General features: G+C 37.1%; 41 protein-coding genes and 1 pseudogene. 27 read left to right on the forward strand and 15 right to left on the reverse strand.

All coding sequences use genetic code 11. The annotated features are described in order from the left end of the window. Together LQV47_RS04385 and LQV47_RS04390 are read left to right on the forward strand one after the other, a co-directional pair. Positions 1-578 (forward strand): annotated as a pseudogene (locus LQV47_RS04385) (prolyl-tRNA synthetase); the annotation flags it as partial. 56 nt (positions 579-634) lie between these two features. Beyond that, on the forward strand, positions 635-2,035 hold the full coding sequence (locus tag LQV47_RS04390) for an outer membrane protein transport protein (protein ID WP_230034245.1): 1,401 nt from the start codon (positions 635-637) through the stop codon (positions 2,033-2,035). Positions 2,036-2,098: 63 nt separating this feature from the next. Here LQV47_RS04390 and LQV47_RS04395 read toward each other — a convergent pair whose 3' ends face one another. Both LQV47_RS04395 and LQV47_RS04400 read right to left on the reverse strand, forming a co-directional pair. Then, positions 2,099-2,815, reverse strand: a complete 717-nt coding sequence (locus tag LQV47_RS04395) for a ZIP family metal transporter (protein ID WP_230034247.1) — start codon at positions 2,813-2,815, stop codon at positions 2,099-2,101. Next, positions 2,815-3,540, reverse strand: coding sequence for a class I SAM-dependent methyltransferase (locus tag LQV47_RS04400; protein WP_230034249.1), 726 nt, complete (start codon positions 3,538-3,540; stop codon positions 2,815-2,817). The genes LQV47_RS04395 and LQV47_RS04400 overlap by 1 nt, the downstream gene beginning before the upstream one ends. A gap of 136 nt (positions 3,541-3,676) precedes the next feature. On the opposite strand from LQV47_RS04400, the gene LQV47_RS04405 reads away from it, so the two are divergent. From LQV47_RS04405 to LQV47_RS04415, 3 genes are all read left to right on the forward strand, one after another. Then, on the forward strand, positions 3,677-4,840 hold the full coding sequence (locus LQV47_RS04405; protein WP_230034251.1) for a class I SAM-dependent RNA methyltransferase: 1,164 nt from the start codon (positions 3,677-3,679) through the stop codon (positions 4,838-4,840). 517 nt (positions 4,841-5,357) lie between these two features. Further along, positions 5,358-6,788: an endo-beta-N-acetylglucosaminidase H gene (locus tag LQV47_RS04410; protein ID WP_230034253.1), complete on the forward strand. Its 1,431-nt coding sequence runs from the start codon at positions 5,358-5,360 to the stop codon at positions 6,786-6,788. A 245-nt stretch (positions 6,789-7,033) separates the two neighbouring features. Beyond that, positions 7,034-8,038, forward strand: coding sequence for a glycosyltransferase (locus LQV47_RS04415; RefSeq protein ID WP_230034255.1), 1,005 nt, complete (start codon positions 7,034-7,036; stop codon positions 8,036-8,038). Between the two features lie 39 nt (positions 8,039-8,077). On the opposite strand, the gene LQV47_RS04420 is transcribed toward LQV47_RS04415, so the two are convergent. Beyond that, positions 8,078-9,304, reverse strand: a complete 1,227-nt coding sequence (locus LQV47_RS04420; RefSeq protein WP_230034257.1) for an aminotransferase class I/II-fold pyridoxal phosphate-dependent enzyme — start codon at positions 9,302-9,304, stop codon at positions 8,078-8,080. A gap of 157 nt (positions 9,305-9,461) precedes the next feature. On the opposite strand from LQV47_RS04420, the gene LQV47_RS04425 reads away from it, so the two are divergent. Next, positions 9,462-9,920, forward strand: a complete 459-nt coding sequence (locus LQV47_RS04425; RefSeq protein WP_230034259.1) for an Lrp/AsnC family transcriptional regulator — start codon at positions 9,462-9,464, stop codon at positions 9,918-9,920. A 58-nt stretch (positions 9,921-9,978) separates the two neighbouring features. Here LQV47_RS04425 and LQV47_RS04430 read toward each other — a convergent pair whose 3' ends face one another. Both LQV47_RS04430 and LQV47_RS04435 read right to left on the reverse strand, forming a co-directional pair. Beyond that, entirely contained in the window at positions 9,979-11,007 is a 1,029-nt protein-coding gene (locus tag LQV47_RS04430) for a bestrophin family ion channel (RefSeq protein WP_230034261.1), read from the reverse strand. Between the two features lie 204 nt (positions 11,008-11,211). Then, on the reverse strand, positions 11,212-13,284 hold the full coding sequence (locus LQV47_RS04435; RefSeq protein WP_230034263.1) for an alpha-ketoacid dehydrogenase subunit alpha/beta: 2,073 nt from the start codon (positions 13,282-13,284) through the stop codon (positions 11,212-11,214). A gap of 345 nt (positions 13,285-13,629) precedes the next feature. On the opposite strand from LQV47_RS04435, the gene dnaE reads away from it, so the two are divergent. From dnaE to LQV47_RS04450, 3 genes are all read left to right on the forward strand, one after another. Beyond that, positions 13,630-18,297: a DNA polymerase III subunit alpha gene (gene dnaE / locus LQV47_RS04440; protein ID WP_230034265.1), complete on the forward strand. Its 4,668-nt coding sequence runs from the start codon at positions 13,630-13,632 to the stop codon at positions 18,295-18,297. Between the two features lie 333 nt (positions 18,298-18,630). Continuing rightward, on the forward strand, positions 18,631-22,317 hold the full coding sequence (locus LQV47_RS04445; RefSeq protein ID WP_230034267.1) for a fibronectin type III domain-containing protein: 3,687 nt from the start codon (positions 18,631-18,633) through the stop codon (positions 22,315-22,317). Positions 22,318-22,454: 137 nt separating this feature from the next. Beyond that, the gene (locus tag LQV47_RS04450; protein ID WP_230034269.1) at positions 22,455-24,416 is read left to right on the forward strand and encodes a T9SS type A sorting domain-containing protein; all 1,962 of its coding nucleotides are present in this window, start codon (positions 22,455-22,457) and stop codon (positions 24,414-24,416) included. Positions 24,417-24,508: 92 nt separating this feature from the next. Here LQV47_RS04450 and LQV47_RS04455 read toward each other — a convergent pair whose 3' ends face one another. Beyond that, positions 24,509-24,667, reverse strand: coding sequence for a hypothetical protein (locus LQV47_RS04455; RefSeq protein ID WP_230034271.1), 159 nt, complete (start codon positions 24,665-24,667; stop codon positions 24,509-24,511). A 43-nt stretch (positions 24,668-24,710) separates the two neighbouring features. Then, positions 24,711-25,538: an ion transporter gene (locus LQV47_RS04460; RefSeq protein WP_230034273.1), complete on the reverse strand. Its 828-nt coding sequence runs from the start codon at positions 25,536-25,538 to the stop codon at positions 24,711-24,713. A gap of 192 nt (positions 25,539-25,730) precedes the next feature. On the opposite strand from LQV47_RS04460, the gene LQV47_RS04465 reads away from it, so the two are divergent. After that, entirely contained in the window at positions 25,731-26,828 is a 1,098-nt protein-coding gene (locus LQV47_RS04465; RefSeq protein ID WP_230034282.1) for a Nif3-like dinuclear metal center hexameric protein, read from the forward strand. A gap of 3 nt (positions 26,829-26,831) precedes the next feature. Further along, positions 26,832-27,608, forward strand: coding sequence for a hypothetical protein (locus LQV47_RS04470; protein WP_230034284.1), 777 nt, complete (start codon positions 26,832-26,834; stop codon positions 27,606-27,608). Between the two features lie 362 nt (positions 27,609-27,970). Here LQV47_RS04470 and LQV47_RS04475 read toward each other — a convergent pair whose 3' ends face one another. Then, positions 27,971-29,749, reverse strand: a complete 1,779-nt coding sequence (locus LQV47_RS04475) for a long-chain fatty acid--CoA ligase (protein ID WP_230034286.1) — start codon at positions 29,747-29,749, stop codon at positions 27,971-27,973. A 231-nt stretch (positions 29,750-29,980) separates the two neighbouring features. Here LQV47_RS04475 and LQV47_RS04480 point away from each other — a divergent pair, with 231 nt between their 5' ends. Both LQV47_RS04480 and LQV47_RS04485 read left to right on the forward strand, forming a co-directional pair. Further along, positions 29,981-31,120 (forward strand): acyl-CoA dehydrogenase, encoded by a 1,140-nt coding sequence (locus LQV47_RS04480; RefSeq protein ID WP_230034288.1) that lies wholly within the window; start codon positions 29,981-29,983, stop codon positions 31,118-31,120. Between the two features lie 22 nt (positions 31,121-31,142). Beyond that, positions 31,143-31,508: a hypothetical protein gene (locus tag LQV47_RS04485; RefSeq protein WP_047485689.1), complete on the forward strand. Its 366-nt coding sequence runs from the start codon at positions 31,143-31,145 to the stop codon at positions 31,506-31,508. Between the two features lie 229 nt (positions 31,509-31,737). Here LQV47_RS04485 and LQV47_RS04490 read toward each other — a convergent pair whose 3' ends face one another. The 4 genes from LQV47_RS04490 to LQV47_RS04505 form a co-directional block, all read right to left on the reverse strand. Then, a complete protein-coding gene (locus LQV47_RS04490; RefSeq protein WP_230034290.1) occupies positions 31,738-32,682 on the reverse strand; it encodes a DUF4349 domain-containing protein in 945 nt (314 codons plus the stop codon). A gap of 402 nt (positions 32,683-33,084) precedes the next feature. Next, complete coding sequence (locus LQV47_RS04495; RefSeq protein WP_230034292.1) at positions 33,085-34,680, reverse strand: peptide chain release factor 3; 1,596 nt, start codon at positions 34,678-34,680, stop codon at positions 33,085-33,087. A 242-nt stretch (positions 34,681-34,922) separates the two neighbouring features. After that, a complete protein-coding gene (locus LQV47_RS04500; protein ID WP_230034294.1) occupies positions 34,923-35,375 on the reverse strand; it encodes a hypothetical protein in 453 nt (150 codons plus the stop codon). A 118-nt stretch (positions 35,376-35,493) separates the two neighbouring features. Then, a complete protein-coding gene (locus LQV47_RS04505) occupies positions 35,494-36,198 on the reverse strand; it encodes a hypothetical protein (RefSeq protein WP_230034296.1) in 705 nt (234 codons plus the stop codon). A 108-nt stretch (positions 36,199-36,306) separates the two neighbouring features. Between LQV47_RS04505 and LQV47_RS04510 the strand changes: the two genes are divergently transcribed. From LQV47_RS04510 to LQV47_RS04545, 8 genes are all read left to right on the forward strand, one after another. Beyond that, entirely contained in the window at positions 36,307-37,137 is an 831-nt protein-coding gene (locus LQV47_RS04510; RefSeq protein WP_230034298.1) for a CPBP family intramembrane glutamic endopeptidase, read from the forward strand. A 36-nt stretch (positions 37,138-37,173) separates the two neighbouring features. Continuing rightward, positions 37,174-37,755: an RdgB/HAM1 family non-canonical purine NTP pyrophosphatase gene (gene rdgB / locus LQV47_RS04515; RefSeq protein ID WP_230034920.1), complete on the forward strand. Its 582-nt coding sequence runs from the start codon at positions 37,174-37,176 to the stop codon at positions 37,753-37,755. A 156-nt stretch (positions 37,756-37,911) separates the two neighbouring features. Further along, positions 37,912-38,826: a ribonuclease Z gene (locus LQV47_RS04520; protein ID WP_230034300.1), complete on the forward strand. Its 915-nt coding sequence runs from the start codon at positions 37,912-37,914 to the stop codon at positions 38,824-38,826. A 10-nt stretch (positions 38,827-38,836) separates the two neighbouring features. After that, complete coding sequence (locus LQV47_RS04525; protein ID WP_230034921.1) at positions 38,837-39,604, forward strand: TIGR02757 family protein; 768 nt, start codon at positions 38,837-38,839, stop codon at positions 39,602-39,604. 9 nt (positions 39,605-39,613) lie between these two features. Beyond that, on the forward strand, positions 39,614-40,144 hold the full coding sequence (locus LQV47_RS04530) for a hypothetical protein (RefSeq protein WP_230034302.1): 531 nt from the start codon (positions 39,614-39,616) through the stop codon (positions 40,142-40,144). Between the two features lie 260 nt (positions 40,145-40,404). Continuing rightward, on the forward strand, positions 40,405-42,762 hold the full coding sequence (locus LQV47_RS04535; RefSeq protein ID WP_230034304.1) for a choice-of-anchor L domain-containing protein: 2,358 nt from the start codon (positions 40,405-40,407) through the stop codon (positions 42,760-42,762). A 168-nt stretch (positions 42,763-42,930) separates the two neighbouring features. Beyond that, the gene (locus LQV47_RS04540) at positions 42,931-46,509 is read left to right on the forward strand and encodes a choice-of-anchor L domain-containing protein (protein ID WP_230034306.1); all 3,579 of its coding nucleotides are present in this window, start codon (positions 42,931-42,933) and stop codon (positions 46,507-46,509) included. Between the two features lie 350 nt (positions 46,510-46,859). Continuing rightward, positions 46,860-49,235: a choice-of-anchor L domain-containing protein gene (locus LQV47_RS04545; RefSeq protein ID WP_230034308.1), complete on the forward strand. Its 2,376-nt coding sequence runs from the start codon at positions 46,860-46,862 to the stop codon at positions 49,233-49,235. A 125-nt stretch (positions 49,236-49,360) separates the two neighbouring features. Here the strand turns inward: LQV47_RS04545 and rsmA are convergent, their stop codons facing one another. Next, complete coding sequence (gene rsmA / locus LQV47_RS04550) at positions 49,361-50,131, reverse strand: 16S rRNA (adenine(1518)-N(6)/adenine(1519)-N(6))-dimethyltransferase RsmA (protein ID WP_230034310.1); 771 nt, start codon at positions 50,129-50,131, stop codon at positions 49,361-49,363. A gap of 91 nt (positions 50,132-50,222) precedes the next feature. Here rsmA and LQV47_RS04555 point away from each other — a divergent pair, with 91 nt between their 5' ends. The 6 genes from LQV47_RS04555 (at position 50,223) to LQV47_RS04580 (ending at position 55,340) form a co-directional block, all read left to right on the forward strand. Beyond that, positions 50,223-51,122, forward strand: coding sequence for a permease-like cell division protein FtsX (locus tag LQV47_RS04555; RefSeq protein WP_230034312.1), 900 nt, complete (start codon positions 50,223-50,225; stop codon positions 51,120-51,122). A gap of 2 nt (positions 51,123-51,124) precedes the next feature. Further along, positions 51,125-51,421: a DUF3098 domain-containing protein gene (locus tag LQV47_RS04560; protein WP_230034314.1), complete on the forward strand. Its 297-nt coding sequence runs from the start codon at positions 51,125-51,127 to the stop codon at positions 51,419-51,421. Positions 51,422-51,516: 95 nt separating this feature from the next. Beyond that, positions 51,517-52,335: an undecaprenyl-diphosphate phosphatase gene (locus LQV47_RS04565; RefSeq protein WP_230034316.1), complete on the forward strand. Its 819-nt coding sequence runs from the start codon at positions 51,517-51,519 to the stop codon at positions 52,333-52,335. Positions 52,336-52,377: 42 nt separating this feature from the next. Further along, positions 52,378-53,076 (forward strand): tRNA pseudouridine(55) synthase TruB, encoded by a 699-nt coding sequence (gene truB, locus LQV47_RS04570; RefSeq protein WP_230034318.1) that lies wholly within the window; start codon positions 52,378-52,380, stop codon positions 53,074-53,076. A gap of 62 nt (positions 53,077-53,138) precedes the next feature. Further along, the gene (gene rluF, locus LQV47_RS04575) at positions 53,139-53,861 is read left to right on the forward strand and encodes a 23S rRNA pseudouridine(2604) synthase RluF (RefSeq protein WP_230034320.1); all 723 of its coding nucleotides are present in this window, start codon (positions 53,139-53,141) and stop codon (positions 53,859-53,861) included. A 255-nt stretch (positions 53,862-54,116) separates the two neighbouring features. Beyond that, positions 54,117-55,340: a hypothetical protein gene (locus tag LQV47_RS04580; RefSeq protein WP_230034323.1), complete on the forward strand. Its 1,224-nt coding sequence runs from the start codon at positions 54,117-54,119 to the stop codon at positions 55,338-55,340. A gap of 134 nt (positions 55,341-55,474) precedes the next feature. Here the strand turns inward: LQV47_RS04580 and LQV47_RS04585 are convergent, their stop codons facing one another. Both LQV47_RS04585 and LQV47_RS04590 read right to left on the reverse strand, forming a co-directional pair. Beyond that, positions 55,475-56,743 carry a helix-hairpin-helix domain-containing protein gene (locus LQV47_RS04585; protein WP_230034325.1) on the reverse strand — a complete coding sequence of 423 codons (1,269 nt, stop codon included), beginning with the start codon at positions 56,741-56,743 and terminating at the stop codon, positions 55,475-55,477. Positions 56,744-56,911: 168 nt separating this feature from the next. Then, the gene (locus LQV47_RS04590; RefSeq protein ID WP_002980674.1) at positions 56,912-57,256 is read right to left on the reverse strand and encodes a MerR family transcriptional regulator; all 345 of its coding nucleotides are present in this window, start codon (positions 57,254-57,256) and stop codon (positions 56,912-56,914) included. Positions 57,257-57,671: the final 415 nt, after the last annotated feature.

Below are 57,671 nucleotides of genomic sequence, written 5' to 3' on the forward strand. Positions count from 1 at the left end.
GCTCTATAGGCTGGGGAAGTCCTTACTGGGGCGGATATTATGATCCATTCTGGGGCGGATACTATGGTAACCCATATTGGGGCTATGGAGGAGGCTACTGGGGTGGTGGTTACTACAACAGACCATACAGAAGAAGTGGTGCTGACGGCAGAGGATTTGTTGGTAATCCGGGTATAACAAATAATGTGTACAGACCAAGTACAGGAGGATTCAGAAACGGAAGTAGCAATGGATTCAGAGATTCCAATACAAACGGTGGTTTCAGACAGGGAAATACCGGAGGTTTCAGAGGCTCTAATACCAATGGAGGCTTCCGACAAGGAAATACCGGAGGCTTCCGAGGTTCTAATACGAATGGGGGATTCCGACAAGGAAATTCCGGAGGATTCCGTAATTCTTCGCCACAACCAAGACCTGAATACAATCAGCCTAGATATAATAACAGCGGAGGTTTCAGATCTAATGACTCCGGAGGCTTCAGATCAAGTGGAGGCTTCAATTCCGGAGGCGGTGGCTTCAGAGGTGGATCTGGCGGCGGAGGCGGCATGAGATCCGGAGGCAGCGGAGGCTTCAGATAATTTTCAAATTAAAAATAAACTATTAATAAATAATGTTAAAAAAATCTTTAGTATTAATGAGTGTTTCTGCAGCTTTCTTTGCGCAGGCACAGGATGTTTCCGTGATAAGGAATACTGTAGATGTTTATTCCAGCTCTCCTATGGTGGGATCGGCTAAGTTTAATGCGATGGCAGGTGCCAATGGAGCATTAGGAGGAGACGCGAACTCGTTGCTTACCAACCCGGCAGGTCTGGGAGTCGCTATTTCCGGAGAAATTTCAGGAACTTTGTCTGTGGCCGGTAATAAAAACAGCAGCACTTGGGCAGGTTCTACCTTAGATTATAACAAAACAAAGACGGACCTCGGAAACGTGGGAGGTGTTATTGCATTTCCGTTGATGACTGAAACAGGATGGAAGTTTATCAATATAGGGATCAATTATTCTAATCAGTCTCTTGATAATACAATTGCTTCTCCGGGTAATGATAATGTTGTCTATCTAACAGATGTAAATGATCCTGATACTGCCAGAGCACTTGCAGGACATGTCTATAACAGATATGGAAATTTATCTAAAATGAGTTTTGGGGTAGGAGCTAACTATAATCATAGTTTTTATGTCGGAGCTGGATTGAATTTTTTTAGTGCTGATATTGATCAGTTTGATAGATTGCTGTATCAAAAGCTTCAAAATAATACCCTAGAGGAATACCAAAAGCAAAATACACCCTACTCTGAAAAGTCTTCAGGATTTTCAGCTTCATTAGGGGTTATTGGAAAATTAAGTCCTAATTTCAGAGTAGGTTTATCTCTTGAAACACCTACTTTCTGGACTATTGACAGAGACTATAATTATTATAATGATATCAATACAGGAGATGGAGCAGGGTATGAAAACAGAAAGCTTACAACGCCGTTTAAGGCAACAGTAAGTGCTGCGTTTGTAGCTAGTAAGAATTTTTCACTAAACGTAGACTATACACTGGGACTTACAAAACCTGATTATAAAGTATATGGAGCTGCAGAAAGGGAACTGAATGATTTCTTCAAAGAAAACTATAAGAATGTTTCAGAAGTAAAAGTAGGGGCTGAATACAGAATACAGCAGTTTAGACTAAGAGGTGGATATTCTTATATGTCTAATCCTATGGATGCACTTACAATTAGTAGATTTAATGATGCTGGAGATGTGGGAGATCAATCATATAACAATCTTATGTTGAATGATAGAAATCTGGCTTCTTTTGGTATAGGATATGATTTCAAATCATTCTATATTGATGCTTCTTACCAGAATATAACATCAAAGTACAGTAATCCTTTTATGAGAGGAATTCTTACCAATAATGTGGATTCAGCTTATTATTCAGCTTATCCTGATATTAATCCTAATATTATGACGAGCGATGCTTATGCTGTTTCCAGTGTGAAAAATACCAGAAATAATTTCTTCCTTACTTTGGGATGGAAATTCTAAGTTTCTGATCATATACATAAAAGCTCCGAAAATATTCGGAGCTTTTTATTTTTAAAGGTATATTTAATGGGGATGCTGGTGGAAAAGATGCATGAAAAGCGCCAGTGAAACACCCAGGACTACCAGTCCTATTTTTACCCAGTCTATATTGTGGTTTTTATTGCTCTCGAAAATGATCACTGAGGAAATATGAAGGAAAATCCCTCCTACGATAGCCAGAAAATAAGGCTGCAGATTTGGGTTGAAATAATTCCCTAACAGCATTCCCATTGGTGAAGCCAGTGCAAAAAGTGCTACAATCAGTAAAGAAGGATAAGATGATTTACTTTTAGACTCTTCATGCCTGTTGAACAAAAATGCTCCCAGAATAAAAGATATCGGTAGATTGTGAAATACAATCCCCAGAAGATAAGGTGACAATTCATGCTCTTCATTAGCGAGAGGAATTCCCTCTATAAAAGCATGAATAAATAATCCTACCATTAAAGCAACAGGAAGGATATTGTGTTCGCTGTGGTGGTGAAAGTGTCCGTGCTCAAAACCTTTGGTTAATGCTTCCAGAACCATCTGCAGAAGAACTCCTGCAATCACAAATATTCCCAGGTTATTGCTTTCTGTGGAAGTATAAACCTGTGGAAAGACTTCATTCAGGCATATTGTAATCAAAAAACCGGCACTTAAGATCAAAAGATTTTTAGCCAGTTTTTCTTTTTTACCAAAGTGTTTTCCCAGAAATACGCCTGCAATTACACTTAAAATCAGTAAAAGTACTGTGGTCATTATTTTTTCTTAAATAAATTGATACAACGTGGGGAACTCTCTCTGTTAAATTCATTCAGCTGATAATCTCCCCAGATTTTTATTCTTTCAAAACCGCATTCAGAAGCATAGGCATTAATGGCTTCTAAGGTGTGGAGCTTTACTTTTTCAAAGAAATGAAAAGGTTTGCCGTCTGCTTCAAAACAGATATCTTTAATTACATGTCTTCCTTCAATTTTTTTCAGAATCTTAAAATCAATGTCCCCACGTGTAATTAACGTTTCAGGAACTATATTTTTTCTTACATATTCTTCATTAAGATAATCCAGCACAAAATAACCTCCCGGTTTTAAAGCATTATATACAGACTGAAAAACTTTTTTGTCGTCATTTTCATTATCAAAATATCCGAAACTTGTAAATAAATTGAAAACAGCGTCCATAGGATCTGCATCAATAGGATTTCTCATGTCGTGAACATCAAAAACCAGTGTCTGGTTTTCAAATGGCTTATCAGATTCAATACTCTGTCTGGACAGGTCGAGTCCTAAAACATCATATCCCAGTTTGTTTAGGAAAACGGAGTGTCTTCCCTTGCCGCAAGCAAGATCTATAATTTTTGAATTAGGCGGCAGCTGAAGGTCCGCAGTAAGCTTTGTGATGAAGTTTTCAGCTTCAGTATAGTCTCTGTTGCTATAAAGCAAATGATAATAAGGGGTATCAAACCAAGATTCAAACCATTCCATAATGCAAAAATAACTAAATTTGTGCGGTTAAAAGCAAAGTATTTTACAACATTAAAAGATTGAAAAATTCAATTGATCAATACGTTGGATAGCTAATCTTTTAATTATTAAACCTTTATACTTTTAATTTTTACTTATGGACACAGAAAATATAAAAATTCAGATAAAAACATTCTTCGGACTGGAGCAGATTCTGGCGGAAGAAATCAAGAAATTAGGCGGAAGAAATGTCGAAATTAAAAACAGAGCGGTAAATTGTGAAGGAGATCTTGGTTTTCTTTATAAAGTTAATTACTCAGCAAGAACAGCATTAAAAATCTTAGTGCCGATTCATGAGTTTAAAGCTTTTAACCAGCACCAGTTTTATGACAGACTTTTTAAATTTCCGTGGGAAGACTTTTTGAGTGTCGACCAGTCTTTTGCTATTGATTCAACCGTAAATTCTGAAACATTTAAGCATTCCCAGTTTGTGACGTTAAAAATGAAGGATGCTATTGTGGACTATTTTCAGGATAAATTCAAGAGACGTCCTAATGTGGAAACAAGAAATCCGGATATTAAATTCCATCTTCATATCGACAGGGAATTGGTGATGATTTCACTGGATTCTTCCGGAGATCCTTTGTTTAAGAGAGGGTATAGAAGAGAGCAGGGAGAAGCACCTATTAATGAAGTACTTGCCAGCGGAATGCTTCAGCTTGCCGGCTGGGATGGAAGAGGAAACTTCCTTGATCCTATGTGTGGTTCAGGAACATTATTGATTGAGGCTGCTATGATTGCCTTGGACCTTCCGGCACAGACTTTCAGAAGAGGATTTGCTTTCCAAAACTGGAAAAATTATGATGCTGAACTGTTTTCAAAAATTAAAGAGTTCAGAATTAATAGAGTGAAACAGTTTGATGGAAAAATTGTGGGATATGACATTGATGGCAAAATGCTGAATGCCGCCAAAATAAATATAGATGCGGCGGAAATGGAAGATGTGATTGAAATCAAAAAACAGAATTTCTTTGATTCCAAGAAAGAGCTCTTCCCATTACTGATGGTATTTAACCCTCCTTATGATGAGAGAATCTCAATCAATGACGATGATTTCTACAAAAAAATAGGGGATACCTTTAAAACAAACTATCCTAATACCTTGGCATGGTTAATTTCATCCGATTTGGAAGCTGTTAAAAAAATAGGATTACGTCCTTCCAGAAAGATTAAACTTTTCAACGGAAAACTGGAAACCAGATTTTTGCAGTATGAAATGTATGAAGGAACAAAAAAAGTACACAAACTCGAAAATCAATAAAGATTTATAAACCCTTCCTGCTGTGGAAGGGTTTTTGCTTTCTAATATTCAAAATTTTGTTTAACCTTTAAGTTAATCTATGTCCTGGAATATTTTTGATATAATAGGTGTTGTTTTTGATGCGCTGGAGTTGTTGGGAGGTTCGTCGACTTCCAATGAGGAGAGCCATCAAAAGCCCAAAAAGTGAAGATCCAAATATAGGCTAGAGTAGATAAGTATTGGCTTTTCACTCTATATTTTTGGATTGTTTTATTCCAGAAGCTTATTTTCTATGATTTTTTCTGCTGCTGTTTCTTCTTTCAACAGCTTTAGTTATCTGCTTATACTTTAAATCCGGTTTGTTTTTTTAGAATGCCTTGTTTTTTTGAAAAAATCAAGAATTTGCTATGTGTTTCGTATTTTTATTTACTATTGTTTGTCTTATTTATTTCTTTTGATAAAATAGTGTATGATTTTGATAATTTATCATTAATTGTTTATTGAGTGTTATTCTACATTTGAAATAAACAATTTTATTATGAAAAAAATTAGCTTACTATCATTATTTATTTTATTAATTAGCATGCTCAGTGTTGTTTCATGTAATTCTGACAGTTTAGATGACTCTACCACTCCAAAAGAACAATCCTTATCAGCCAGTGGGAATTTGAATTCCAAAGTGGCTGCTTTTGGAAAAAATCCTCTTTCTGTTATGTATGTTGAGGTGAATAACAATGATATCCGGGAAGTAGGTAAATATAAACTGGCAGATGGAAGGCAGCTTTTTGATGTGGCTATTATTTTTGCAGCCAACATCAATTATAATACCTCCACTCAGAAGGCGTATTTACATTTTAATGACCAGGTTACCAATGTACTTACTAATAAAAATACTTACATAAAACCTTTACAGGACAAAGGGATTAAAGTGATGCTGTCAATCCTTGGGAATCATCAGGGAGCCGGATTTGCTAATTTTCCAACTCAGGCTGCTGCTCAGGCTTTTGCTCAGGAATTAGCTGATGCTGTAAATACGTATGGTTTGGATGGTATCGATTTTGACGACGAATATGCGAATTATGGCGCTAACGGAACAGCTCAGCCTAATCAGTCTTCATTTGTTTATCTTGTGACTGCCCTTAGGGACTTACTTCCAACCAAGATTATTTCTTTTTATAATATTGGCCCTTCCGCAAGCAATCTTTCTTATAATGGGGTAACTGTAGGATCGAAAGTAGATTATGCCTGGAATCCATATTACAGTACGTATTCAGCTCCCAACATACCAGGTCTGGATAATGCTCATAAAGGTGCAGCAGCAGTAAATGTAAATTCGGGGACTTCTTCTTTTACAAGCAGTTCTACAGCGATAAACTTTGCACAGAGAACTAAAACTGACGGATATGGTGTTTTTCTGTATTATGATTTGGGAGCTACCAATATAGCGTCCTATTTTTCTGGTGCCACCAATGTGCTGTACGGGCAAAATACAGTGTATGAAGATGGAACAACAACGCCCACAACAGGAATTATATCCGGAGCTACCTATCAATTGGTTTCTGCCACTAATGGTACTAGTGTATTGGATGTTTTGAATGCAGGGACAACAGACGGAACAAAAGTTCAGCTTTGGGCTGCCAATGGTAATACCGCCCAAAAATGGAAAATTACTGATGTGGGTGGAGGATACTATAAGCTACAGCCTCTTAATGCTCCCACTAAATCTTTAGATGTATCCAATTCAGGTACAGCCAATGGAACTCAGGTACAAATATATACAGACAATGGAACAAATGCCCAGAAATGGAAATTAACATCGCTGGGGAATGATTATTATAGTCTGTCTCCCGCTCATGCGCTAAGTTCTAATCTTGATGTCAATAGCGGTTCTGCAGCCAATGGAACAAAAATCCAGATTTGGGCAGCCAATACCGGCAATGCCCAAAAATGGAAATTAGTAAAATTATAGTTTCTATTTTAAGAACAAATTTCAAACTGAAATTTGTTCTTTTTTTTGCAGGAATCTTTTATATTTCCATGAGTGTCATATGTTCCATCTATTTAAAATATCAATTTATTTACAAAGGGAATTACTACCTCGGGAGCTTATGATTAAAATGCCGTCTAAAAGTATCATGGTGTTAATTTCGGAGAATACCTGTTAAACTGTTTGTGAATTCCTTTATGAATGGTTATTTTTGACAAATTTTCAATTTGAAACCTAGTATTTCCATTATTGTTGCTATTTACAACCGAAAAGATGAACTTTTTGAGTTGCTGACCTCCCTTACCCAACAGACGGATAAAGAGTTTGAAATTATTATTGTGGATGATGGCTCTGTAATAGACCTGAAACCTACAATACATCATTTTGACGAAGTCCTGGATATTAAATATTTCAGGAAAGATAATTCCGGACCGGGGCTGACCAGGAATTATGGATCAGCAAGAGCGGCTAATGAATGGCTGGTTTTTGTGGACAGTGACGTCATTGTTGAGAAAGATTATATCGGGCATATTAAAAAAGATATTGTTACCATTCCGTGTGATGCATTTGGTGGGGCAGATAAAGCACATAAAGGTTTTAATCTGATGCAGAAGGCTATTTCATACTCTATGACTTCTGTTTTTACAACGGGAGGAATCAGAGGCAGTAAAAAAGCAGTTTCAAAATTTCAGCCCAGAAGTTTTAATATGGGTGTGAAAAAGGCGGTTTTTGAAAAAGTAGGTGGATTTTCAGAAATGAGGATAGGAGAAGATCCTGATTTATCAATGACGCTTTGGGAAAATGGTTTTACCACGGCCTTTTTTGATGATATTGCAGTATATCACAAAAGAAGGGTAGATTTTGGGAAATTCTCCAAGCAGGTCTACCAGTTTGGTTGTGCAAGGCCTATTCTCAACCAAAGACATCCTGATTACGTAAAGATTTCTTTTGCTTTTCCTACCTTATTTATGCTGGGATATATAATGGGTTTTTTAGAATACTTTGTGCTGGGAAGAGGCATTATCCTTGCTTTTTATGGACTGTATACCTTTTTGGTACTTTTCCATGCCTTACTTCTTACTAAAAATATAAGTATTGCCGGTATGGCAGTTATTTCCACTTATATCCAGATGTTTTCTTACGGTTACGGCTTCCTGAAGTCCTGGGTTTTACTGAATGTTTTTAAAATGAAACCGGAGGATGCTTTTCCTCATCATTACCATAAAAAATAAAAGCTGTCGATTTTGACAGCTTCTATTATAACAATAAATTTAGAGTATAGGAATGTTTTCATGGGTAAGAACGCCTACTTTAAGCATGCATTCTTTCATTTTTTGATACGTTCGTTTTATATCGTGGTCTAAACCGATAGAGAATCTGATCAGGCCATCAGAAATCCCTATGGAAGCACGTTCTTCTTCCGGAATTTCAGAAGAGGTAGATTTTCCGGAGCATGAGAATAAGGTTTTATAAAACCCTAAGCTTACGGCCAGATAACCCAGATTTTCTGTCTGCATCATTTCCATCAGCTCATTAGCTTTTTCCGTAGTTCCGGCATCCAGCGTCAATAGTCCTCCATATCCATATTCTTCATGAATCATACTTTTCATTAATTCATGGTTTTTATGAGACTCCAGACCCGGATAGGAGATTTTCAATCCGTCTTTTTCAAATCTTTCGGCAAGGTACATTGCATTGTAGCTGTGCTGTTTCATTCTGATGTGCAGGGTTCTCAGATTTTTTAAGATACTGGCAGATCTGAAACTGTCCATAGTAGGACCAAGAAGCATACAGGCTCCCGAGTTTACATTTTTGGTATCGTTAATGAATTCCTGGGTTCCACAATAAACACCACCTACAGTATCACTGCTTCCATTAATGAATTTCGTTAAACTATGGATAACGATATCTGCTCCCAGTGACGTTGGCGAAATGGAAAGAGGTGAAAAAGTATTGTCGACAATCAGTTTTAAATGATGTCTTTTACATATCTCTGAAAGTTTTCTAAGGTCTGCCACTTCAAGAAGCGGGTTGCTTACACTTTCACAGTATATTACTTTAGTATTAGGCCGTATGGCGTTTTCTATAGATTCAAAATTTTCGATATCTACAAAAGAGGTTTCAATATGGTAAGGAGGCAGAAAGTTTTTTAGAAACGCATAGGTTCCGCCATAAATTGTTCTGCTGGAAATAATGTGATCTCCGCCTTTGCATACCTGCATCAGAACAGAAGTAATAGCACCCATTCCGGAAGCTGTTACATTGGCTGATTCTGTATTTTCCAATTTGGCAAGTGCTTGAGCCAGATAAAGATTCATTGGAGAGGAGTGTCTTGAGTACAGATAACATCCTTCTGCATTTCCTTCAAAAGTATCAAACATTGTTTTTGCAGAAAGGAAAGTATAGGTAGAGCTGTCTGAAATGGAAGGATTTACTCCCCCGAATTCACCAAAATACTGAAGATCCTGTATTTCATTGGCTGCATTGAAATTTTCCATAAGCGTTGTTTTTATTTTATGGAACCAAATTGCATCATTTTCATAATTATTACAACATAAATTTGAATTTATAGAATATAAAACTGCTAATGTTTGTTTATTTAGAAAATATATTTAGTATCTTCGGAGATATTAAATTTTGACCAAAAATTTATCTATGGAACTTGACGAAACTGACAAAAAACTGCTCCTGTTTTTACAGGAAGACTGCAAACAAACAACCAAAGAGCTGTCCGGTAAGCTTGGGTTATCTGTAACAGCTGTCTATGAACGAGTGAAAAAGCTGGAAAATGCAGGTGTTATTTCTAAATATGTAGCCTTGTTGGACAGGAATAAGATCCACCGGAATTTCATTGTTTTGTGTCATGTAAAATTAACACAGCACAAAAAAGAATTTGTATTGCAGTTCGAGAAAGAAGTGATGAATCTTGAAGAAGTTACGGAATGTTTTCATGTAAGTGGAGATTATGACTATATCCTCAAGATAGGGGTCAGAGATATAGAAGATTACCGTAGCTTTATGCTGACGAAACTTACGACCCTTCAGCACATCGCCAGTACGCACAGCTCATTTATGATCTCTGAAGTAAAAAATACAACAGCGATTATTTTGTAAAAGGCAGTATATTATATTAACTGCCTGTATATCTATTTGATTATCAATTTATTTGTAATTACACCAGGACTCCGTTTTTAGAAGCAATCGGATCAGGCAGATCAGTTTCACCGGTCATTTGAAGCAGGTCTATTTCTATCGTTCTGCAGATGGAAAGCATAGGAACATCAAACATAAGCCCTGCAAAAGGGTTTTCAGAATAATCTCCAACCAGCTCCATAATAATATAGATCCAGCCAATGGTGATACAGAAAGGAATGGAGGTCCAGATGCCCCAGTCTCCAAGTTTGGCAAATTCATTCACTAATCCAAGAGGCAGCAGCATGATAAACAGAATGTTAAATACAAATGCGGTACTGGCAAACTGTCTTGGGGATGGGAACTTCTTGATTCTTTCTGCCTGCCCCTGGAAACCATAGAACTCATTCAGTGAATTTTGAAGTTGTACCTGGTTGAAATCGGTGATGGCATTTATGTTTTTCAGCTCGTTAATATCTTTTGCCTGTTGAGAGATCAGATACGTAGCAAAGTTTTTATATTCACTTTTAAGTTCGTATTCTTCTTCGGAAAGATATTTATGCAGGAAAATAGGAGCTCTTCCATAATCCGGAAATCCTGCCTTAATCAGTCTGTTTCTTCTTAGGTTGATTCTCCCTAACTTGTTTTCAGTATTAATGTGTTCCCATTCTGCAGGGATGAGAAGCTGCTCACGGAAGGTATATAACCACGCAATATGACGGTAAATAATTCTTTTTTTCCGGTCTTCCAGATCAAACACACCTATTTCTTCATTCTTGGTATCAAAGGCCTGTACCATGGAAGCAAATGACCGGCTGGAATTCACAATTCCGCCCCATATTTTTCGGGCTTCCCAAAGTCTGTCGTAGGCCTGGTTGTTTTTAAATCCTACTAAAAAAGCTTCTGCCGTACCAATCAGTGCAACAGGAACCCAGGGAATAGTCATCCACTGCCAGTTGAAGAAATAAAACAGAACGGCAATCAGTGTACACCAGATAGAAATTAAGATGAGGTGCGTTCCCGATAGATTAAGAACCTGTTTATAATTGACGTATTTTGTAGTGATCATAAAGAAGAATGTGTTTTTGGTGTGCCGACAAAATGAATACCAAACTGTAATGTACTTTTATCATAAATGGTCTGTCAGTAATGATTTTTAGTTTTCTCTGGTTACAATGGTCTGGGATTTAGATGGATAATCTTTAATAAAAGTAATGAAAAAAAAGCATAAAAAAACCTCTAAAAAAAATTAGAGGCTGTTATTTATATAAGCTTAATATTGAAGCATTTCTTCGATCTTTTTGGAAAGCTTCTCCGCGTTAGGTAGCATTTCTTTTTCCAGTATCAGATTGATGGGGACAGCCGGAACATCTAAAGATCCCATTGTTTCTACCGGAGCATCCAGATATTTGAAACAGTTTTTCGAAATACGGTGGGCAAAAGCTTCTGCGAAGGAATTGTTAAGCTGTTCTTCTGTCAGAACAATACATTTTCCGTGAGCTTTTACCCTTTCAAAAACAAGTTCTTCATCTAATGGGATTAAAGTTCTTAAATCAATCACTTCCACTCTGCCGTTGAAATTTTTAACCGCTTCTTTAGCCCAGTAAATACCCATCCCATAAGTAACAATCAATAAAGTTCTGCCTTTTTCGGTTTCATTCTGGTCAGCTTCAATGATTACTTTTCCTTTTCCAAACGGAAGAATATAATCTTCAGCAGGCTCTATTGTTTTGGCATCTTCAGTTCCCGGAACCTTGCTCCAGTATAATCCTTTATGTTCCAGCATTATTACCGGATTGGGATCGTAATAGGCTGCTTTTAACAGCCCTTTGAAATCTGCAGCATTACTTGGGTAAGCTATTTTAATTCCTTTAATATTGGCCAGGATGCTTTCAACGCTGCCGCTGTGGTAAGGTCCGCCACCACCATAGGCTCCAATTGGAACACGGATAATATTGCTGACAGGGAACTTTCCGCCACTTAGATAACTGGATTTTGAAATTTCGGTGATCAGTTGATTGATTCCCGGATATATGTAATCAGCAAACTGAACTTCTACGATAGGTTTTAATCCTACAGCACTCATTCCTGCTGTGGACCCAATGATATAAGCTTCCTGAATAGCAGTGTTGAAAACTCTTTTACTGCCGAATTTTTTTCCTAAGGTCACTGTTTCACGGAAAACCCCACCAATTCTTTCTCCTACATCCTGCCCGTAAAGCAGCGCTTCAGGATGTTTCCACATAAGCTCCTGTATAGCATGGATGGCAGCATCTACCATTACGATCTTTTCTCCGTTGGCTGGTTCGCGGGTTCCTGCTTCTTCAGTAACAGGAGTAGGCGCGAAGATGTGCTGCATTACGGTTTCCGGTTTTGGATCTTCCGCATTTTTAGCTCTTTCAAAAGCGTCTTCAGCTTCAAGACGTGCCTTTTTTGTGATTTGTTTTAAATGATCCTCATCTATACCTGCTTCCAGTAATTGTTTTCTAAGGATTTCTCCCGGATCTTTAGCCCTATGTTTTGTTAAATCTTCTTCGTTTCTGTAAAACTCTCTTCTTACGCCGGAAGTATGGTGGCCAATCAGTACTGTTTTTGCACAGACAACTAAAGGCTTTCTTTCCGTTCTTACGAAATTTACAGCTTTTTTCATGGCTTCGAAACTCTCTATGAAATCAGTTCCGTCCACTCTCATTCTGCTTAATCCTGTAAATCCTGCTACAAAGTCATACGCATCACAGGTTCTTGCTTCTTCTTTGGTTACAGAAATTCCCCATTCATTATCCTGAACCAGAAATATGATTGGGAGCTGATGTAATGCGGCAAATTGTAACGCTTCACTTACTTCACCTTCCGTTACCGAATTGTCTCCAAGGCTGCAAACTACCACAGGATTATTTTCAAAATGCTGAAGATTAAAGTCCTGGATGTATTTTATTCCCTGAGCAACACCGGTTGTAGGAATAGTCTGCATGCCGGTAGCAGAGCTTTGATGGATGATCTTTGGTTTATCTTCATCCCTGCTTGACGGATGAGAATAATAAGATCTACCTCCTGAAAAAGGATCCTCAGCTTTAGCCAATAATTGAAGCATAAGCTGGTATGGCTCAAAACCAATTCCTAAAAGAATACTTTCATCTCTATAATAAGGGGAAATCCAGTCTTCTTTTTTTAACTGATAAGCAGTTGCTAGCTGAATGGCTTCATGACCTCTTGAGGTGCTGTGTACATATTTACAGACATTTCTGTTTTCTTCGTAAATATCGGCCATTGCCTTAGCCAGCATCATATGATTATACGCTTTAAGTAATATATCCTGAGAAACTTTTTCGTGAAGTGTATTTTCCATAGGAAGCAAATATACATAAAAAAACAAAATACTAACAAGCGTTAGTATTTTGTAAAAAAATTATGATTTTAGTGACTATTCTCTAATTCTTTTTTTCAAAATACTGCCATATGATTCCTTATTTCCATAGAAAAATTACAGCCCAGATTGAATTTTAATTGCTGCGAATTAAAATTGCTGATTTTGATTTATTTATGAAAATCTATTTTAAAATTAAAACACAAACCTTTTATTTTCCTGTTTCAATTTAACAATTATTGGTTGTTTATATGATTACTTTAAAGTAGTATTAGAAAAAAATGAAGTAACTTTACATTCTCTTTTTTAAAAAAGTTAGAAAATTATATGTACTTAATTTTTGACACAGAAACAACCGGTTTACCAAAGAATTTTAATGCTCCGCTTTCAGACTCAGATAACTGGCCAAGAATGGTTCAGATTGCTTGGCAGGTTCATGATGATGATGGGAAATTAATTGAAAATCAGGATTATATTATAAAACCTGAAGGCTATGATATACCCTTTAATGCTGCAAGGATTCACGGGATTACTACAAAAATTGCCAATGAAGAAGGTCGTGACCTCCAGGAAATTCTCGAAGAGTTTTCAAAAGTTCTTGAAAGAGTAAGAGTAGTTTCCGGACATAATGTTGAATTTGACTACAATATCGTAGGAGCAGAGTTTTATAGAAAAAATATAGAAGATAATTTACAGGCAAAACCCAGGGCAGATACCATGATCCTGGGAACAGACTTCTGTAAGCTTGGCGGAGGCCGTGGAGGCAGATACAAATCTCCGAAACTTGAAGAATTATACGAAAAACTTTACGGAAATAAATTTGATGAGGCGCATAATGCTGCGGCTGACGTAAATGCCACGGCCCAGGTTTTCTTCGAAATGATGAGAATTGGTGTGGTTCCGGCTGAGATATTGAAGATATCAGAAGATCAGCTGGCCTATTTCAAAAGCCTTTATCCTGATCCTATCCAACCTTTTGGAATTGTTATACGAAGACAGGTTGCTGACTTTAATAATAAGAAAAAGCAGCAGGATTTTGGAAGTATAGACGAAATTGATCTTGGTAAATATTTCAATTTTGATAACCACAGTGTGTTTTCTACATTGACTGCCACTTCAAGTATCAATGACCTGATTAAAAAAGCTTCTGATGAAAATTTCCCTGCCGTTGGAATGGTCGATTTGGGAAATATGATGGGTGCCTTTAAATTTGTTTCTGCGGTGGAAAGCACTAACGCAGACAGAGCCAAAAAACATAAAGAATATCTGGCAAAAAAACAGGAAGCAGAAGAGAAGGGCGAGGAATTTAATGAGGAAGAACCTGTTTCGGAACCACTGATTCCTGTGGTTGGATGCGAATTTTATATTTCAGAACGCTACGAACAGAAGCAGTTTACTAAAGATGATCCCGACAGAAGAACCCAGGTTGTTCTTCTGGCAAAAGACTTTAACGGATATAAAAACCTGGCCAAGCTTTCCAGTATTGGATTCCTGAAAGGATTCTATTTTGGGGTTCCCAGAATAAGCCGTGAGCTGATTGCTCAGTATAAAGAAGGTATTATTGCATTGACGTCGGGAATTCTTGGAGATATACCTGATGCCATTCTAAACACAGGGGAACAAAAAGGGGAAGAGCTCTTTAAATGGTGGAAAGATACTTTCGAAGATGATTTTTATGTTCAGCTTCAAAATCATCAGCTTCCTGAGGAAGAGCATCTTAATGAAGTTCTATTATACCTGGCAGATAAATATAATGTTAAGATTTTAGCCCAAAACCAAACTTTTTATACCAATAAAGATGATTCCAATATTCAGGATATCGTAAGCTGTATTAAAGATGGTGAAAAGCTTACAACCCCTGTGGGTAAAGGATTTGGTAAAAGAAGAGGATTGGCTACAGGAGAGTATTACATCAAAAATTCTGATGAAATAAAAGAAGCCTTTCTTGCCTATCCTGATGCCTTTGAAGCCTATGAGGAATTCTTTGCAAAATTTAAACCTTACACCCTAAAAAGGGATGTCCTTCTTCCGAAATTTGATATTCCTGAAGAATTTATCCATGCAGAAGATGATGTAGATGGAGGGAAAAGAGGAGAGATGGCTTACCTTACCTATCTTACCTATGAAGGAGCTAAAAGGAGGTATGTGGATACAGGGATCACAGACGAGATAAAAGAACGGCTTGATTTTGAGCTGGAAGTAATTGCCAATACCGGTTATCCGGGATATTTCCTTATTGTTCAGGATTTCTGTAATGAAGCCCGTAAAATGGGAGTCTGGGTAGGTCCCGGAAGGGGATCAGCAGCTGGGTCAGCCGTTGCTTACTGTATTGGAATTACCAATGTAGACCCGGTAAAGTATGATCTCCTTTTTGAGAGATTCCTGAATCCTGAAAGGGTTTCCATGCCCGATATTGATATCGACTTTGATGATGAAGGCCGGGACAGGATTATCAAATGGGTAATTGAAAAATATGGACAAAATCAGGTGGCTCAGATCATTACCTATTCCGTTCTTGGTGGAAAATCTGCCATTAAAGATGCCGGAAGGGTTTTGGATGTTCCGATTCCTGATACCAATAATATTGCTAAGCTTATTCCTTCCACACCGGGGATGAATATTGCAAAAGCATTGGCAAAATATGAAAAATTAAAACCGGAAGAACAGATGCTTGTTGATGAGATGAGGTATGTTCTTAACAGTCCTGATGATGCCCGGCATGGAGTACTGGCAAGTGCCAAGAAAATGGAAGGATGTATCAGGAATACCGGTATTCACGCCTGTGGGGTAATTATTACACCGGAGGATGTAAGTAATCTGGTTCCTGTAACTATTGCGGCGAAAGATGCTGATATTTTGGTGTCACAGTTTGATAATTCGGTGGCAGAAAGTGCAGGTCTTTTGAAAATGGACTTCCTGGGGCTTAGAACGCTGACCATCATTAAAGATGCTTTAAAACTGGTAAAGGAAAGACATGGGATTGATATTGATCCTGATGAGATTCCCCTGGATGATACCAAAACCTATCAGCTGTTTAAAGAAGGAAGAACGGTCGGGATTTTCCAGTATGAAAGTCCTGGGATGCAAAAATATATGAGGGAGCTTAAGCCAACGGTTTTTGCCGATCTTATTGCCATGAATGCTTTGTACCGTCCGGGTCCTATTAAATATATTCCAAACTTTATTAACAGGAAGCATGGAATTGAGGAGATCGTTTATGATTTACCGGAAACGGAAGAGTATCTGAAAGAAACTTACGGAATTACGGTTTATCAGGAGCAGGTAATGCTTCTGTCTCAAAAATTAGCCAACTTTACCAAAGGTGAAGCCGATACGCTGAGAAAGGCAATGGGTAAAAAGCAGATTGATGTTCTTAACAAAATGTATCCCAAATTCATAGAAGGAGGTAGAAAGAATAATCTGAATGAGGAGAGGTTGGAAAAGATATGGAATGACTGGAAGGCCTTTGCGGAATATGCCTTCAACAAATCTCACTCTACCTGTTATGCATTTATTGCGTATCAGACAGCCTTTTTGAAAGCAAATTATCCAGCCGAATACATGGCGAGTGTAATGAGTAATAACATTAACAATACGGATTCAATCACTATGTTTATGGAGGATTGTAAAAGTATGGGTGTGGATGTTTTAGGTCCGGATGTTAATGAATCACAATATAAATTCTCAGTAAACGAAAAAGGACAGATCCGTTTTGGACTTGGAGCCATTAAAGGTATTGGTGAAGGCCCGAGTGAAGGGATTACCAGGGAAAGGGAAAACGGCAGATTTAAAAATATTTATGATTTCTTTGAAAGGATATTACCTTCCCAGATGAATAAAAGAGTGGCAGAAAGTTTAGTGCTGGCTGGCGCTTTTGATGAGCTGGATTCTTTCCACAGAGGTCAGTATTTTGATATCGATATGGCGGGAAGAACGAATCTGGAAAGATTAATCAGATACGGGCAAAGCTTTCAGGAGAGTAAAAATGAGATGGAACATTCCCTGTTTGCTGATTTTGCAGAAGAGGTTCAGATTGAACAGCCAAAATTACTTCCTTGTCCGGAATGGCCCAATATGCATACCTTAAATAAGGAGAAAGAAATCATTGGATTCTACCTTTCTGCACATCCACTGGATGAATTCAAGTACCAGTTCCAGTTTATCCAAGGGCAGCTTTCTAAGAAATCGGTGCTGGAAAAAGAGGGAGAAGATAAAACGGGGACTGATGAAGTGCCTGTTTTAGAACAGGATTCACTGGATGAAACGGTTGATCTTACAGAGATTGTATCTGATGACGTCGTTGCAGGTGAAGAGGAAGTGATAGAAGAAGTGACCAAAAAAGCAGAACCAAAAGGGACTTTTTCATTTTTAAATCTTGATGAGGTAGATGCTTATAAAGAGCAGGCTTTCGCAAATAAACAGGAGGAACTGTTTGAAGAAAAAAAGAAGGACTGGAAAACACTGCAGAAAGAAAGAGAAAACGGAGGTGGCGGAAAAGAATACACCGTAGCAGGTTTAATTACGGAATATAGAGTTCAGGATGGCTTCAGGAGTGGGGAAAAAGTCGCTTTTGTGACCCTTGAGGATTATTCCGGATCATATTCTTTCAGGCTTGGAGACAGAGATTATATGAGGCTGAAAGAAAAGCTCGAGGTTCAGAGGTTTGTAATTTTTAAGATCAAATTTGCCCAGGTAAAAGATGGTCGGGTTTTCGTGAATGTAAATGATGTGATTGAGCTTCAGGAAGCATTTGAAAGATTTGCGAAAAGCATATCTCTGGTTATGGATGTAATGGATGTAAGACCTGAAGATCTCGATTTCTTCAGAACGGTTCTCGAAAGGAATAAGGGAAATCAGAAGTTGAAATTCTTTATTAAAAATATTGATGATGACTCTCACATAGAAGTTCAGTCTATGAAACATTCAGTAGACCTCAATGGAGATCTTATAAAAGAAATTCAGCTGCTTAATAAGTATGAATTTTATCTTAATTAAAAGAAAATAGCAAATAAATATTTGTAAAAGTGGCTTTTTAGCCACTTTTTTTATTGAGTTTTATTTAATTTGGTGATTTTTTTTCAAAAATTATTTTATGTTAAATAGCAATCTGTTTATTCTGTTGCTTTGTTAGTGTTGTTTTTAAAGGTTTGATAATCAATATTTTATAATTTTTCATCAATTGATGAAAAAATGTTAAAACTAAATAATTGTTTAATTTTTGTTATAAATAATGGGTATTTATTAATTTTTAATTATTGATTTAAATTAATTTATGATTTTTAATTTAATATTTATTTAAATTTACCCTCTAATTTTTATTTACTATATATGAAAAAATTTCTACTCACGTGCATGGCTGCTTTTTTTTATAGCGTATCTGCACAGGTAGGTCCTCCACAAACTGCAAATCCTAATACCAATAATGGATATGGATTTGTTCAGAGTCTGGGTACCTACACTCCGTTATCTGCAGGTAAAACGGTCTGGCAGTCAGGAACTGTTTTGAATACAGATGCTGCTTCTGCAGCTATTAGCCTGCCCGCTCCATTTAAGTACAATGGTAAAACGTACACCAGTATTTACATCAGCAACAATGGGTATATTACCTTTGGTATTGCTCCTTCAGCCGGTAATACCAGTGTTCTGACTACCAATACCGCTTTTGAAGGTGCTGTAGCCGGATTTACAGCTAATTTAAGAGCTGCTAATACCACTACTTCAGAGATTGCTTACGAAACAATCGGTTCCAAGTTTGTCGTTCAGTATACAGATCTTCAAAGTAACAGTGGCTCTTCTGCCCAAAAGTTAAATTTTCAGATTGTATTGGATACAACAGACAATACCGTAGAGATTTTGTATGGTGATTGTACTTCCGGAACTTCTACGTTAAGTGGACAGGTAGGGTTAAAAGGAGGAGAGAGCTCTGATTTAAATAACAGGGTAGGAACCGACTGGACGAATACTGCTGCTGGGGCAGGATCTACCACTACATCCTGTACCTTAGGAACTACTAACGGAAATACGGTTCCGGCTTCCGGTCTTAGCTTTAAATACACTCCGGGAACATGGGTGGGTACTCCATCATATGCTTCTATGCCTTATACTGAAACTTTTTCGGCCTGGGGTAATGGAAATTCTGTGGGTGATCTGCCCAATGCTTCAAACTGGAGGTCATGGCCTTCCAGAGGAGATAATTCATGGAGATCTACCGAGTTGACAGTGGCTAATGCCGGCTTTACAAGCGTCTCAGGATGGAACGATGTCTCAGAAACTACTGCCACGCCTATTTCTTCTCCGGCAACAGCTCCTGCGGCAAGATTCCATTCTTACCACGTTTCTGCAGGTCTTTATGGATATATGGATCTGTATATTGATTTATCTTCCGGAACAGGGGAGAGGGTGCTTTCTTTTGATTATGTGAATGCTTCCGGTACAGATAATTTAAAAATACAGCTTTCAACCGATGGTGGTGCTACCTTTACAACGGTAGGAACTGCTTTCGGAACTTCTGCTACCTGGTCTAGTAAAAACGTTGTACTAGGCTCCAATAGCTCTACTGCAGTGATAAGATTTCTTGCGACAGGAGATTTTGGAAGTGATGATATATTCATAGACAATGTTAAAGTGGGCGCTATGAACTGCCTGATGCCGGCAACGGTTACTACCGGAACCACAACAGCTACCACTGTTCCTGTCAACTGGACGGTTACTACTGCAGCTCCTACTTATGATATATATTACAGTACCTCAGGAACAGCTCCTACTGCTGCATCTGTACCAACCTTTACAGGAGCTACTGGTACAACTCAAACCCTTACAGGACTTACACCGTCCAGTACCTATTATCTCTGGGTAAGGTCCAATTGCGGAGCTGATCAGAGTATCTGGGTATATGGGTCTACGTTTTCAACCAAGACATTCTGTCCTAGTGTATCTGCACCTTCTTCATCTGCCACCGCAGTGGCTTTGAAACCTACATTTACATGGGCAGCCAATGCTGACGCTACCGGCTATAAATTATCTATAGGAACAACTGCAGGTGGAACTGATGTGTTAAATGCTTTTGATGTAGGAAATGTTACTACGTATACGCTGCCTAATGAGCTGGCTTATAATACAAAATATTATTATACAATCAATTCTTATAATGCCACCCAAACTTCTACGGGTTGTACAGAAAGGAATTTTACTACCTTATCAATTTGTCCTACAGTGTCTGCACCGGCATCTTCTGCTGCTGATGTTTCGTTATCACCCACCTTTACTTGGTCTGCTGTAACCGGAGTTAACGGATACAAATTAAGAATAGGAACCACTCCCGGAGGAACTGATGTGATGAATAATGTAGATGTAGGAAATGTAACTACCTATACCTTACCTACCGTTCTTAATAATTCAACAACCTATTATTATTCAGTAGGTGCCTATACAGCTACACAAAGTTCAACGAACTGTACAGAAAGAAACTTTTCGACTGTTTGTGGTACTGTTACATCTTTCTCTGAAAATTTTGATGGAGTAGCAGCAGGAAGCTGGCCTGCATGCTGGGGCAAGGTAGGAACAGCTGGAAGTGCCAATATTCAGACCAGTTCAATGGCAAGTGCTCCCAATGTCCTGTATATCTATTCTTCTACCACCAGCAATATCGCGGTAGTGAAAATGAGACCGGTAAGTGCATTAGATACAGGTCTTTACAGATTGAGATTCAAAGCGAGATCAAATTCTACCGTAGGAGGAAAGGTTGAAGTGGGATATTTAACAGACCCAACAACAGCATCTTCTTTTGTAAGTCTCGGTATTTTTACAACTACCAGTATATCTGTTCTGGATAATTTTATAATAAATAATATTACCGCTCCGGCAGGAACTACCACACTTGCTTTCAGACATACAGGAAGCCCTGCAAACAGTATTCTTATTGATGATGTAAACTACGAACCGATTCCTGCATGTTCAGAACCCACAGCATTAGTGGCATCTGCTGTTCTTGCTCAAAGTGCTGATATTTCATGGACAGCTCCGGCAACTGCTCCGGGCAGTGGATATGAAATTTATTATTCTACCTCCAATGTAGCCCCTACTGCAGCAACTGCAGCAACAATAACTAATATTACGGCTACTAGCAGAACTTTATCAGGCCTTACCCCTAATACAACCTATAATGTTTGGGTAAGATCTAACTGTAACGGCACAGATAAAGGAGCATGGGTAGGTACGGCAATATTTACCACGGCTTGCCTGGCGGTTGTTCCTGCTTATACCAATGATTTTTCTACATTTCCGGGAACGTGTTGGTCACAGGCTTCCGGAGGAACGCCTGCTACAGGTCCTACAGGAGCTTCCGCATTATGGATTGCAGATGGATTCCTTAATTCCGGAACTACGGGTGCTGCTAAAATGAATATTTACAACGACAACAGAGTTGGTTGGCTTAAAACTGCAGCATTTGACCTTTCTGCCGGAGGATATAAAGTAGAATTTGACTATGCTGTGACAGACTATGCTGATACTGTTTCATCTCCTATGGGAAGTGATGATACCGTGCAGTTTGTGGTTTCAACAGACGGCGGAACTACATGGACCGTATTGAATACATGGACAGCAGCCAACGGGCCTTCCAATGCATTAAATACTTATTCTTTAGACCTTACCGGATATACCAATCCTAATACAATCTTTGCATTTTACGGTTCTTCGGGTACGGTAGATGATCTTGAAGACTATGATTTCTTCATAGATAACTTTAAAATTTCAGCTGCACAGCTGGCTACTTCTGAAACAAAGGTTAAAGAAGGGCTTAAAGTGTACCCTAATCCGTTTACTGATAATATTAATATTTCAGATGTTTCTCAGGTGAAATCTGTTTCAGTCATTGATTTGGCAGGAAGGGTAGTGAAAACTATAGAGTCTCCTTCTTCTGTCCTTCAATTGGGAGATTTAAACCATGGAATGTATTTGGCTGTATTATATATGAAAGATGGATCCAAACAGACTTTTAAAGTCATAAAAAAATAAAATTCTTTATTTTTCACTTATTAATTAATCAGTAGCTTTATAGCTGCTGATTTTTTTTAATAATTTTTTAAATTTTTTAACATTGTGTTGAAATTATTGTTAATTTGGTAATCAAGTTAACACTAAATTAAAAAAATATGAAGAAAGTATTACTTTTATGGCTGCTTACAATAAGCATGATACTAAATGCTCAAATCAACCTTGGAGAAGGGAGCACTGAGACCGGGAACGCCCCGGTAGATCCTTATTATGAATATTCATATATTCAGCAGATCTTTACCAAGCAGGAGATTAACGCGAATGCGGCAGGAAACATCACCGGCCTTAAATTCTACCTGGATGCTTCAGCGTCTATAGATAACTCATCAGACTGGATTGTTTATCTGGGCCATACAGCAAAAACAAATTTTACATCTGAAGATGACTGGATTCCTGTAACCCAGCTGACTCAAGTGTATGCGGGAACCGTTACTAATGCCAATGGAGTAATAGAAATAACTTTTGCTACCCCATTTCCATACAATAACACACAGAATTTAGTCATTGCAGCAGAAGAAAATGCACCAGACTACGATGATGATAACATATTCTCTGTATTTAAGTACGGTTCTGTAACAGACCGTACCCTTTCTTACAGCAGTGATTCAACAAATCCTGACCCTGCAAGCCCGCCAACAGGAGAAATGTTGGATTACAGGTCTGTAGTGAGCCTTATGGGTCTTACTATCAATCCTGTTCCTGCCTGTCCTATGGTTGGGTATCCGGGAAATAATTCAACCTTTATACCGGTGTCGCCAGATATTACCTGGAATGCCCCTCAGGGAGCTACAGGCTATAAGATTTCTATAGGGACCACACCTGGAGGAACTGATATTGTTAATCAGCAGTCTGTAACTGTCAACAGTTTTACACCTTCATCCCCATTAGCTATTGATACGGATTATTATCTTAAAGTAACAGCAGTAGGTACAGGAGGTGAATCTGTAGGATGTTCCGAGATTAAATTCAGAACAGCTCCTCCTGCTTCTGCTAATGATGAATGCGCAAATGCCATCGCGCTTACAGTAAATCCAGATATGAACTGTGGCACTGTAACATCCGGATACACTTTGGGAGCAAGTGACTCAGCATTACTTACTGATCCGTGCTATGGTGAGGCAGATGATGATGTGTGGTTTAAATTTACAGCAACAGCTACCAGTCATGCAATTACGCTCAGCAATGTAGCTTCTATTGGAAGTGTTTTTAATGAGGATGCCTATTATCAGGTTTTTAGCGGAGATTGTGCAAGTCTTGTCAGTACGCTGTGCGGATATGGAGGAATGGAAATTCTTACCGGTCTTACGGCGGGGGATACTTATTATGTAAGGGTATACAGCTATGGAGGAGCAGGGGAAGCTCAGAGCTTTAATTTATGCATCGGAACCATACCTCCGCCACCAGCTAATGATGAGTGCTCAGGTGCTTTAACTGCCGCTGCATTCCCATATAGCTATACACAGTCTGATGCTGCAGGAGCCAGTAATAATGGAGCATACCTTGAAGAGTGTACGAATGGGATGAATGATGGAACATGGTTTACTTTCACAGGGGATGGCAGTACTTTTGATATCACCGTAACAACACCTGCAGATAGTTATTTTGATTCTCAAATCGGTGTATTCAGTGGTGCATGTGGCAGCTTAACTTGTGTGGATACTATAGATGGAAACGGAGCTGGAGAAACAGAAACAATTTCTATCCCAACTGTTGCCGGAACGGCCTATTATGTGAATGTAGGAAGTTACAGTACATGGTCTGACGATTTAGAAGGAACATTTACGATTTCTATTAATAAAGAAAACCTTGCAACTTCAGAAACTTCTAAAGCTAAAAATACAGTTCAGGCCTATCCGAATCCATTTACAGAAGTACTGAATCTCTCAAAAGCTGATCAGATAAAATCAATTTCTGTTTCGGATGTATCCGGAAGATTGATGAAGAGTATTGATCAGCCGGCTTCAGTTCTTTATTTAGGAGATCTGAAATCAGGAATGTATTTAATAACGCTACACATGAAAGATGGATCTAAGCAGACTATTAAAGCGATTAAAAAGTAAAAAGAACAGCTTTGATTTCTTATCATAAAAAAAGGAAGAGTGAAATATTTCGCTCTTCCTTTTTTATGGTGATATAGAGTATTTATGACTCATTATTTATTGGGTACTGGTTGTATATCTCCTGTATTCATCATATCAAAAACTGTGGGAAAGAACATGACAAGAATAAAGTAGATGATAATCATTAGTACAACTAATGCAAAAAGGATAATGACTAAGCTATTGGGCTTGTTTTTCTTTTGTGGTTCCATGATTTTGTGGTATTTGGTTGATAAATTAAATGAATATAAAATATCAAGCTAATTTCTTGCCACATTGTTTGCAGTATCTGGCATCATCATCAATATCTTCGTTGCCACACCGCTCACATACCTTTTCCAGATTCTGTCTTTTATTGCGCATTTCTGCTGTTACAATTCCGGTAGGAACTGCAATAATAGAATAACCGGCCAACATCAGAACCACTGCAAAAAACTTCCCTAAAGGTGTAATAGGAGATACATCTCCATATCCTACTGTAGTTACAGTAACCACAGCCCAATAAATAGATTGTGGAATGGTTTCAAACCCCGGTCTTCCTCCTTCCACCATAAACATCAGGGAACCAACAATTACCGAAAAAATAATTAAGAATAAAAGGAAAATGTAAATCTTCCGGGAGCTGTTTTTTAGGGCTCTGACAATCACGGAACCATCATTCATAAAGTCCATAAGGTTGAAAACCCTGAAAACCCTGAGCATTCTCAACATTCTGAAAATCAGGAAATATTTCGTTACGGGAAAGAAGAAGCTTAAGTAAAATGGAACCAGTGCAAAAAAATCAATAATCCCAAAAAAACTGAAAATATAGTGTTTCTTATTTTTTACCACGGCAATCCGCATGGAATATTCAATGGAAAAGAAAATAGAGATAATCCATTCCAGGATCAAAAACGTATAATGAAATCTTTTGTCAAGCTGAGGTACACTTTCCATCATAATGATAGCAGTACTGGCAAGAATTAAAGATAGTAATATGATATCGAAAAGTTTTCCGAGCTTAGTGTCGGACCGGTAAATTATCCTGTAAAGGTATCTTTTCCAGAGGGAGTCTTCGGGAACAAGATTGTGTTCTCTTTCCATTTAAAATCGGGTTATTTTCACAATGAAGATAATCATTTTTATGAAGTATGAAGTAAAGATAGGATTGTTAAAAGGAAATTCCAAATATTACCATCTGGCATTATTATGGATCAGTAGGTTCTTATTGAGGCAGAAATTGTTTCGGAATCCTTGTAAAATTAATATCTTCGCTGTAACTGTAAAAATAGACTAATGAAGCTAAGAGCTGTAATTTCAAAGATTGAAGAGGAAATAAGTATCAGACAGGCAGAAGATTTTGATAATGTGGGATTGCTGTGTGGTGTTCCGGATCGGGATGTGAGTGGAATTCTGGTGTGTCATGATGCATTGGAAAATGTAGTGGAAGAGGCGATCCTGAAAAACTGTAATCTGATTGTCTGTTTTCATCCTATCATATTTTCAGGGCTAAAATCCTTAACCGGTAAAAATTATGTTGAAAAAGCTGTTTTAAAGGCTATTGAAAATAAAATTGCCATTTATGCTATTCATACAGCATTTGATAATGATTTCTTTGGAGTGAACTACGGAATATGCAGTCAGCTGGGATTAAAGAACATGAAAATTCTTCAGCCTAAAGAAAATAACCTGAAACAACTGACGGTTTTTGTACCTAAAGACTATTCTGAAAAGGTAAAAGAGGCTATGTTTTCAGCAGGAGCCGGAAATATAGGCTTTTATGATGAATGCAGTTTTACAGTCAACGGGAACGGGACATTTAAGCCGGTAGAAGGTTCCAATCCATTTTCCGGAGAGCAGAATATCCGTGAGAATGCTGATGAGGATATGATTTCCGTAATTTTTGAATCCTATAAACAGGGGCAGATCATTGGTGCAATGAAAGCTGCGCATCCATATGAAGAGGTGGCCCATCAGGTGTACAATCTGGATAATAAAAACCATCATGCAGGACTTGGAATGTATGGAGAGCTTGCGGAAGAAATGGATGAGAAAGATTTTCTGCAGTTTGTAAAAGAAAAATTCAGTCTTGAGGTGATAAAACATTCTGCCTTTACTCATAAAAAAATAAAAAAAGTAGGCGTTCTCGGAGGATCCGGAGCCAGTGGTATAAGAGCTGCAATGTCCAAAAAATGTGATGCTTATCTCACAGGGGATCTTAAATATCACGATTATTTTTTAGCTGAGTCTAAAATGCTGATCTGTGATATAGGCCATTATGAATCAGAACAATTTGTAAGTCAACAATTATTTGAAATTTTATCACAAAAATTTAGTACATTTGCAATTTCAAAATCTATTGAAAAAACAAACCCAGTAAATTATTTCATTTAACATATGGCAAAAACCAACGATATTTCAGTTGAAGAAAAATTAAGAGCTTTATACGATTTACAGATCATTGATTCAAGATTGGATGAAATCCGAAATACTAGAGGAGAATTGCCAATTGAAGTTGAAGATCTTGAAATCGAGATTGAAGGTCTTGAGAAAAGAGCTGAAAAATTTCATGCAGACATCAAAGAACAGGATGATCAGATTAAAACCAAGCATGAAGTTATTAACCATGCAAAAGCTTTAATTGAGAAATATAAATCTCAGCAGGATAATGTAAGAAACAACAAAGAGTTTGAAGCATTAGGAAAAGAAATTGAATTTCAGGATCTGGAAATTCAGCTTGCTGATAAGAGAATTAAAGAATTCGGGGTTAAAATTGCTCACAAAAACGAAACTTTAAGCGAATTGAACGCAAAGATTGATGATTTAAAGAATCACTTGAAATTCAAGAAAGAAGAATTAAATGATCTTGTGTCTGAAACTCAAAAAGAAGAAGAATATCTTTTAGAGCAATCTAAAGAATTCGCAGGTAAAATTGATGAAAGATTATTGGCTTCTTACAACAGAATCAGAACAAACTCTATCAACGGTCTTGCAGTAGTAGGATTAGAAAGAGGGGCTCCAAAAGGATCTTTCTTCACTATTCCTCCTCAAAAGCAGATGGAAATTGCTCAGAGAAAGAAAATCATTATTGACGAACACTCTGGAAAAATCCTTGTAGACGATGAGTTGGTAATGGAAGAAAACGAAAAAATGAAATCTGTAATTAAATTCTAATTATCGATTTTAAATAATACAAAAGCTGTTTCAGAGATGAGGCAGCTTTTTTTATAGTCTTTTTGAAATAGATGTTGCTTTTGGGAGATGGTTGTAAACACTGATGGCACAAATGTTTTCACAAATAACACAAATGCTTTTTAAACAGAACTTCTTCGCTGTTATGAAAATGCTGGTTTAGATTCCTTCGAAATGACAAAACAGGACGTTGGGTGGTTTGAAATACTAAAATATTCAATAGAAACGGACTTTAGTCCGTTTATTTTAAGACCCCTATTCCAATGGCTTTAGCCTAAACATTAAAAACATCATAATCTTTTTTTAAAGCATAAAAAACCGCTCCAAAAGAAGCGGTTAGTGTTTTATTCATGATGATCATACATCTTATTGTAGAGGGACATAAATTTCTCTTTTACAGCCTTTCTTTTTAGCTTTAAAGTTGGAGTAAGCAGTCCGCTTTCAATACTCCATATTTCAGGAGTCAATTCAATCTTTTTGATTTTCTCCCAGTTTCCAAGGTGCTCATTAATATCCTCAATTTCTTTTTCTATCCTCTGTTTCAATTCAGTGCTTTTAGCAATCTCTTCAGGGGTAGCGCCAATATTTAAATTATTTCGCATGGCCCAGCTTTTTGCAAATTCAAAATCAGGCTGTACCAACGCACACGGCATTTTTTCACCATCACCCACAACCATGATCTGTTCGATGAATTTAGATGCCTTTGCTAAATTTTCAATAGTTTGAGGTGCTATATATTTCCCGCCTGAAGTTTTGAACATTTCTTTTTTACGGTCTGTAATCTGTAAAAATCCATCACTGTCAATATGCCCGATATCTCCTGTTTTGAAAAATCCGTCTTCAGTAAAAGCTTCTTTGGTCATTTCTTCATTTTTGAAATACGCTTTGAATATAGAAGGTCCTTTTACTGTAATCTCGCCATCTTCCTGGATTTTTACCTTTAAATTATCTAAAGGTACCCCTACGGTTCCCACTTTCATTTTTTCAAAGCTGTTCACCGAAATTACCGGAGATGTTTCCGTTAAGCCATATCCTTCCAAAATAGGAATTCCTGCATTCTGGAACATAAGGTTCAGTCTTGTAGATAAAGCTGCTGATCCGGAAACTAAAGTGACAATTTCACCTCCCAAGCCTTCTCTCCATTTAGAAAAGACCAGTTTATCTGCGATGATTTCCTGTATTCCGGATGGTTTTGAAATTTCTTTCTTCTTACTAATCAAATTTAAAGCCCAGAAGAATATTTTTGATTTCAACCCACCTGCAGAAGAACCGGTATTATAAATCTTATCATACACCTTTTCTACCAGTCTCGGAACAACAGTCATATAATGAGGTTTCACTTCTTTTACGTTTTCTCCCATTTTTTCGATGCTTTCAGCAAAATAGAGTGAAAATCCTTTGTATTGGTAAAGATAAAACAGCATTCTTTCAAAAATATGACAGATAGGCAGGAAGCTTAATGCTCTTGTTTCCTTGTAGTCAAGGCTTCTTTTCTTGGGAATCCTTGGAATAGATCCCAATACATTAGAAACGATGTTATTGTGGGTCAGCATCACCCCTTTAGGTCTGCCGGTAGTTCCGGAAGTGTAAATAATCGTTGCCAGGTCTTCGGTATTGATAGCATTGGAGAGATCTTCTACTTCAATTTGTGTAGATTCATCCTTACCGAGATCCAGAATTTCTTTCCAGTTGGCAGCACCGCTTATATTGTCGAAAGTAAAGATCCCCTGTAGGCTGGGAATATTGTGTTTTACTTTCATTACTTTATTCAACAGCTCTTTGTCAGAAACAAAACAATACTGTATTTCTGCATTATTGAAGATGAATTCATAATCTTCCGGGGAGATACTGGGATAAACCGGTACCGAAACAACACCGATCTGAGACATTCCGAAATCCATGATAGCCCATTCCGTACGGGAATTGGTAGTAATCAATGCAATCTTATCTCCTGGTTTTATTCCCAGTTTCAGTAATCCTCTGGATATCTTATTTCCTTCATTAATAAACTCTTGGGTAGAAGTTTTTTTCCATTCACCATGGTATTTGGTGACAAACATATCCGCTTTAGGATATTTTTCCAAAGCGTAGTGAGGAATATCGAATAATCTCTTTATCGTCATGATTTTTTAAGTAATTTATAAAGAAATCTAAATATAAGCATTTTTTTTAATTTTTGAAGTTTGAATGAGATAATTGAATGTTTACCATAATATATTGATTATTTTATAACGATAAGTCGCTTTGAAGTCTACTTTTTTTAACTAACTTCTAATCACTCTATTCTAACTTCTAATTTATATTTCCAGATTTGCTTAAAAAGTGTAAATTTACGGCTATCTAATTATTTTTTTATGAACTTTAATTTATCAGAAGAACAGTTGATGATTCAGCAGGCGGCAAGAGATTTTGCACAAAATGAATTATTACCTGGAGTTATTGAAAGAGACCGTGACCAGAAATTCCCTGCAGAACAGGTTAAGAAAATGGGTGAGATGGGTCTTCTAGGAATGATGGTTGATCCACAGTATGGAGGGGCAGGTATGGACAGTGTTTCTTACGTTTTGGCAATGGAAGAAATTGCAAAAATAGATGCTTCAGCTGCTGTTGTAATGTCTGTAAACAATTCATTGGTTTGTGCCGGTCTTGAAAAGTTTGCTTCTGAAGAACAAAAAGTAAAATACCTTACTCCTCTTGCTAGCGGAAAGGTAATCGGAGCATTTGCATTATCTGAGCCTGAAGCAGGTTCTGATGCAACTTCTCAGAAAACAACGGCAGAAGATAAAGGAGATTACTATCTTTTAAATGGTATTAAAAACTGGATCACAAACGGTGGAACAGCTTCTTATTATATCGTAATTGCTCAAACTGACCCGGAGAAAAAACATAAAGGAATCAATGCTTTTATCGTAGAAAGAGGATGGGAAGGTTTTGAAATCGGACTGAAAGAAGACAAATTAGGAATCAGAGGAAGTGATACCCACTCTTTGATCTTTAATAATGTAAAAATACCGAAAGAAAACAGAATTGGTGAAGACGGATTCGGGTTCAACTTTGCAATGGCCGTGTTGAACGGAGGAAGAATCGGAATTGCTTCTCAGGCATTAGGTATTGCCTCGGGAGCATATGAATTAGCTTTAAAATATGCTAAAACCAGAAAAGCTTTCAAAACCGAAATCATCAACCACCAGGCAATTGCTTTTAAATTAGCTGATATGGCTACTCAGATTACTGCAGCCAGAATGTTATGCTTCAAGGCAGCATGTGAAAAAGATGAAGGAAAAGACATTTCCGAAAGCGGGGCTATGGCGAAACTATATGCTTCTCAGGTAGCGATGGATACTACTATTGAAGCAGTACAGGTCCACGGTGGATACGGATATGTAAAAGAATATCACGTAGAAAGATTAATGAGAGATGCAAAAATCACTCAGATCTACGAAGGAACTTCTGAAATTCAGAAAATCGTGATCTCAAGAAGTATCGCAAAATAACTATTTTTAAAACACACATTCTATGAAAAAATCTTTGTGGATCACTCTCGGTGTCGTACTGCTATTGTTAGGAGTATTTGTATGGTATAAGTACTTCTTCGTCTTTGGAGAAGGCGTGAAATCCGGATACCTGAATTATGCCATGAAAAAAGGCTATGTCTTCAAAACGTATGAAGGTAAACTGATTCAGGAAGGATTTGGAAAAGGTAAAGCAGGAGGTATTACAAGCTATGAGTTTGAATTTTCTGTGGATGACCCTGAAGTTTTCAAACAACTGGAAACCAATAGCGGTAAAACCTTTGATCTCCATTACAAAGAATACAATGGGGCACTTCCCTGGAGAGGAAACACAAAGTTTGTCGTAGATAAAGTAGTGAATATGAAATAACAGAAAGGCTTCCCATGTGGAGGCCTTTTAATGTATAATGTATAATGTGAACATTAAATACCTTCTACATCAATAGAAACGGGCTTTAGCCTGTTTTTTTGAAAGAACCATCCAATTTGGCTTTAGCCAAAACCTAATAAGTAAAGAAGAATAGAAATCAACGCAACGCTGATTATTTAAATTCAAATTTCCAGCAAAAAAAATCTATCACGGGGATAGATTTTTAATTCTAGTGAGAATCGTTACCAGGAAGGTTTTTATTCCTTTTTTTGTAAAAATAATATCCAATACCGCCAATCAGGAATAAAGGCCATAAGGGAAGGATAAACAAGAAAATAGAAGCAATAGCACCCCAACCGGATGAAATGGCTGCCAAAGATTTCTCTCCGAAGTTTTTAGGCTCTTTTTCAGTTTCTGTTTTGTCTGTAAGGCTTACTGAGATACTGCAAATAGCATTATCCGTATAGTCATTTCCTGAAACCTGAATGTTTTTACTCTCAATATCACCAATACTATTGTTTAAAGCATCCATTAAACCGTCAAAATTCTGAATAGGAACTTTAATGTCCATAGTATATACTTTTTGATCTTCACGTCTGCGGTCTGCAGATTCTATATAAGAAAGATCTTCACTTTTGATATACCCGTTGTTTTTAAGGGCCTCTTCCTTAATGATTTCTTTTACCGTTTCGGCATTATCTGCTTTAATGGAGATCTGACCGGATTTTACCATTCTGTTTTTAGGCATGTTCAGTTCATAACTGTCATGTTTTGGCTTGTCTTTATAAATCACTTTGGTTTCTTTGATCACCTTGGGAGCTGGAACATTAACTACTATTTTTTCAGACTTCTTTGCAGCAGAATCCTTTTTCTCCACCTTAGATTCCAGTTTTGTAGAGGCAATTTTATCAGATAAAGAATCTACAACCTTTGATGTATGTTCTATTTTTTGCTGGATCTCGTTTTTGGTATTTTCAAAATCTTTTATTTTGATATTGGCAGAATCAAGAGTTTTGCTGATGGTATGGCTGGCATTGTCTATAGCTTCTGTAGCAACACTAGAAGCACTGTCTGCCGTCTGTATTGTTTTTTCAAGTTGAGATTGCGCAGCTTCTCCTTTTTTACACATAATAAAGGTGCTTGATATAGCTACCAGTAAGATGAACTTTTTCATAACATTAATTTTTGATGAAGTAAAATTAGGAGGAGAGTGCCTGAAACCCTTGTAAATAGAATGTATTATGCTGGTAAAACGATAACTGCTATATTTCCAGTGTTTTGTATTTGTTTTACAAGAGATTTACAAAGCCGTTTTGCAGATCCCATACTGCTTTTGATGGGATTTTACCAGGATATATTTGAATCTGTCAGACTTTATAGCTGAGTATATCTTTATTGATCCGAAGACTGAAGAGATTATGTAGATTTTTATGAAAATAAATAAAGGAAATAATCTTGGCTTAAAGCAAGACCTTTTTAGTTCCTCATAATCTTAAAGGAAAAGTATTCTTCTTTACAGAATAAAAAATCCGCAGAGAAAAACTCTGCGGATCTATGTTTTTAGCGATTCTGCTTATTAATGATCTTTAAACTCACTGATGAAGTGCAGTTTTACATTCGGGAATTTTTCCTGCGTCATATGAATCGTAAATGAAGAGTCTGCTAAAAATACAAGCTGGTTGTATTTATCTCTGGCAAGGAATCTTTGCTTTAATCTTGCAAATTCTTTAAACTCTTCTGATTTTTCATCAGCTTCTACCCAACATGCTTTGTGCATAGATAGAGGTTCATAAGTACATTTAGCACCATATTCGTGTTCCAGACGGTATTGGATAACTTCATACTGAAGGGCTCCCACTGTTCCGATAATTTTTCTATTGTTCATTTCCAGCGTGAATAGCTGTGCAACTCCTTCGTCCATCAGCTGATCGATACCTTTTGCCAACTGCTTGGCCTTAAGCGGATCATTATTATTGATATAACGGAAATGTTCCGGAGAGAAACTAGGAACTCCTTTGAAGCTAAGTTTTTCACCACCGGTCAGGGTATCACCAATTCTGAAGTTTCCTGTATCATGAAGACCTACAATATCACCGGGAAAGCTTTCCTCCACTACTTCTTTTTTATCAGCAAAGAAAGCATTGGGAGATGAGAACTTCATCTTTTTACCTTCTCTTACCAGCAAATAATTTTCATTTCTTTTAAAGGTTCCCGAAACAATTTTTACGAATGCCAGTCTGTCTCTGTGTTTAGGATCCATATTAGCGTGGATCTTGAACACAAAACCTGTAAAATTGCTTTCTTCCGGTTTTACTATACGAAGGTCACTTTCTTTAGGTTGCGGCATAGGAGCAATTTCGATAAATGCATTCAATAGTTCACGTACCCCAAAGTTATTTAATGCCGAACCGAAGAATACCGGCTGAAGATCACCGTTCATATACTCTTCACGATTAAATTCAGGATATACGGATTGAATAAGCTCTAGTTCATCTCTTAATGTTTGGGCCGCTTTTGGACCTATGGCCTCATCAATAGAAGGATCATTGATATTATCGAAAGTGATGGATTCTCCTACTTTTTGTTTTTTCTCTTCCAGGAATAACTGAATATTGTTTTCCCAGATATTATAAATACCCTGGAAGTCACTTCCCATACCAATTGGAAGGGAAAGCGGAACCACTCTTAATCCGAGTTTTTGCTCTACTTCATCCAACAGATCAAAAGCGTCCTTACCTTCACGGTCAAGTTTATTGATGAAAACAAGCATAGGAATGTTTCTCATTCTGCAAACTTTCACCAGTTTTTCTGTCTGTTCCTCAACCCCTTTTGCAACGTCAATTACAACGATTACAGAATCTACAGCAGTTAAGGTTCTATAGGTATCTTCAGCAAAATCTTTGTGACCTGGGGTATCCAGGATATTGATTTTATGATCTTTATATTCAAAAGCCAATACGGAAGTGGCTACAGAGATCCCTCTCTGTCTTTCAATTTCCATAAAGTCGGAGGTAGCTCCTTTTTTTATTTTATTGGATTTTACCGCACCCGCTTCCTGGATAGCTCCCCCAAAAAGAAGTAATTTCTCCGTAAGGGTAGTTTTTCCGGCATCCGGGTGGGAAATAATCCCAAAAGTCTTTCTTTTTTGTATTTCTTTGAGTAAGTCTGACATATCGTATTTTGAAGTTGCAAAAATCGTGATTTTTTATGAGGTTTTCAAATAAAATACGAGAATGTTAGTTGTAAGGTTCAGGTTGCGGAGTTAGAGGGTTTCAGAGTGGGGAAATAGCGTTAATCGTATGGATGGCTACTCCTTGCTTTTGTTGTCCGGATCAAGCATCAGTTTCGCTCTGTCAGATAGGTAATTTTATATCTAAAAGTTACTTTACATCAGCAGATTGTATGTTTTATTAATTAATTCTTAAAATAGAGCCAGTCCGTTACATAATCATTGCAACCGCTAAATAAATAAGTATCAAATGCTAATTTAAATCTATATTTTTGCTTTTCTTTAAATGCCTTTGAAATTCTTCCGGGAATAATTGTAGCTTTATATTGTTTAGATTCTCCTTTCTTGAGATCTGTCATTTTGCCAAAGCATTTCTTTATATTTAAACAATTTACTCCATCAAAACTGTATTTTATATCCTGATATTCTTTTTTTTTATCATTATAAACCTGTATATCTGTTGGTCTTGCCCATATATCAGGATATTGCTTGGGTATTTTTATTCTTTTATCCTCTTTATTTGTCATTGTAAAGATTATTTCTCCATTTTCGGAAAGTGAAGTATTTGAAAAAGAAAGTTGACAAGTCTGTTGTGCGGATAAAAAACTGGCTAAAAATAGTAAAAGGGACTTATACATAATTAATTTTTTATTTAAAGAAACCTGATTTTTCAAAACCTTCTGCACAAAACCTATAAAAGAGAATGTTATTGGTTTTATTTTTTTTTAATGTGCTAATCTTAGAATATAAGTAAACTTAGGTATTATACTTCATATAAACAAATACCATAAAACAGATAAACCCAACGCAGATAAGAGCCAGCAGAATGAAAACCCAGGTTGTCAGTGCACTGCCTTTTTGGTTGATCTTCCATGTTTTTGTATCAATAGAATAAGTGGAAAAAACGATGGGATCTATCTTTAAATCGGAACGGAAAACAGTGATTCCTCTCAAAAAGTGGGCATATAAAGCTTGTTTATTCTTTACAGCAAAAAGCGGAAGATTCATATCGATACGTCTTGTTGTCTGGTCGGTTTTTTCTGATTGTATAATGACTTCAAGCCACGGAATAATTCCTGAATTTGTAGTACTTACTGTCCGGATATCAAAGTCCTGCTCTGAAGTCCGAAGATCGGTATAGAGTATTTTATCTACAATTTCGTCCTGCGAATTATAAAATAAGAGGCCACTTTGGTCAACAATAATTTTACAGGCCATTTTCTTGCTTTTTACAATGTAGTGCCAGGTAACAGGAATTAATATTGGAAGCGAAAGCCCCCAGCATAGCAAGGTTGGATAGAACATAGTCTCCAATCCTCTTTTATAAATTCCATACACGGGACCCAAAACGAAAAGAACAAAGAAGAAAAAAAGCAGGCCAAAAAAAGTCACGTTCAGAATAAGAGTGATCAATCGGTTTATTGTAGATTCAATACTGGGAAATGGAGATTCTGTCTTCATTTTTTATACTATTATGGTTATCGGAGCGAAAATAAGAATTTCCTTTTTTAGTTGCCTGTGGCATTCAAAAAAATTATCTTTGTTTCCATAAATTTTACAGAGAAAAGAATGGAAAATAGCAAATATCCAAAGTTTACTTTCACATGGCTAGGAGGGCTTACTTTGGTAGTGGGACTGTTTGTAGGAACAATGGCTGTTTCTTTATTCAGTACTTTTTGGAAAGTAGCTTTCAAAGAAAACCTTGAACTAAAAGACTGGTTTTTGATGGTGGCTAATTCTGTAGGATTTCTAACTGCTATTGCCTTTTTTGATTTTTTCATTGTAAGGCGTACTACCAAAAAGAAACTCAATTTCAACCTTTCTTCAGTTAATTTTTATACCTATCTTCTGATTTTCCCCATGATGGCCGGGATGATGTTTATTGCAGAGTTTGTTACCTCTTTAATCCCAACTACAGGTCCTGTTTTTGGAGACTTTTATGAATATTTTATTCAGCTTATGAACCAGTTGACGGATGATCCGGTAGTGATGATTATTATGACTGTAATGTTAGCCCCTATTTTTGAAGAAATTATATTCAGAGGAATTATTCAGAAAGGGCTTATCAATAAAGGAGTTAAACCATGGAAAGCTATCGTGTATGCTTCCATTATTTTTGGAGTCGTTCACGGAAACCCATGGCAGTTTATCAGTGCAGTGATACTGGGATGTATACTGGGTTTGGTATATCATAAAACAAAAACTTTATTGCTTCCCATACTCTTGCATGCATTCAATAACCTGAGTCTCTCATTATTGGTGCTTTATGGTAAAGATGAAAGTTTTGCAAAAGTTTTTAATGTTTCAGAATGGCTTATCCTGGCCGTTGGACTTGTCCTTTTTTCATTATTCTACTACCTTTTTATGAAAAAATATAAAGTCCATTATTCTGAAATTTAAATAGATACAGCTAGAAAATAAAATTGGAAAATGAATATAGAAATGGAATTATTAGTAGCCACACACAACGAACATAAGAAAGAAGAAATCCAGCAGATCTTAGGAAGCGAGTGTATTGTGAAAAGCCTTACGGACTATAATATTCATGAGGAAATTGTAGAAGACGGAGATTCTTTTCATGCCAATGCTTTGATTAAGGCAAAATACTGCTTTGAAAAAACAGGAGTTCCAAGCTTGGGTGACGACAGCGGTTTGGTTGTGGAATCTTTGGACGGAAGGCCCGGAATATTCTCTGCACGCTATGCTGGAGATCATGATTTTGCTAAAAACATCGAAAAAGTTTTAGCAGAAATGACCGGTATCGAGAATAGAAAAGCTTACTTTGTTACTGTTTTGTGTTACTATGATGAGAATGGGGCTCAGTATTTTGAAGGAAGAGTTTATGGAAATCTACTGACAGAAAATAAAGGATTCAAAGGGTTTGGCTATGACCCTATTTTTGTTCCGGAAGGCTATGACAGAACCTTCGCAGAAATGGCTCCTGAAGATAAAAATAAAATCAGCCACCGCAGACAGGCATTAGATCTTTTTATGGATTTTTTAAAGGTGAAAGATTAATATAAAGACAAGAGTTTGCGATCCGGGTATTTGCCATCACACATGGAAGAAACTCTGGATTTGTTGAGCTAGTCTTATGCTTTTCCTATTTAAATTGGACGGTAAAATCTACGTTTTAGATTTTCTGTTGTACATTTGTTATAATAAATTATTGATTTGAGTACTTATTTAACGATATTAGGCTTTAATTCAGCAATACCGACTATCAATACTTCACCCACTGCTCAGCTGCTGGACATGGAAGAAAGACTTTTTCTTATTGATTGTGGTGAGGGAACACAGGTGCAGTTGAGAAAAGCAAAAGCAAGATTTTCAAAAATCAACCATATTTTTATTTCTCATTTACATGGGGATCACTGTTTCGGGCTTCCGGGACTTATTGCATCTTTCCGTCTTTTAGGAAGAGATAATCCGCTCCATGTGTATGGGCCGAAGGGGATTAAGAAGATGCTGGATACTATTTTTGATATTACAGAAACACACCGTGGCTTTGAAGTGGTATACCATGAACTGGATAAAAACTATTCAGAAAAAATTTATGAGGATAACAGGGTAGAAGTATATACTATTCCCTTAGATCATAGGATTTATTGCAATGGTTACCTTTTTAAGGAAAAACCAAAGGACAGGCATCTTAATATGAAAGAAATTGCCAAATACAGTGAAATTGAAACCTGTGATTATCATCATATCAAAGCAGGAAAAGATTTTGTGCTAAGTGATGGTTATGTTCTTAAAAATGAGATTTTAACGCTTGATCCGGCACCGGCAGTATCTTATGCTTTTTGCAGCGATACCCGTTATCTGGAAAGTGTACTTCCGATTATTAAAAATGTAACCGTTTTATATCATGAATCCACCTTCCTTCATGATTTGAAGGAAATGGCAGATTACACAGGGCACTCAACCGCTTTGGAGGCGGCAACTATTGCTCAGAAAGCTCAGGCCGGAAAACTTATATTAGGACATTTTTCCAACAGATATGGTGATCTAACGGTATTTACAGATGAGGCAAGAAATGTTTTCCCCAATACGTTTTTACCTAAAGCATTGGAAAGTGTAAAAATTTAAATTGAATATGTTGAAGTTTGAAGAATTAAAAAGTTTCCTGGACGAAAAGGCTGACCGGTATAATACTCCAGACTTTATTGAAAATGACCCCATACAGATTCCGCACCGTTTTTCTTTACAGCAGGATATTGAGATTGCAGGATTTTTAGCAGCTACAATTTCCTGGGGAAACAGAAAGTCAATTATCAGTTCAGCTGAGAAAATGCTCGGTATTATGGGAAATTCTCCCTATGATTTTGTGATGAATTATTCAGAGAAGGATTTGGAAGATATTCAGAGTAAAAGTATCCATAGAACTTTTAACGGTCAGGATTTTGCTTACTTTATTAGGCAGTTCAACAGGATTTACAAAGAAAATGAAAGCCTGGAAAATCTGTTTGAAGTGAAAGAATCGGAAACCAATTTTCTGCATGCTATTGAAAGATTTAGAAATAGTTTTCTGGAGACGGAAAAGCACAGAAGTCATAAACATATCAGTTCTCCCGGTAAGAATTCATCTGCAAAAAGGATCATTATGTTCTTACGATGGATGGTACGCAAAGATAAACGGGGAGTAGATTTTGGAATCTGGGAAAACATAGATCATAAATATCTGTCAATTCCACTGGATGTTCATACAGGGAATATTTCGAGAAAGCTAGGGTTGATTTCAAGAACCCAGAACGACTGGAAAACAGTTGAAGAGCTCGATGTAGCCATCAGGAAGTTTGATGAAAATGACCCTGCAAAATATGATTTTGCTTTGTTTGGACTTGGAGTAACTAAGGAACTCTTGTAAAAAAAATGGATGAAAAAATATAATGAAAAAACAGAAGTTCTTGAAAAAATAGCAGATAATATTACATCATGGATAGGTTCTATTCCATCTTTGATAGTACACACTCTGCTTTTTATCACTTCATTTCTGCTTCCTATTCTGAATATTGTGGAACTTGATAAGATGCTTCTTATACTTACCACAGTACTTTCTTTAGAGGCAATTTACCTGGCTATATTTATTCAGATGTCTGTCAATAAAAATCACGAGAAAATTGAAGATATCCAGGAAGATATTGAAGATATCCAGGAAGATATCGAAGAGATCAGTGAGGATATTGAGGAGATCAATGAAGATATTGAAGATATTCAGGAGGATCTGGAAGAGATCAGTGAAGATATTGAGGAGATTGCTGAGGATGAAGAAGATGAAGATCATAGTGAAAGAGCAAAAAATGTAATATTGAAAAGCAATGTGAATTCCAATAAAAATGAAATAAAAGCTTTAAAGGATATTATCAGCCAGTTACAGGGTGAAATTGATCAGTTGAAAAAGAATTGATTTCTGATCATCGCAGGTGTCTTGAAATAAGGCTATACTATTTTATATTGTCATACAGCATAATAACAGATCAGTAAACATTGATCTGTTTTTTTTATGGATAATTATTTTTCCTGATTAAATTTATTGCTGTAGATTTATGAAAAACATAAAAATAAAAGCATTTGTTGTAAATTTTGATATTAAAATTAACATAAAGGTTTAGAAGAGTGAATTTGATATCTGTTTTTTTTTATTACATTTGGGCAAATAAAATTAAAATGTTACATTATAGATCTAAAAACTATTTTTTTCTTTTAGTATTTTTATTGACTTCTATTGCTGTATTTTCTCAGACTTCACCTAGGAGAAAACCTCCAAAAGTGAAACCTTCTGCAGAAAGTCTAAGAGCAGGAACATTTATAGACATCAATGTACCTCCTTATGCGGCCTCCAATTATACTCCTGAATTATTGGTAAAGAATATCCTGATTAACGGAGGAACTAACTGTACTACAGCGAATGTATCCAATGTTACGGTATCACCCAATCAGGGGTTGGATAATGTAAACAGATTCTGGGGATATTTCAATAAAGGAACAGCTAATTTTCCTTTTACTGATGGTATTGTACTAACTACAGGGTATGCAAAAGAAGGGGGAAATACTTTCAATAGCCACCTTGGATCATCTCCCGGTTCAGGAAGTGATCCCGATCTTGTAGCAGCTATTAATCCACCCTATAATTTACAGGATGCGGTAGCTCTTGAATTCGATTTCGTTCCCAATTCTACTCAGGTGAAGTTTAATTATATATTTGCTTCCGAAGAATATGCTTCCAATTATCCGTGTACTGACTATACAGATGCCTTTGCTCTCCTATTGAAAAAGGTGGGAGATCCTACCTATACAAATCTTGCGGTATTGCCGGGTGGGGCAGGGCCTGTAAGTGTAACCAATATTGTCCCTGCGGGAAATGGTTTTTCTTGCGGTCCCATCAATGCCACTTACTTTGGAGCCATGAATACTCCGCATGTTGGGATTAATTATAACGGTAGAACAACTCCTTTAACGGCTGTTGCTGATGTAATTCCAGGGCAGACCTATCATTTTAAAATGGTGCTGGCAGATGCGAGAGATCCGGGGTATGATTCGGCAGTTTTTTTAGAAGGAGGGTCTTTTGATATTGGAATTAAAATTGTAGACGGAACAGGAACTGCTTTACCCGGTACAATTAATATGTGTGATAATACGCCACAACAGCTTAAAGCACAGGTGGCAGCTATTCCCGGACTGACCTTCCAATGGTATAAAGATGGGGTTTTAATTCCCGGAGCAACCAATGCTATCTATACGGCAATCCAACCGGGAGTTTATCTTGTAAAAGTAATGATTCCGGGGAATCAGTGTCCGGGAGAAGCTACTATTACGATTATAGGAGGAACCAGCCCAACTGTACAGAATGCAGAAATGAAACTCTGTTCAACACCTACACTTAGTACATTCAATTTGGAAAATGCCAAGCCTATGATCAGTACTACACCGGGAGCTGTATTCCGTTTTTATACCACCCAGGCTGACGCGCAGGCTCAGAATAACAACTTCATTACGAATCTTACAAATTATAACGGAACTGATGGCCAGGTTTTATATGTAAATGTTTCCAACGGAGCATTCTGTAGTAAAATAGCCACACTTACTTTAAGAAAAGAAGAAACTCCTGTTGCCCTGCTTAAAGCTTCAAGATTGAAAATCTGTGTAGGAGAATCCTTGCTGCTGACGGCAGAAGGCGGGGTAACCTATCAATGGAATGATAATTCCGGGGCAGGAGCCATAAGAACAGTAAGTCCTACTCAGACCACCACTTATACAGTGTATGCGATAGGAGCTCAGGGATGTAAATCTTTGCAGACGGCTACAGTGACCGTAGAAGTGGTGCCTGCTATAGTTTCTTCATTAAAAGGTGGGCATATCTGTCAGGGAGACAGGATTCTCTTAGATGCAGGTTCCGGACCTTCATATACCTATGAATGGAGTACAGGAGAAACCACCCAGGCTATTACAGTGGATACACCGGGTGAATATACGGTGACAATAAGTAATGGAGTGTGTTCCGAAGTGTTTAAGACTCAGGTAATTCGTGCTGTAATCCCGGCAATAACAAAAGTAGATTTTAATGAGAATGGTACTTTGATTCTTACCGCAAGCAATCCGAGTAACGGAACTCTGGAATATTCAATAGATAACGGAGTGAGCTGGCAGTCTTCCAATGTATTTGGAAATGTACCTAAGAATAAGCTTATTTCCATTAGGGTTAGAGTTAAATATACAAGCTGTGAAGGATTCCTGGAGTATTTTACTTTTGTTATGAAAAATGTAATTACTCCAAACGGAGATAATATCAATGATGTAATTGACTTCAGAGGGGTGAGCAGCTATAATGGATTTAGTGGCTTTGTTTTTGACCGCTATGGAAGAGAGGTTTATAAGGCTGAAAAAATAAGACCTTATTGGGATGGTTATTTCCAGGGTAAACGACTGTCTACGGGTACTTACTGGTATCAGATAACTTATGAAGATCCCGCCAGTAAACAGCCTACTGTAAAAACAGGCTGGATATTGCTTAAAAATATAGAGTAATTGAATTATCATTGAAAGACTGACTGTTTTGTCAGTCTTTCTTTTATTATTTTGAAATAAATAAAGTTGATATCCTATAATAAATAAACTTGCGTTAGTAATAATGTAAATTGGATTAAACTGAATTTTAATCAAAAAAAATAGTATTTTTGTTTAAAATAATATAAAATGTTAAATAGGAGGAAAGGAAGTTTATTTTTTGCGTTATTTTTTATTTTTTTAGGAATCTTGGTCTCTTCTCAAAACAGAGATAGAGCAGAGATAGCCGTAAAACGGAGTTCTGCTTCAATGAGGGCGGGAGCTTATATTAACGTAAATACACCAAACTATCCTGAATCAGGCTATAATATTACACAGTTGGTAAAGGATGTTCTGATATCCGGAGGCGGATGTACGACTTCTACCGTAAATAATGTAACAGTATCTCCTAATCTGGCTCCGGGAAATTCGGAACGAAGCTGGGGATATTTTAATAAAGGTACTACCAATTTTCCTTTTAATAAAGGGATTATTCTTTCAACAGGATATGCAAACAAGGCAGGAAATGACTTTCAGGCAACACTGAGTGATGCGCTGCCTTCCGGTGGAGATAATGATCTGGCTACTGTATTGAATATTCCTAATAATCAATTGTTTGATGCTACCTCTATAGAATTTGATTTTGTAGCTTCCTCTACCGAAATTTCATTCAGATATTTATTTGCATCCAAAGAATATCAGCTAAATTTCCCCTGTACCATTACCGATGGATTTGCCCTTTTATTAAAAAAAATGGGTGATCCTACCTATACCAATCTGGCTGTGCTGCCAGCTGGAGCCGGACCGGTAAGTGTAAAAAATATCCACCCTGCTTATCCCAATTGCGGGCCTATAAACGAAGCTTATTATGGTGGAACGAATACTGCTCAGATTGAAACTAATTTTAACGGGCGTACCATTCCTTTAACAGCAAAAGCAACTGTTGTTCCGGGGCAGACTTATCATTTTAAAATGGTGCTTGCCGATTTCCAGGACCGTAATTTTGATACTGCCGTTTTTCTGGAAGCAGGATCATTTGATATTGGAGTAAAGATCCTGGATCCTGCAGGAGTACAGCTTCCTGCCTCTGTGAATATGTGTGACAATTCTCCACAGACCTTTACAGCATCTGTTCAGGGAGCTAACGTGACTTATCAATGGTTTTTAGGTGGCAATGCTATTGCAGGAGCTACGGGAGCCAGCTATACAGCTACACAACCCGGGGTATATTCTGTGAAGGTTTATATCCAGGGAAATACATGTCCGGGAGAAGCCAGTATTACCGTGGTAGGAGGAACATCTCCTACAGTGCAGAATGCCAGCTTAACTGCTTGTTATACTGCTGGAAATGCTATATTTAATTTACCATCGGCGCAAACATCTATAAGTACAACCCCTGGTGCTACTTTCCAATATTATACTACACAGGCTGATGCGAATGCCGGAAATGCCAATACAATTCCTAATCCTACAACGTATCCAAGCGCAGGAGGTCAAACGGTTTATGTTCTGGTTAAAAACGGTTTCTGTTCCAAAGTGGCTCAGCTCCAGTTGATAAAAGCACCGCAGATGACCGGAACTATTGCTCCTCCAGTGGTATTAACCTGTGTTAACTCACAGACCACATTGGATGCATCTGCATCTGTTTACCCTGCTGGGGCTACATTTAACTGGACTACAACCGGAGGTAACATTGTGTCGGGAGGAAATACACTCACTCCCGTTGTCAATGCAGCCGGTACGTATACTTTAACAATATCTAATACTTTTCAGCCTGGAAATACTATCTGTACGGCTACCGCTACAGTGACTGTGACAGGTGACAGTGCTCCGCCGGCAACAGGCCTTACAGCAACTAAATTAAATATCTGTAACGGAGATTCTGTAGTGTTGACGGCCTCCGGAGGTACTACCTATAACTGGGTAGGTCTTCCCGGAACAGGAAATACACAAACGGTATCACCTACCACTACTACCACATATTCGGTAACCGCGGTAGGAGCAAATGGCTGTGTATCTCAGAATCCTGCCACCATAACCATAGTGGTCTCTCAACCGTTTACAGCGCAAAATGCAACACTGCATAAATGTTATGAACCCGGATTAACCTATGATCTTACAGAAGCACAAACTCAGATTACAACTGCGACAGGAGTTACTTTTGTTTATTACGTAAATCAGGCTGATGCCAATGCGGGGAATGCTAATTTTATTGCAACTCCAACAGCGTATTCACCACCGGGAAATCAAACGATATACGTTTTGGTAAGTAATGGAGGATGTAGCTACGTAGTTTCCCTGCAATTATTAAGAACAGCAGTAACTACTCTTACCATAGCACAGCCACAAACAGTTACCTGTACAACTCCTCAGGTTACTTTAAATGCTTCGGCTTCAGTAATACCTGTAGGATCTACCATCACATGGACTACAACTGGAGGAACTATTGTATCGGGAGCTAATACGCTTAATCCTGTAGTAAGTGCGGGTGCTACTTATACACTAACTGTGACCAACGTGTCCCAGCCAGGTAATTTAAGCTGTACCTATACTTCGAATGTGACAGTTCCTCAGGATACCACATTACCCACTGCTGGTGTTACTTCTTCGCAACCCCGTATATGTTTGGGGGAATCCGTAACATTGACAGCTACCGGTGGTGCTACTTATAACTGGACAGGACTTCCCGGAAACGGAAGTACACAAGTAGTTTCTCCGGGAACAACAACCGTATACACGGTTTATGCAGTAGGGGCTAACGGATGTGTTTCTGCAACACCGGCTACAGTTACTGTGGAGGTGGGACCCCCTATTGCGGGAATATCAGCTTCAAAGTCAAAAATCTGTGAAGGCGAATCTGTTACATTAACAGCTACGGGAGGAATTACCTATAATTGGGTAGGTCTTCCCGGAAATGGAAATACCCAGGTAGTTACTCCTCCAGTAGGCACTACTGAGTATTCTGTTTATGCATTGGGAGGAAATGGATGTAGCTCAGTAAATCCTGCTACAATAAAAATTGAAGTGGTACCTGCTATAGTGTCTACTTTAAAAGATGTTTATGTATGTGCCGGAGATAGTGGTATTTTAGATGCCGGAGCCGGACTTAATTATACTTATCTGTGGAGTACTGGTGCAACTACCCAGACAATCTCTGTTAATCTGCCGGGAACCTACAGTGTCACTATAAGTAATGGAACGTGCTCCAAAGTATTTTCAGCTCAGCTGATTAATCCTGATCTCCCTCAGTTTACGAATATAACCTATGAAAACCATGTTCTTACCCTTACAGCGAGTAATCCGACAGGAGGTATTTTAGAATATTCTATTGATGGTGGGGCAACATGGCAACCCTCTAATATATTTTATAATACTTTAAATAATACAAACTATCACCTGATGGTACGTGTAGTTGGTGCAAAATGTGGTACATCACTGGATTACTTTACATTGGTTATCAGTAATGCCATTACTCCTAATATGGATGGTTTCAATGATACCATAGATTTTACAGGTATCAGTGGTTATAAAGATTTTGCTGCTTCTATTTTTGACCGGTACGGAGCAGAAGTATTTAAGGCAACAAAAGATAATGCAGTGTGGGTAGGTTCCATGAAAGGCTTAAACCTTCCTACCGGTACCTATTGGTATAGGGTACAGTGGGAAAATCCGGCCAGTAAAAAGCTGGAGCAACGTTCAGGCTGGATCTTATTGAAAAACAGGAATTAATAATATTATAAATGATACAGAATAACAAAATCTTTCGGAAACGGAAGATTTTGTTTGTTTTTAGAAGTCATACCGTGATTATATAGGTATGCAAATTCATACAAAAAATTAAAACAGAGATTTAGATTAATAGGATGTATCGGATCATTATGTTTTAATTCTGAATACTTTCTTTACCGCTATTTTTAATGGAATAAAGATGCGGAAGTTATTTATTAGCAAATAATAAATATTATCCAAAATAGCTTATGATAAGCTTTTATAGATGTATTTGTAGTTTTTTTATAAAAAAAAATAAATATGTATGTAGGATATTTAAAAAAAAATTAAATTTGTTGAAACAAAGTATTATGCGAAGAAGATATCTACCGTTTTATTTATTCTTTTTAATTGTTTCCAATTTTTTATACTCACAAGTACACGGACCCAGAAAGATTATTAAAAGTGTAAGGACCGAAGAATCCAGAAGGGCGGGTGTTTTTATTGATGTAAATGCTCCAAGTTATACTGAAACCAGTTATACCATAGAAAAGCTGGTGAAAGATGTTTTGATTTCATCAGGAACCAATACCTGTGTAACTCCCAATGTGACCAACGTAAAGATTACGCCTAATCATGCTGTAGGAGATGCTAACAGGTCTTGGGGATACTTTAATAAGGCTACTACCAATTTCCCTTTTAAAGATGGTATTATCCTTTCTACAGGATATGCCAGTAAAGCAGGGAATAGCTTCGATGATTATCTTAGTGATACCAACGGAGGAGGTACTGATTCCGACTTGGCTCAGGCTACAGGAGCAACAGGAACACTGACTGATGCTGTGCTTTTGGAATTTGATTTCGTACCCACTACTTCTCAGATAAAGTTTAATTATATCCTGGCATCTCAGGAATATACTTCTACTTTTCCATGTAATTATGCGGATGCTTTTGCAATATTGCTAAGACCTACTTCGGGAGGACCTTATACCAATATGGCTGTACTTCCCAATGGTGCCGGACCTGTAAGTATTACCAATATCCGCCCTGCAATTCCTGGAGGAGGAGGCTGTGCTGCTGTAAATGAACTATACTTTGCAGGATATAATACAGCCCATATTGAAACAAATTTTAACGGAAGAACAATTCCCCTTACCGCTACCGCTACCGTAACCCCAGGGCAGGAATATCATTTTAAAATGGTAATTGCCGATTACGGACCTTATGGAGCCGATCATTCATATGACTCTGCGGTATTCCTTGAAGGAGGTTCTTTTAATATTGGAGTTGAGCTGCTGGATCCAAGCGGAGCTACATTGCCTTCTGATATTAATGTCTGTGATAATGTACCACAGGTGATTACAGCTTCTGTAAGTGATCCTAATTTGCTATATCAGTGGTATTTGAATGGAGTAGCGATTCCTAATGCTACAAGCAACACTATTACTGCTACACAACCGGGAAGTTATACTATTGAGGTAAGCGTTCCCGGGAATCCGTGTCCCGGAAAAGCATCTATTCAGATTCATGGTGGAACTACCCCACAAGCACAGGATGCAACTTTACTCCTCTGTACCACCCCGGATATTACCACCTTCGATTTAAGTACGATCATGCCTTCAATAAGCCCAACACCAGGTGCTGTATTCAAATTTTATGTTGACCAGGCAGATGCTATTGCCCAAAACGGGAATAATATCCAGAATATATTGAATTATAACGGTACAGATGGCCAGATTTTATACGTAGTGGTTTCAAACGGAGGTTTCTGCAGTAAAATGATAGAGCTGAAATTGCTAAAAGAGGCAACACCTACCGCAAAATTAAAATCATCCAAGATAAAAATATGCCCGGGAGAATCTGTGACGCTTTCTGCTGAAGGAGGAACAACTTATTTCTGGGATAATTTCCCAGGTACCGGAAGTACACAGACTGTTACATTGCATCAGACTACTGTTTTTACCGTTTATGCAATAGGACCAAAAGGATGCAGATCCCTGAATCCTGCAACCATCAGAATAGAGGTTACTCCTGAAATTACTACTCCTTTGCATGATGTGGAAATGTGCGTTGGTGACAAAGTAACTCTGGATGCCGGAGCAGGTCCTAATTACAAATACCTTTGGAGTACCGGTGAGACCACACGGAGAATTGAAGTAGACCAATGGGGAATTTATACCGTAGAAATTGATAACGGAATCTGTAAAAAGTTATTCTCTGTTAAAGTGATGGGGGCGGCTACACCTTATGTTACAGCAGTTAATTATGATGGGGCTAAAAAAACAATGGTGATTATAGCTGAAAATCCTCCAATGAATAATACACCAAGCAAACTGGAATATTCTATAGATGATGGCATTACATGGCAGGAATCTAATGTTTTTACAGGACTTTTAGATAATACCACGTATACTATCCTGGTAAGAAGAGTAGGAACTCATTGTGTGGGAACTTTAGACTTCTTTACCTTTAAAATCAATAACATTATTACTCCGAATGACGACGGAATAAATGATGTGCTGGATCTTAAAGCTCTTGGGGAATTTAAGAACTTCACAGGTTCTATTTATGACAGATATGGCGTAGAAGTATTCAGGTTCTCAAAAGAAAATCCTGTATGGAATGGAACTGTTGTAGGAAAGAGACTTCCAACAGCTACCTACTGGTATAAGTTTAATTTTGAATACCCTAAATCCAAAGCTCAGATGAATTCATCAGGGTGGATTATGCTGAAAAACAGGGAGTAAAAAATAAAAATATATAGCCAAAAAAGCCTTTCAGTACATCTGAAAGGCTTTTTGCTGTAATCAAAATAGATCAGGTTGTTTATATTAAACTAAAAATTAATTACTATAAAACATTGAAATATAACCTATTGATTTTCTTTCCAAAGTTTGGTGAAGCTTATAAAATCTGCGACACTAAGCTCTTCCGCTCTTTTGTCTAAAAATTCATGTGTTTTTAAAGCTTCAGGTATATTCAAAACTTTTAATGCATTCGAAAGTTTTTTTCTCCTCTGGTTAAATCCTGCTTTTACAATCTGTTTAAATAAGACTTCATTACCACTTAAGCCTTCCTTCGGATTTCTCGTAAGTCTGATAACCCCGGATTTTACCTTCGGTGGCGGGTTGAAGACGTTCTCATGAACTGTAAACAGATAAGTGACGTCATAATAGGCCTGAATCAAAACAGAAAGAATACCGTAATCTTTAGTTCTTGGTACAGCTGCCGTCCTTTCGGCAACTTCTTTTTGGAACATCCCTACCATCTCAGGAATGAGCCCATAATAATCCACGATTTTAAATAATATCTGAGAAGAAATATTATAAGGGAAATTTCCAATGATAGCAATCTGCTCATCCTTGATAAAATTAAAGTCCTGTTTCAGAAAATCTCCTACAAAAGTATTTTCTGTAATACTGGAATAGTTCTTTTTCAGGTATTCAATAGATTCCGTGTCTATTTCTGCGAGATAAATATTCTGATCTTTTTCAAGAAGATACTTGGTGAGAACTCCCATACCGGGGCCTACTTCCATGATGTTGGTATAGTTCTCAAAACTAAGACCTTCTACTATTTTTCTTGCGATGTTTTCATCTGTCAGAAAGTGCTGACCAAGATGTTTTTTTGCTTTTACACTCAAAGTTTTTTATGATTTTATTAACAGTGATTTTCTCTTTTTCGTCCCAAATTTCGGAAGATTTTTTCTATTTTAGCCAAAAATTTTAATATTAATGGCTAAATCTGTAGATGATTTTAATAAGAAAAGGCTTCGGTCCAGCAATATTACAGTAGTGATAAGTATTGCCTTAGTGTTATTTTTGTTAGGCTTAATGGGGCTTATTCTGATTAATGCCCAGAAGTATTCTGACTATATTAAAGAACAATTGGTAGTGAATGCCTACTTTGATGAAAACTATGACGCTAAAGATTCTGTAAAGATTGCAAAACTGGAGGAAGAAACTTTAAAAAAGGTACAGACCTTAGCTCCTGTAAAAAAAGCTACCTATATTTCCAGAAGTATGGCTGCAAAAGAGGCCAAGAAAAGTATGGGTATCGATAGTGACGCATTGTTTGAAGAAAACATTTTCCCTTCATCTGTCGAAATTGCTTTAAAACCTGAATATGTAGATCCTGCAAAAATTGATGAAGCCATTAAGGCAATCAAATCTGTGCCTGGTATTGTAGATGTTAAAAATGACAGCACATTAATGGTAGATGTTTACAATAACCTGAGCAGAATCTTAAAGTGGATCTTAGGATTTTCAGTTCTGTTCCTGGTGTTAGCTGTTGTACTGATCAACAATTCGATCCGTCTGAAAATATTTTCCAAGAGATTTATCATTAAGACCATGCAGCTGGTGGGTGCTAAAAGAAGATTTATTCTTAAGCCGTTCATTATAGAAGCTATTGTCTTAGGCGCTATTGGTGCTCTGATTGGTCTTTTAGCTTTGTTTGGTGTTTGGTATTACTTTACCAACCAGATTGGATCAGCATTTGTACAGGATAATCAACAGTATGTATGGCTTGTATTATTGGTATTCGGAGTAGGAATTTTTATTACTGTCCTAAGTACCATTATTGCAACCTGGAGATTCTTAAGATCAAACGTTGACGATTTATATTACTCTTAACAATGAGCAAAAAAACAAATAAATTTTCCGCTACGGAGTTCGGCCGGGAAGTGGAAGCACCACAGGAAAACTCCTTTTATTTCGGACAGCAGAATTTCAAATGGATGCTGATAGGTCTGGCATTTATAGTAGGTGGTTTTCTACTGATGATGGGCCCGGATGCTAATACAGTAGACGGTAAACTTGATCCCAACTCATGGAACGATGGTATTTTTTCCATCAGAAGGATCAGGATAGCACCTCTGTTTGTAGTCATTGGTTTTGTAATAGAAGTATATGCTATTTTAAAAAGAAAATAGAAACAATTTATATTTAGAGATTAAGAGATTTGGGAATTTAGAATCATGTATTCTAAACTTCAGGATCTCTTAATCTTTTAATTTTTTGAAAGAATATGGATTTAATTAACGCAATTATTATTGCCATTGTAGAAGGTCTTACGGAATATCTTCCTATTTCTTCTACCGCCCATATGGGATTTACCGCAAGCCTGATGGGACTTCCTGAGGATGAATTTTTGAAGATGTTTCAGGTATCTATTCAGTTTGGAGCTATTCTATCTGTGGTGGTAGCGTACTGGAAAAAATTCTTTGATTTAAAAAATCTTCAGTTTTACTTTAAGCTGGGTTTTGCCGTAGTACCTGCTTTGGTTTTAGGGTATTTATTTGATGATAAAATTGAAGCTATCCTTGGAAACCAGATTGCGATCTCTTCAGTATTAGTGCTGGGAGGTGTTATTTTACTGTTTGCGGATAAATGGTTTAAGAATCCTAAAATTGATGACGAAAAAGGAATTACCATAAGAAATGCAGTGACCATTGGATTCTGGCAATGTCTTGCGATGATGCCTGGAACAAGCCGCAGTGCAGCTTCTATTATTGGAGGAATGGCACAGGGGCTGACAAGAAAAGCAGCTGCAGAATTTTCTTTCTTTCTTGCCGTTCCCACTATGTTGGCGGTAACAGTGTACTCTGTGTTTGTGAAAACCTGGGGGAAAGGAACTGGAAATCCACAAAAAGGATACGAAATGATTATGGCTTCACAAGATCACATCATGATCTTTATTATAGGGAATGTGGTGGCATTTATTGTTGCTCTTATTGCTATTAAGGCTTTCATTGGAGTGCTGAACAAATATGGTTTCAAACCTTGGGGCTGGTACCGTATTTTTGTAGGTGTAGCCTTGCTTATTTATTTTTATTTTTTTAAATAAGAAAATATTCATTCATTATTAATTGCTTAGTAGCTACCATTCATGACCGCTGAAGAACTTAAATCAGGATATACCTTTTTATTAGACAAACCCCTAGACTGGACGTCTTTCCAGGCTGTCAATAAAATGAAATATAAACTTAAACGTGAATTTGATCTTCCCAAGAAATTCAAGATTGGCCATGCCGGGACATTAGATCCCAGAGCAACAGGACTTCTTATTGTATGCTGTGGAAAATTCACGAAAAATATTCCCGAAATCCAGGATGCCCCAAAAGAATACTGGACAGAAATTAAAATTGGGGTACAGACAGAATCTTACGATACAGAGAAGCCGGAGATTCTTCAGCAGGATATCTCAGCGATATCAGAAGAGCGGGTAAAAGAGGTACTTGATAAATTTGTGGGAGAAATTGAGCAGAAACCACCCGTTTATTCTGCCATAAAGATTGACGGTCAAAGAGCTTATAATCTTGCCAGAGCAGGAGAGGAAGTTGAAATGAAATCCAGAAAAACAACCATTCATTACATCAAAGATATTAAGATTGAGTTTCCTTTGGTAAGTTTTATGGTGGGTTGTTCAAAAGGTACCTATATCAGAAGTCTGGCCCACGATATAGGGCAGGAACTTGGAGTAGGAGCCTACCTGACACAGTTGAGACGCACAAAGATCGGGGATTATAAAATTGAAGATGCTACAGATCAGTTTTTGAACAATAACTTTAGATTTGAAGGGTTGTAAAAAATGAATAAGGCATACCTATTCAATGGCAATAAAAATGATACCGGCTACGGTATAGACTAATGGAAAAAACACGTATTAATAAATATTTATCAGAAGTAGGGTTCTGCTCAAGAAGGGCAGCAGATAAACTATTGGAAGAAGGAAGGATAACAATTAATGGCAAAATTCCTGAACTGGGAACAAAGGTTTCAGATGAAGATGTTGTAGAAGTAGATGGTAAGCCTGTCAGAGAACGGGAAGATAAGCCTGTATATATTGCTTTTAATAAGCCCGTAGGCATTGTTTGTACTACAGACACCAAACGTGAGAAAAATAACATCGTAGACTATGTCAATCATCCTAAAAGGATTTTCCCTGTCGGAAGATTGGATAAACCCAGCGAAGGACTTATTCTTCTAACCAACGATGGTGATATCGTTAATAAAATCCTAAGAGCGAGAAACAACCACGAAAAGGAATACATTGTTCGTGTAGATAAACCTGTCAATCCAAGGTTTCTGGAGAAAATGAGAAATGGGGTTCCTATTTTAGATACAGTTACCAAAAAGTGTGAAGTAGAGAAAGTTGATGACATGAACTTCAGGATTGTCCTTACGCAGGGACTGAACAGACAGATCCGAAGAATGTGTGAATATCTTGGCTATGAGGTGAAGAAGCTGAAAAGAATCCGTATAATGAACATTAAACTGGATCTCCCTATTGGAAAATGGAGAGATCTGACAGATGAAGAACTTAATACGCTAAACTGTTTACTGGTGGATTCTAATAAAACAATCGACTAAGATCTATACATATCTTAACGGTTCCACTTTCTTTTTTTTGATTTTTTCCTGCAATACTTACCAAGTTTTGTAGTATACCTATATTTTATTGTGCCAAACCTTATAAGTTTTTAAAACCTATAAGGCTGTGAGTTGTAAGATATTTCTCTTCATAATCTCAGGTGTTAATTATTTTTCACTTAACAGTGTAATATATTTTATTTTTTAATAAAATTGCATTATATTTATAATAATAACAACTATAACCTGAAAATCATGAAATTACAATTTAATGTAGTCTTTTTGTTTATTATTCTGATAACACTTACTAATTGTCACAATGATAACCACAATTCAAATCACCCCCATGATTCTTTGTTTTATATTGACTACAGAAGTTTACAGGGATTACCGGACGGAATTGCTGTAATAGAACTAGATCCTGAAGCTCCCAATTTTGGATATATTAGCAGCAAGCTTGAATTGGGTATCGGGGTATTGCCTCACCACATTTATTATAATCATAACGAAAAAAAAATGTTCACAACTGCTTTGGGGGGCAGCTATCTCTATCAGATAAAAACAGAAGATGATCAAAATGGGCAGCCCAAATTAGTTAGTGCAACACCCATTGATACAGGTGAGAATACGGTAGGAGAAAATTTGTTTTTTACCAATGACGGAAGATATTTTATGACCTTTATGGGTGGGGCAGGAGGTCCAAAAGATGGCAGTATAGGTGTTTTTAACGCGGATAATAATCAGCTTATTAAAATTATTAAAGCACCCATTCAGGATAATCCAAATCAATTTATAATGTATCCGCATGGCATCTCCGTTAATGAGGAAAAAGGATTAATGATGGTAACCTCAACTATTCACCCGGATCTCAGTACAGGCATGGGAAATACTTGTACCTTACTAGATCTCAAGACCTATGAATTAAAGGAGACCTATCAGTTAGCAGACTCACCAACAGATATGTCTGCTCCTGTTGAGGTTTTATTACTACGTGGAAAATTTCCACAATATGCTCTTGCTACTACAATGCTTGGAGGCGATATCTGGATGGCTCCCTACAATGCTGTGACCAAAAAATATGATGCTTTTACTAAAATATTCGAAGGAAGTACCCAAGGATTAGGCTGGGCACTCGAAATGTATATTGATGATACAGGCAAACTCTATGTAAGTTTTGCAGATCCCGGAAAAGTACTTGTCTTTGATTTAAGCAATCTCCCTCAAATAAAGCTTTTGAAAACTTTTGATGCAGACAAAGGAGCACATCATATGGCTTTCTTCAAAACCAAATCAGGAAAAGAGGTGGTAGCCGTGCAGAATAATTTACTGAATATTCCTAACTTAAATTCGGGGACCATTAGTATAATTGATATCAATACAGGAAAAAACTTAGGTACCGTCAATTTACGTACCCGATATGGGATATTACCGGAATCCATTGAAGGAACCAATGGCCCAAGCAATTATATGCATCATTAAAATTGATCAATATTCAGATTATAAACTATTCCGGGAAACAGATGTTTTTTGGAGTAGTTTATATCGAAATCTACCTTTTAAAACCGATTAGACTATGGTCAATGTGTAAGCGTTCAATTTTTATCCATACGGTGTTATTTGACATATAATTTCATTCTTTCTTCATATTCAGGCTTTAACTTCAGAAACTTCCATATTTTTTTATCATCAGGATAGGTGATCCGGTAAAATATAATTTTATCTGCTGAATACTTAAAGTAAGGATGGTTTTTCAGCCAGTCTTCGGGCGCATCTGCTAAGCTGTATTTGGCAACCGCTGAAGCGTCCAGGGGACATATGGAAATCAGTTTTTGAACCAGTTCTTTATCAATATTGTAGGTATCCAGGATCTGCTGTTTATTGATGAAGCCACCCAGCTTTTTTCTAAATCCAATGATGGATCCGGCACTTCTTTCATCCAATCCAAATTCTAAAAGCTGCTTAAAGGTAATAGCGTTAAGGTTCGTTTTTGAAAAATCTGTCTGTTCCTGTTGCTTTACATGCTCTTTTATTTGGATATAAGGTTTTAATTCCTGAAATTTTTCCGCAGAAATTACAAAACATTTTTGCAGATCCTCTGCTGTCCTAAAGCTTCCTGCCAGATTGCGGTTTCGATAATTAACAATAACATGGGCTTGCTTTTCGGAGAATCCAATGGCCATCCAACCTTCTGCATCCAGCGTGTTGGGATCAAAAGGATGATAAGATATTTTGGTTTTCAGAGCCGTATTTTTACTGATATTTTGAAAATTTCCAGGAGTTTTTACCGGTAACAAGAGATAGGGCTCCAGTTTACTATAGTTTTCGGCAGAAATGATAAAGCATTCTTTAAATTTCTCTTTACTGATAAAACTGCCTCCCAGGTATTTTTTATATTTTAAAATAGCCTCAGCCTGTCTTTCGCTGAATCCCATTTGTATCCAGTGGTCTTCAGAAAGCTGATCCGGATTGAATTTTCTGGAAATTATAAGGGATTTCTTTTCAAAACCTTTAAAATGATATGATTTTGCATCTGTTTGCGTTGCCGGAAGCAGAATATAAGGTTCAAGCTCCGTGAATTTATCTGCGGAAATGGCATAACATTTTTTAAGCTGTTCCTTTGAAGTAAATTGACCCCCTATGATCTCTTTATATGTAAGGATAGTAGAAGTCTGTTTTTCAGAAAAACCAAGTTGCTGCCATTGTGCTTTATCCAATATATTAGGATCAAAATCAGATAAACCGGCAGGAGCAGAAGTCTCCATAATAAATTTCACTTCAGGAAAAGAAGCTTTTTCTCTGCTGGTATATTTCTGATACGCAAATAGGATGGTCAGCAGCAAAACCATAAATGCCAGTTTCCGATAATAGCTTTTTCTCATCATAAGGTAAACCTATTGATAAAAACAAGATCAGACAATGGCTGGCTGTTAAATGAGTGATTTTACAATATAAATTCATTTTAATAGCTTTTAAAATACATATAAAGCTCTAAAAATGAGAATTATTTAAATAAAAAAGTATCTGTGAAGATACTTTTATGAGGATAAAAATTATTCGGAATCTTTTTCTCCCAAAGACTCTTTTAGCTTTATAAGTTCAGCCTTTACAAATTCAAGTCTGTCAATAAGTGTAATGGTCTCTGAAATTTTGCTGTTTGTGGTCAAAGCAACACGGGCACCGTCCAGAGTATATCCTTTTTCTTTCACTAAATGATAAATCATCTGGAGGTTCTTGATATCTTCAGGAGTAAAATAACGGTTACCTTTTCTATTCTTTTTAGGTTTGATAATGGGGAATTCCTGTTCCCAATAACGTATTAATGAAGTATTTACATCGAATGCTTTTGCTACTTCTCCTATAGAATAATACAGTTTGTCAGGTAAATTTATTTTCATTTTACAACTCCTAGACCTCAAAGATAAAAATTTTTTAAAGTTGTATCCAAATATATCTTTAAAGTGCTGAAGTGCTTTTGTCTTATATGAAGCCACACGGATGAAGTTGGGAAGGGAAAATTGGTCACTTTATTCAAATTGTTATGAAGGCGAATAGGCTATTTATAAAATATAAACGGTTGGATGGATAATGATAGAGATTTTGTACCTGATTTAAGAATTTCCAATTCAAAATTTCTGAAAAGATAAGGATAAAATATCCATTATAAAATTATTATTGAGCTCGTGATATATATTGTGGTGATATTGTATGTTGTTTATTATCAGTCGTTTTAGTTAATGGAGTATCTGTGTAGTATATTCTTTTTTTTGAGAATTAATATTCTTAATTACATTTAGGTCTGATTGAAAAATT

Origin of the sequence: Chryseobacterium sp. Bi04 (genome assembly GCF_918698085.1) — a bacterium.
Taxonomy (GTDB): Bacteria; Bacteroidota; Bacteroidia; order Flavobacteriales; family Weeksellaceae; genus Chryseobacterium.

Coding starts and splice junctions, on each gene's coding strand:
- LQV47_RS04390 (WP_230034245.1), top strand. CDS start 635: ATGAGTGTTTCTGCAGCTTTCTTTGCGCAGGCACAGGATGTTTCCGTG.
- LQV47_RS04395 (WP_230034247.1), bottom strand. CDS start 2,815: ATGACCACAGTACTTTTACTGATTTTAAGTGTAATTGCAGGCGTATTT.
- LQV47_RS04400 (WP_230034249.1), bottom strand. CDS start 3,540: ATGGAATGGTTTGAATCTTGGTTTGATACCCCTTATTATCATTTGCTT.
- LQV47_RS04405 (WP_230034251.1), top strand. CDS start 3,677: ATGGACACAGAAAATATAAAAATTCAGATAAAAACATTCTTCGGACTG.
- LQV47_RS04410 (WP_230034253.1), top strand. CDS start 5,358: ATGAAAAAAATTAGCTTACTATCATTATTTATTTTATTAATTAGCATG.
- LQV47_RS04420 (WP_230034257.1), bottom strand. CDS start 9,304: ATGGAAAATTTCAATGCAGCCAATGAAATACAGGATCTTCAGTATTTT.
- LQV47_RS04425 (WP_230034259.1), top strand. CDS start 9,462: ATGGAACTTGACGAAACTGACAAAAAACTGCTCCTGTTTTTACAGGAA.
- LQV47_RS04430 (WP_230034261.1), bottom strand. CDS start 11,007: ATGATCACTACAAAATACGTCAATTATAAACAGGTTCTTAATCTATCG.
- LQV47_RS04435 (WP_230034263.1), bottom strand. CDS start 13,284: ATGGAAAATACACTTCACGAAAAAGTTTCTCAGGATATATTACTTAAA.
- dnaE (WP_230034265.1), top strand. CDS start 13,630: ATGTACTTAATTTTTGACACAGAAACAACCGGTTTACCAAAGAATTTT.
- LQV47_RS04445 (WP_230034267.1), top strand. CDS start 18,631: ATGAAAAAATTTCTACTCACGTGCATGGCTGCTTTTTTTTATAGCGTA.
- LQV47_RS04450 (WP_230034269.1), top strand. CDS start 22,455: ATGAAGAAAGTATTACTTTTATGGCTGCTTACAATAAGCATGATACTA.
- LQV47_RS04455 (WP_230034271.1), bottom strand. CDS start 24,667: ATGGAACCACAAAAGAAAAACAAGCCCAATAGCTTAGTCATTATCCTT.
- LQV47_RS04460 (WP_230034273.1), bottom strand. CDS start 25,538: ATGGAAAGAGAACACAATCTTGTTCCCGAAGACTCCCTCTGGAAAAGA.
- LQV47_RS04465 (WP_230034282.1), top strand. CDS start 25,731: ATGAAGCTAAGAGCTGTAATTTCAAAGATTGAAGAGGAAATAAGTATC.
- LQV47_RS04470 (WP_230034284.1), top strand. CDS start 26,832: ATGGCAAAAACCAACGATATTTCAGTTGAAGAAAAATTAAGAGCTTTA.
- LQV47_RS04475 (WP_230034286.1), bottom strand. CDS start 29,749: ATGACGATAAAGAGATTATTCGATATTCCTCACTACGCTTTGGAAAAA.
- LQV47_RS04480 (WP_230034288.1), top strand. CDS start 29,981: ATGAACTTTAATTTATCAGAAGAACAGTTGATGATTCAGCAGGCGGCA.
- LQV47_RS04485 (WP_047485689.1), top strand. CDS start 31,143: ATGAAAAAATCTTTGTGGATCACTCTCGGTGTCGTACTGCTATTGTTA.
- LQV47_RS04490 (WP_230034290.1), bottom strand. CDS start 32,682: ATGAAAAAGTTCATCTTACTGGTAGCTATATCAAGCACCTTTATTATG.
- LQV47_RS04495 (WP_230034292.1), bottom strand. CDS start 34,680: ATGTCAGACTTACTCAAAGAAATACAAAAAAGAAAGACTTTTGGGATT.
- LQV47_RS04500 (WP_230034294.1), bottom strand. CDS start 35,375: ATGTATAAGTCCCTTTTACTATTTTTAGCCAGTTTTTTATCCGCACAA.
- LQV47_RS04505 (WP_230034296.1), bottom strand. CDS start 36,198: ATGAAGACAGAATCTCCATTTCCCAGTATTGAATCTACAATAAACCGA.
- LQV47_RS04510 (WP_230034298.1), top strand. CDS start 36,307: ATGGAAAATAGCAAATATCCAAAGTTTACTTTCACATGGCTAGGAGGG.
- LQV47_RS04530 (WP_230034302.1), top strand. CDS start 39,614: ATGAAAAAATATAATGAAAAAACAGAAGTTCTTGAAAAAATAGCAGAT.
- LQV47_RS04535 (WP_230034304.1), top strand. CDS start 40,405: ATGTTACATTATAGATCTAAAAACTATTTTTTTCTTTTAGTATTTTTA.
- LQV47_RS04540 (WP_230034306.1), top strand. CDS start 42,931: ATGTTAAATAGGAGGAAAGGAAGTTTATTTTTTGCGTTATTTTTTATT.
- LQV47_RS04545 (WP_230034308.1), top strand. CDS start 46,860: ATGCGAAGAAGATATCTACCGTTTTATTTATTCTTTTTAATTGTTTCC.
- LQV47_RS04555 (WP_230034312.1), top strand. CDS start 50,223: ATGGCTAAATCTGTAGATGATTTTAATAAGAAAAGGCTTCGGTCCAGC.
- LQV47_RS04560 (WP_230034314.1), top strand. CDS start 51,125: ATGAGCAAAAAAACAAATAAATTTTCCGCTACGGAGTTCGGCCGGGAA.
- LQV47_RS04565 (WP_230034316.1), top strand. CDS start 51,517: ATGGATTTAATTAACGCAATTATTATTGCCATTGTAGAAGGTCTTACG.
- truB (WP_230034318.1), top strand. CDS start 52,378: ATGACCGCTGAAGAACTTAAATCAGGATATACCTTTTTATTAGACAAA.
- rluF (WP_230034320.1), top strand. CDS start 53,139: ATGGAAAAAACACGTATTAATAAATATTTATCAGAAGTAGGGTTCTGC.
- LQV47_RS04580 (WP_230034323.1), top strand. CDS start 54,117: ATGAAATTACAATTTAATGTAGTCTTTTTGTTTATTATTCTGATAACA.
- LQV47_RS04585 (WP_230034325.1), bottom strand. CDS start 56,743: ATGATGAGAAAAAGCTATTATCGGAAACTGGCATTTATGGTTTTGCTG.
- LQV47_RS04590 (WP_002980674.1), bottom strand. CDS start 57,256: ATGAAAATAAATTTACCTGACAAACTGTATTATTCTATAGGAGAAGTA.